This window comes from Kitasatospora sp. NPDC058478, assembly GCF_042720345.1.
Lineage (GTDB): Bacteria > Actinomycetota > Actinomycetes > Streptomycetales > Streptomycetaceae > Kitasatospora.
In genome coordinates this window covers 56252-113922 of sequence record NZ_JBHXML010000012.1, presented here as the reverse complement: position 1 = coordinate 113922, position 57671 = coordinate 56252, and the positions used below count along the sequence as shown (strand labels likewise).

The following is a 57671-nucleotide window of genomic DNA, read 5'->3' as shown; positions in this document are numbered from 1 at the left end:
GTACGGGATGACGAAATCGACGCTCATGACGGCGCCGCACCTCCTGGTCCTGGATCACGCTTCGGTGCCGCCCGGCCGCGGCCAGCGGGCGCCCCAAGTCAACCAGCTTTGCCGGGCCCGTGCGTCAGCCGGTCGGCCCACACCGGCTCCGGGGGGCGGAGATCGGGTGTACAGAGGCCGCCAATCGGAAATTCTGGCACAAGGAAATACGCCCACCGGGCGGCCGGGGGATGAATGAACTCGGTAATGTCCGGATTTTCCGGAGCCCAAAAAGGCGGCACCTATTGGCGCCCCCTTCTTCCACAACGGATGAACGGGCGTCACCGTTCGGCTCGGTGGCCGACGGTCGACGGGATCGTTCGCCGGCCTCTCCGGCGGCACGCTCGCCCGCACGGCTGAGGGCCGGCACCCCGTCGGGGGTGCCGGCCCTCAGGCCTCGTGCCCTGTCGCGTGGAGCGCGATCAGTGGTCGGAGCCGACCGGAGCGTCGAGGCGGTCGTTGTTGTGGCGGACGCCCTCGGTGATGGCGACCGTACGGGCCAGGTCGGTGAGCTTCTTCTCCAGCGACCGGAAGCGCAGGTAGGTGTTGAGCGTCAGGAAGCCCATGGCGATGACCATCAGGTAGAGCACCAGGTCCGTGCCACGGCCGACGCCCAGCGCGGTGGCCAGCTTGGTCACGCCGGCCGGCCACAGGATCGCGATGACGTTGGCGACGACGAAGAGCGAGAAGGCGATGCGCTTCCACGCCCGGGTGTTCGCGGCGTCCCAGCGCCGGACGAACAGGAGGGCCATGCCCACGGCGGCCAGGACGAGGATCAGCTGGATCCAGAGGTGATTCATCGGCGGTTACGCTCCCGCAGCGAGATGTCGAAGAGGATGTTCACGCCGTTGATCAGGGACTGGCCCTTGGCGCGCGAGTAGTCGGTGTAGAGGATGTCCACCGGCACCTCTGCCACCCGGAGGTCCGAGCCGGCGAGGAAGGAGACGATCTCCGAAGCGTGGGCCATGCCGTTCATGGTGATCCGGATGCGGCTGGCCGCCTCCCGGTTCATCACGCGCAGACCGTTGTGCGCGTCGGTGAGCTTGAGCTTGCGGGCGGTCGGGCTGACCGCGGCGGCGGTGCGGAGCACGACCCGCTTGATCCACGGCACCTGGCCGGTCTGCTCGATGAAGCGGGAGCCGAGCACGATGTCGGCCTCGTCCTGGCGCAGCAGCGCCACCATCTTCTCCACGTCGGCGGTCTGGTGCTGGCCGTCCGCGTCGAAGGTGGCGAAGTACTCGGCGCCCTCCTGCTCCAGCGCGTACTTCAGGCCGGTCTGCAGCGCTGCGCCCTGGCCCAGGTTGACCGGGTGCCGCACCAGGTGGGCGCCGGTCGTCATGACGTGCTTCGCCGTGTCGTCGGTGCAGCCGTCGTCGATCACCACGATGTTGGGGAAGGTCTTGCGTGCCCCCTCCACGACCTCGGCGATCACCTGGCCTTCGTTGTAGGCCGGGATCACCAGCCAGACGTTGTCATAGTCGGACACAGGGGCTCCATGCTTGGCGAACGGCACGGCGTCGCGTGCCTCGGTCTGTCTGTCGGTGGTGATCACGGGCGTCGTCGGCCAATCACAGTCCGGTCCCCCACCGTCACGAGGTCCGCAGCGGTTCGGCCGCGCTCCTGCTGTCCAGCCCGGAGTGCCCGGAGGCGGCGGGGCTGGAGGGGAACGCGCGGTACAGCGCCCACAGCATCAGGACGGCGCTGACCAGCGCGCCGGCCAGGTACGCGAGCTCGGCACGGAGACCGACGTCGCCCGGGGAGAGGGCGACCACAACCAATGCTACGGAACCGGCCGTCCAGCCCACCAGCTGTCGGCGGTGCTGGGCGCTCGACATCAGCGCCTGGCCGAAGACCGTCGCGAGGACGTAGCAGAGCGTGCCGAGGACGAGCCAGGTGAAGTCCAGCGGGTTGAGCAGGTCCTTGGCGTTGAAGAGCAGCGGGTTGAGCCAGGCGCCGAGCGCGATGACCGGCAGCCCGCCGCCGATGCACATGGCGGCGACGATCGCCGTGGTGCGGGTCAGCACCTTGCGGAACCCGGCGTGGTCGCCGGCCGCGGTGGCACCCGAGAGCGCGGAGACCATGGAGGCCTGGAGGGCGCTGTAGGCGAAGAGCGGCACGCGGGCCATCACCACGGCCTGGCCGAGGGCGAAGACCAGGGCGTCGGACGCCTCGGAGTGCTTCGGCGCGAGCAGGCGCACGCAGACGACGGTCGCGTTCACCACCAGCTGGCTGAGCATCACGGAGCCGATCAGCAGGCCGAGCCCGCTGGTGAGCTGGCGCCAGGACACCTCCGGCCCGGGGGCGCGGTCGGCGAGGATGCCGCGCAGGCCGATCAGCGAGGCGGCGACCGGGGCGACCACCAGGATCAGGCCGAAGGCCAGTGCCGAGTGCAGCCCGAGGACGGCGGTCAGCGCGGCCAGCCCGATGCGCAGGGCACCGTCGACGGCCAGCTGGGTGCCGTAGGGGCCGAACAGCCCGAGGCCGGCCAGCGCACCGCGGGAGACCGAGCTCACCGCGAGGCCCGCCATGCCGCCGGCGAGGGCCACCACGAGGGTCCGGTCGCCGCCGAACAGCTGGTCGGCGATCGGGCCGGCGGCGGCCGCCAGCACGGCGCAGGCCGCGGCCAGGATCGCCAGGGCGAGCAGCAGCATCCGCCGTACCGCGGGCAGTGCCCCCGCCCCGGACACCTTGCGGGCGGCGACCAGCCGCGTCAGCTCCAGTTCGACGGGCTGGAACAGGCCCCACCCGACGGACATCACGATCGTCCAGAGCATCGTCACCCTGGCTGCGCCGGCCGTGCCCAGGCTGTAGCCCACGAGCGCCATGTAGACGTACGCCGAGGCCCCGAGCACGACCGTCCCACCGACCACGAGCCGGGCCCCCGGGGGTAGCACCCCGAGCAGCTTGGCGATCGGGTTCTTCATCACATGATCACCGAATTAACCGGCCGACCTTGCCACACGTCTCCGCACGAGGCCGGCCCGGCCGTGCGATTGCTGTGAATAGTAGCGGGTAGCCGTGAACGTCCGATGACGGTGGGCCCCACCCTCAGACCCCCGGGAAGGTACGGGACCACGGCTCCGTCCACAGGTTCTGAGGATCGCTCAGCACCGTCACCGTGACACCCTGCGCCGCCAGGTCCCGCTTGATCCGGTCGCCCACGGAGCGGTCGGCGGTCAGGATGGTCGGCGGGACGGGCGCGGCCGGGAGCTTGTCGATGGCTCCCTTGAGGCGGCCCAGAGACTTCTGGTAGTCCTCCTCCTTCACCTGGGGGCCGCCGATGGACACCCAGTGGATGTCGTACAGCGCCGTCATGTCGCCCCCGCGCCGGTTCAGCAGCGAGGCGAGCCAGGTGGCCTTGAGGTTCTTGTAGTCGTCGTTGGCGAAGAGCGCGATCACCGGGCCCTTGCTCGATATGTCGAGCGCCTGCGCGCCCTTGGGGCCCATGTCCCCCTTGAACTCGCCGCGTCCCCAGGCCACCAGCGGGTTGCCGGACCAGGCGGACGGGTTGTCCTTGGTGGTCAGGAAGCCCCACTGCACGTTGGCGAAGAGGCTGAGCGCGGCGGCGACGGCGAGGCCGGATATCGCCAGCTCGCCGAGGCGGCTCGGCAGCGTGCGGCCCGTCCCCCGGTACGGGCTCTGCAGCATGGCCCCGACGGCGCCGAGGGATATCAGGCTGACCACGACGCCCACGGCCGTCATCTTGTGGAAGTAGTACGAGTACTTGCCGATGGTGTGCAGCTGGTAGGCGGCGAAGGCGCTGAGCAGCCCGCCGGTGCCGAGCAGGACCGCGAGGTGCGCCTGGCCGACGGCCGTCCGGCGGTTGCGCGGCATGACCGCGGCCAGCAGGCCGAGCAGCCCGCCGCCGATGAGTATGGAGCGGTCGGCCCCGACGCTCGGGCCGTTCATGTTCGAGGCACCGGCCACGTCGAGGTTGCCCAGCACGGACAGGACGCTCGGCAGCGCGGCCACGCCCAGCGCGCACGCCAGCGCGCCGGCGGTCCACCACCAGCGCCCGGCGAACTTGCGCCGGTGCGCCACCAGCGCGCCCAGCAGTGCCACGCCGACGAAGGCGCCGTAGATGTTGTACGCGTAGGTGACGGTGATCAGCCCGGCCGACGCGGCCAGCACGAACTCGGTGGTGCCCATCGCCGGCCGGATCATCACGGCCAGCGCGAGTGCGATCAGCAGCAGCCCGATGAAGGTCGAGTCGAAGCCGTGGACCATCAGGTCCATGTAGTTGCTCGCGAACATGATCGCGCCGACGGTCGCGCACACCGCCGCGCAGCGCCAGCCGCGCAGCCGCGGCCCGCCGATCCACCGGGCCGCCCAGACCAGTGCGGCGCAGAACAGCGCGTACCCCACCAGCAGGTACAGGAAGTACCGGTTCATGGTGTAGAGCATGTCGCCGGAGTCGGCGGCGGAGTGGACGAGGGTGTCCGTCCAGGCCAGCAGGAAGTGGGAGCCCTGCGGGTACGTCACCTCGGACGGCGGTATCAGGTAGGACCGGGCCGCCTCCTGGTGGAGGAAGTTGAAGCCGCCGACGTTCTGGATGCCGGAGAAGAAGGAGAAGTGCGCGAGCCGGTCCTCCGACGTGGCGAAGTAGGCGACCCGCTCGGCCGCCGACGTTCCCGCGATCGGGTGGAACAGGTAGTGCCAGACGCCGTAGCCGGTGCCCAGGACCAGCAGGTCGGACCAGCGGAAGCGCAACGGCAGGCGCGGGCCGCGTCGGGCGGCCCAGGCGGCGACCGTCACCACGCTGAACATCAGGCCGCTGGTGGCGACCGGCGAGAGGCCCCACGGCCAGAGCGAGAAGAGCAGGCCGAACGTCAGCACCGAACCGGCGAGCACCAGCCCGGCGACGAACAGCCGGTCGAGCAGCACGCCGCCGACCCGGAGCACGGCGGCTATGGAGAACAGCAGCAGCGGCAGCAGCAGGACGCCCAGGTCCAGCGCGACCAGCCCGGTCGGCACCAGCCAGGACAGGGCCAGCCCCCCGGCCAGGACGAGCGGGTTGCGCCTGGACCGTCCACTGGTGATCGGCTCGGGCGGCGGCCCCGGCGGTGCGGTCGGACGTTGAAGCTCGCGCTCAGGCGAGGAATGTACGGTCGACACGGTGCCGTGCCCCTTCGGTCAAGTCCCTGCCGCCCGTCTCCCCGGCCGGGTGCGGACTTCCACTACCGTCAGCGGGCAGGCTACGAGCCACAGCATACCGAGGGGCCCGTCGGCACGACGGGCTGAGGGGGCCGGGTGGACGGTCCGCGAACGGCCGGTAACGGGCGCCGTCGAGCGCCGGTTCAGCCCCGGAAGACCCAGATCTTCAGCAGCACGAACCGGGCCACCGTGGCCAGGCCGTTGGCGGCGACCAGTCCGGCGACCTCCACCGGCCGGGAGGCGTTCGGCGCCACCTGGTCCAGCAGGGCGAGCACGCCCGCGCTGAGGCCGAGCCCGATCAGGAAGGCCACCGCGCCCTGCAGCTGGTGCCGGACCATGCCCTGCGAGCCGGTGACCCCGAAGGTGAAGCGGCGGTTGGCCGCGGTGTTGGCCACCGCGCTGACGGCCAGCGCGATCAGGTTCGCCGCCTGCGGGTCGGTGAACCACCGCGCGGCGACGAACAGCGCCAGGTAGAAGACGGTGCTGAGCACGCCGATGACCAGGAAGGACGGCAGCTGGCGGCGGGTCGACGGGGCCGGCTCGGCGGGCTCAGCCGGTTCCTCGGTGACGGTCACCGGCCCGGGCCCCGCGTGTCGCCGTGCGCCGCGTCGTCCTGCGCCGGTTCGTCGTCGGCCGAGTCGTAGCCGACGAAGTAGGTCGGGCGGGCCTGCACCGCCGAGTAGATCCGGCCGACGTACTCCCCCAGCAGTCCGACGCAGATCAGCTGCACGGCGCCGATGAAGAGCATGCCGATGAACAGCGAGGACCAGCCGGGCACGGTCGCACCGAGCGCGTACGAGAGGGTGGTGTAGACCGCGAGGGCCAGGCAGACCACGAAGCTCACCAGGCCCAGCCAGGTGGCCAGCCGCAGCGGGGCGGCGGAGAAGTTGGTCACGCTGTCCAGTGCGAGCCGGACCATCTTGGACAGCGGGTAGTGGGTGCCGCCGGCCACCCGCTCCTCCCGGACGTACACCACCTCGCCGCTGGGGAAGCCGAGCCACGGCACCAGCAGCCGGTAGACGGGCTGGTGCTCGGGCAGCTGCTTGAGGGCCTCCACGGCCGCGCGGCTGAGCAGGCGGAAGTCGCCGGCCTGGTTGGGCATCCGCTTGCCGACCAGCTTGCGCATCAGCCAGTAGTAGGCGCCGGCCGTCCGGCGCTTGAAGGCGGTGTCGGTGGCGCGGTCCCCGCGCACGCCGTAGACGACGTCGAAGCCCTGCTCGCGGGCCAGGTCGAGCATCTCCGGGATCTTCTCCGGCGGGTCCTGGAGGTCGGCGTCGATGCTCACCACGTAGTCGCCGCGCGCCCGGTGGATGCCGGCGGTGAGCGCGGCCTGGTGTCCCGAGTTGCGGGCGAAGCGGACGATGCGGAACTCCGGCCAGTCCTGCCGGACCTTCTGCAGGACGACGGGGGTGGCGTCCGTACTGCCGTCGTCGACGCCCACGACCTCGTAGTCGACCCCGAGCCCGTCCAGGATCGGCCGCAGCCGCTCCACGGTCAGCGGGAGCGCCTCCTGCTCGTTGTAGATCGGCATCACGACCGACAACAGTGGTGCCGTTGGCATGCGTTGGATCCCACTTTCCGCGACGGCGGGCTGGACGGTCGCCCGACAATAACAGCCGGCCATGAGCAGGCTGTGAGAGCGGGTGAAGGCCTGATGAAGGCCGAAGGGCTCCGCACACCTGGGTGTGCGGAGCCCTTCGGTTCGCCTGTGCGGGACAGACAGGTCAGAACATCAATTACTTGATGATCTTGGTGACCTGGCCGGCGCCCACGGTGCGGCCACCCTCACGGATGGCGAACTTCAGGCCCTCCTCCATGGCGATCGGCTGGATCAGCGCGACCGTCATGGCGGTGTTGTCGCCCGGCATGACCATCTCGGTGCCCTCGGGGAGGGTCACGACGCCGGTCACGTCCGTGGTACGGAAGTAGAACTGCGGGCGGTAGTTGTTGAAGAACGGGGTGTGACGGCCACCCTCGTCCTTCGACAGGATGTAGGACTGGGCCTCGAAGTCGGTGTGCGGCGTGACCGAACCCGGCTTGATGATGACCTGGCCGCGCTCGACGTCCTCGCGCTTGATGCCACGGAGGAGCAGACCGACGTTCTCACCGGCCTGGCCCTCGTCGAGCAGCTTGCGGAACATCTCGATGCCGGTGACCGTGGTGGTGGTCTTGGTCTCCTTGATGCCGATGATGTCGACAGTCTCGTTGACCTTGAGGATGCCACGCTCGATACGACCGGTGACGACGGTGCCACGACCGGTGATCGTGAAGACGTCCTCGATCGGCATCAGGAACGGCTGGTCCACGGCGCGGGCCGGGGTCGGGATGGCCTCGTCCACGGCGGCCATGAGGCCGAGGAGCTTCTCGCCCCACTCCTTGTCGCCCTCCAGCGCCTTCAGCGCGGAGACGCGGACGACCGGCAGGTCGTCGCCCGGGAACTCGTACTCCGAGAGGAGCTCGCGGACCTCGAGCTCGACGAGCTCCAGGATCTCCTCGTCGTCCACCATGTCGGCCTTGTTCAGGGCGACGACGATGTAGGGGACGCCGACCTGGCGGGCCAGGAGGACGTGCTCCTTGGTCTGCGGCATCGGGCCGTCGGTGGCGGCGACGACGAGGATCGCACCGTCCATCTGGGCCGCACCGGTGATCATGTTCTTGATGTAGTCCGCGTGACCCGGGCAGTCGACGTGGGCGTAGTGACGCGCCTCGGTCTGGTACTCGACGTGCGCGATCGAGATGGTGATACCGCGCTGCCGCTCCTCCGGCGCCTTGTCGATCTGGTCGAACGGCGTGAAGGGGTTGATCTCCGGGTGAGCGTCGTGCAGCACCTTGGTGATGGCCGCGGTAAGGGTCGTCTTACCGTGGTCAATGTGACCAATGGTGCCGATGTTGACGTGGGGCTTCGTCCGCTCGAACTTCGCCTTCGCCACTGCAGTCCTCCTGAGGACAGTTCTGTACGCCGTGCTGACGTCAGTTGGTCTTTGATCGGGTTTGGGCCCGAGGTGCCGGAAGCACCTCGCACCGTCCCGCGGGGTGGGGGCCGGAGGCCCCCCGGGAGAATCCGACCGGATTCTCCCGGGACGCCTCCTAATAGCCTAAGGGTTCACAATCGTCCCGAAATATCGGGACGGCCGCGGCCTCGTAGGGAACCGGCTGGAGCCGGTCCTTACTCGCCCTTGGCCTTGGCGATGATCTCCTCCGCCACGGCCTTCGGAACCTCGGCGTACGAGTCGAACTGCATCGAGTAGCTCGCGCGACCAGAGGTCTTGCTGCGCAGATCACCGACGTAGCCGAACATCTCGGAGAGCGGCACCAGCGCCGTGACGACGCGGGCACCGTGACGCTCGTCCATGGACCGGATCTGGCCACGGCGAGAGTTGATGTCACCGATCACGTCGCCCATGTAGTCCTCGGGCGTGGTGACCTCGACGGCCATCATCGGCTCGAGGAGGACCGGCTTGGCCTTCCGCGCGCCTTCCTTGAACGCCATCGAACCGGCGATCTTGAACGCGAGCTCGGACGAGTCGACGTCGTGCGCCTGGCCGTCGAGCAGCTTCACGCGGACACCCTGCAGCGGGTAGCCGGCGAGGATGCCGAACTCCATGGCCTCCTGGCAACCGGCGTCGACCGACGGGATGTACTCCCGCGGCACGCGGCCACCGGTGACCTGGTTGACGAACTCGTAGCCCTCGGCCTGCTCGAGCGGCTCGATCGCGATCTGCACCTTGGCGAACTGACCGGAACCACCGGTCTGCTTCTTGTGGGTGTAGTCGATGCGCTCGACGGCCTGACGGATCGTCTCGCGGTACGCGACCTGCGGCTTGCCGACGTTGGCCTCGACCTTGAACTCACGCTTCATACGGTCGACCAGCACCTCAAGGTGCAGCTCGCCCATACCCGCGATGATGGTCTGGCCGGTCTCCTCGTCCGTGTTGACCTGGAAGGACGGGTCCTCCTCGGCGAGACGCTGGATGGCAACACCCAGCTTCTCCTGGTCACCCTTGGACTTGGGCTCGATCGCGACGCGGATGACCGGGGCCGGGAAGTCCATGGACTCCAGGATGACCGGGGCCTTCTCGTCGGACAGCGTCTCACCGGTGGTGGTCTGCTTCAGGCCCATGACGGCGACGATGTCGCCGGCGCCCACCGACTCGATCTCCTCACGCTTGTTCGCGTGCATGCGGTAGATCTTGCCGATGCGCTCCTTCTTGCCCTTCACGGCGTTCAGCACCGAGGTGCCGGACTCCAGGCGGCCGGAGTAGATCCGGACGAAGGTGAGCTTGCCCAGGTGCGGGTCGGACATGATCTTGAACGCCAGCGCGGCCAGGGGCTCGTCGTCCGAGGCCTTGCGGGTGATCTTGGTCTCCGGGTCGTTGGGCTTGGTGCCCTCAACCGACTCGATGTCCAGCGGCGACGGGAGGTACTTGACGACCGCGTCGAGCAGGGGCTGAACGCCCTTGTTCTTGAACGCGGTACCGCAGAAGATCGGCGTGAAGGCCGACTCCAGGGTGCCCTTGCGGATCGCCTCGTACAGCAGCTCCTCGGGGACGCCCTCGCCCTCCATGGCGAGCATCATCACGTCATCGCTGACGTTCGACACCTCGTCCAGGAGCATCTCGCGGTACTCGTTCGCCTGCTCCTGCAGCTCGGCCGGGATGTCGACGATGTCGTACATCTCGCCCTTGGCGGCCTCGGCGGACCAGACCAGCGCCTTCATGCGGACAAGGTCGACAACGCCCTTGAAGTCCGCCTCGGCACCGATCGGGAGCTGCATGACCAGCGGGGTCGCGCCGAGGCGGTCCACGATGGTCTTGACGCAGAAGAAGAAGTTCGCGCCCGTGCGGTCCAGCTTGTTGATGAAGCAGATGCGCGGGACGCCGTAGCGGTCAGCCTGCCGCCACACGGTCTCGGACTGGGGCTCGACACCGGCGACACCGTCGAACACCGTCACGGCACCGTCGAGGACGCGCAGCGAACGCTCCACCTCTACGGTGAAGTCGACGTGACCCGGGGTGTCGATGATGTTGATGGTGTTGTCGACGTCGTCGACCGTCCAGTGACAGGTCGTCGCGGCCGACGTGATCGTGATGCCGCGCTCCTGCTCCTGCTCCATCCAGTCCATGGTGGCAGCGCCATCGTGGACCTCACCGATCTTGTACGAGACGCCGGTGTAGAACAGGATCCGCTCGGTGGTGGTGGTCTTGCCCGCGTCGATGTGCGCCATGATCCCGATGTTGCGGACCCTGGCGAGGTCAAGGGAGGTTGCAGCCATGGTGGCTCGTTCTCTCTCTGTCTAGTGACGGGGTAGGGACTACCAGCGGTAGTGCGCGAAGGCCTTGTTGGACTCGGCCATCTTGTGGGTGTCCTCGCGACGCTTCACGGAAGCGCCCAGGCCGTTGCTGGCGTCGAGGATCTCGTTCATCAGGCGCTCGGTCATGGTCTTCTCGCGACGGGCGCGGGAGTAACCGACCATCCAGCGCAGCGCCAGGGTGCTGGCGCGGCCCGGACGGACCTCGACCGGAACCTGGTAGGTCGCGCCACCGACACGGCGGGACTTGACCTCGAGGGCCGGCTTGACGTTCTCCAGCGCGCGCTTCAGCGTCACGACCGGGTCCGAGCCGGTCTTCTCACGGACGCCCTCAAGGGCGCCGTAGACGATCCGCTCGGCGGTGGAGCGCTTGCCGTGCAGCAGGATCTTGTTGACCAGCTGGGTGACGACCGGGGAGCCGTAAACCGGGTCGATGATGACCGGGCGCTTCGGGGCGGGGCCCTTACGAGGCATTCTTACTTCTCCTTCTTGGCGCCGTAGCGGCTGCGAGCCTGCTTGCGGTTCTTGACACCCTGGGTGTCAAGCGAACCGCGGATGATCTTGTAGCGGACACCAGGAAGGTCCTTCACACGACCACCGCGCACCAGCACGATGGAGTGCTCCTGCAGATTGTGGCCCTCGCCCGGGATGTAAGCGGTGACCTCGATCCCGCTGGTGAGGCGCACACGGGCGACCTTGCGGAGAGCCGAGTTCGGCTTCTTCGGGGTGGTCGTGTACACACGCGTGCAGACCCCACGACGCTGCGGGGAACCCTTCAGCGCGGGAGTCTTGTTCTTCTCGACCTTGTCCTGCCGGCCCTTTCGGACCAGCTGCTGGATCGTAGGCACCGTTTCTCCGTTTTCTGTGTGCCAAGGCTTGGTAAAACTAACCTGCGGTGATCCCCCGCACACGGCCCCGTGGTCGACCCACGCGGTCGGGTGTGTTGGGCTTATTCCGACACGGAATCCCATGAGCTGATGTACAGCGACGGCGCTCAACGCGCGGGGCGCTGGAAGGCGCTCCGGCTCGGCGCGGCGACCGGTGTGCATGCACGCACAAGGACCCGGGGACACCCCAGGCACAAGGTCAGAGCGTACCTAGCGCATCGGGCGCGGTCAAAACAAATGCAACGCCGCAGGTCGCGACCTTCGGCCGGATGTCCCAGGAGTGTCCCGGACGCGACCACCCGGTGTCGGACCGCCCTCCACCCGCTCTACCACAGCCCGCCGACCGCCGCCACCGGGGCGGGACGCGCCCGGGGCGACCCGCTCAGACCGGCACCTGCAGCACCACCAGGAGCAGCAGCGTCCAGAGCGCGCAGCCCGCGTAGCCGAAGAGCAGGCCGAGGGTGGAGACCCAGTCGCCGGCCCGGTCGTGGCGGCTCAGCTGGGCCTTCGCGACGTGCCCGACGACCACCGCGGGCAGCGAGAGGCCGGTCAGACCGAAGACCAGTGAGGTGACCGCCAGCCCGTTGGTGGAGCGAACCGGCGGCGGAGGCGGCGGGAGGAAGGTCGCCGGGACGGGCGGGGCGGCGAAGGCCATCGGCGCCGGCATCGGGCCGGAGGGCAGGTCGGACACCAGCCCGGCCAGCTGGCCGTAGGTCTGCGCGACGGAGGCCTGCTCGTGGCGCTGCTCGTACTCCTCGGCGGAGAGCCGGCCCTCGGCGAACGCGGCCTTCAGCACGTCGATCGTCCGGTCCCGGTCCGCGTACCCGGCACGCATCCCCGCGTGGAACCCGGGCTGCGGGACGGACTGCGGGACGGACTGCGGGACGGGCTGGGGCTGCCGGCCCCCGGCCGGGCCGCGATCCGGCTCGCCAGGGTCCGAGGCTCCCCACGGTTGAACGGCCATCCGCACCTCCCGGCACCCGGCGCGGCCCCGCGCCCCTCGCTGTCCCTCACTGCCCCTCATAGTGCAGGACGAACGGCGGAGCTGAGTAGTTGCCAATTCCAGCCCGGCACCCGCCGTAACGCGCCGTCCGGACGGCGCGCCTCACCCGTTCGGCCCACTCGCTCAGGGGATCCTCAACTCGGGAGACAGCCCGTTTCCGCAGTGACAGGCTGAGTCCGAGACACCCATCCGCCAGCGAACAGAGAAGGCCGCCATGCAGGCGTCAGCGCCGCCGCCGTCCGACCACCCCGCACCCGTTCCCCCCTCCGCCGTCAGCATCCAGGGGCTGTGGAAGCACTTCGGCGGCCAGGCCGCCGTCGCCGGACTCAGCCTGGAGCTGCCGGCCGGCTCCTTCATCGGCCTGGTCGGCCCGAACGGCGCCGGCAAGACCACCACGCTGTCCATGGCCACCGGCCTGCTCCGGCCCGACCAGGGCACCGTCCTCATCCACGGCGGCGACGTCTGGGCCGACCCGGTCGCGGTCAAGGCCCGGATCGGCATCCTGCCCGAGGGGCTGCGGATGTTCGAGCGGCTCAGCGGCCGCGAACTGCTGCAGTACAACGGGCGGCTGCGCGGCCTGCCCGGCGCCGAGGTGGACCGCCGCGCCGAGGAGCTGCTGGCCGTCCTGGACCTCGCCCGCGACGCCGACAAGCTGGTCGCCGACTACTCCACCGGCATGCGCAAGAAGATCGGCCTGGCCGCCGCGCTGCTGCACAACCCCGACGTGCTGTTCCTCGACGAGCCCTTCGAGGGCGTCGACCCGGTCTCCGCGCAGACCATCCGCGGCGTGCTCAAGCGGTACGCGGCGGCCGGATCCACGGTGGTCTTCTCCAGCCACGTGATGGAACTGGTCGAACAGCTCTGCGACTGGGTCGCCGTGGTCAACGCCGGCCGGGTGATCGCCCACGGCCCGCTGGACACCGTGCGCGGCGGGCGCAGCCTCCACGAGGCCTTCCTCGGCCTGATCGGCGTCCGCGAGGACGACGGCCAGGCGCTCGGCTGGCTCGGCGGCGGAGCGGCCGGGAACGCTCCGGCCGGCGGCGGGCAGCTCGGCGGACAGGCCGGCGGGCAGGCCGGCGCGCAGCTCGGGGGCGGGCAGTGAGCACCGCCCCCGCAGCCGCCCGCACCCCGGTGCCCGACGGGCGGACGGTGGTCCGCGCCCTGGTGGCACTCAAGCTGCGGCTGCTGCGCAACGGCCTGCGGCGCAGCCCCGGCCGGACCGCCGTGTACGTCATCGGCGGCGTCCTCGGCCTGGCCTTCGCGGCCGGCATCGCCTTCGCCCTCGCCATGATGAACGGGCGCTTCGACGGCTCCGGGGACGCCGGGGTGATGCTGCTCGGCGTGCTCACCCTCGGCTGGGCGGCGCTGCCGCTGTTCCTCTTCTCCAGCGACGAGAGCGCCGACCCGACCCGGCTCACCATGCTCCCGCTGCGGCCCGGCCCGCTGCTGCGCGGCTCGCTGCTGGCCGCGCTGATCGGGCCCGGCCCGCTGGTCAGCCTGGTGCTGGTGACCGGCGCGGCGCTGTCCGGTGCCAACGGCGGGGCCTCGGCCGCGGCCGCGCTGGTCGGCGTCCCGCTGGCCGTGCTCTGCCTGGTCACGCTCTCCCGGGCGGTCGCCGCCGGCAACGCCCGGATGCTCTCCAGCCGGCGCGGCAAGGACTTCGCGATCTTCGGCGGACTGCTGTTCGCCCTGCTCGTGCAGGCCGCCAACGTCGGCTCGCAGAGCGTCTTCGGCCGGCCCGGGGACCACCTCGACCTCAGCCCGCTGGCGCCGATCGCCTCCGTGCTGCGCTGGCTGCCGCCGGTCGGCGCGGCCGACGCGGCCCGCACCGCCGGCGAGGGACGGTACGGGCTGGCGCTGTTCCAGCTCGCCGCGGCCGCGGCGCTGCTCGCCCTGCTGCTGCGCTGGTGGCGCGGCAGCCTCCAGGAGCTGATGGTCACCGCCGACTCCTCCACCCTGGAGGTGGCCCGCGGCGTGCAGAGCTCGCGCGGCTGGAGCTTCCTGCCCGAGGGCCGGGCCGGCGCGGTGATGCAGCGCCACCTCCGGTACGCCTGGCGGGAGCCGCGGGCCAAGGCCGCGGTGTTCACCAGCATCGGCATGACGCTGGTGATCTGCGTGCTGTCGATGGTCCAGGGCTGGTCGAGCGTCTACCTGCTGGCGATGACCGGGATGTTCCTCGGGCTGCAGATGCTCAACCTGTTCGGCATGGACGGCTCGGCGTTCTGGATGGTCGCCGCCACCCTGCTCACCCCGGCCGACGCCCGGGACGAGCTGCGCGGCCGGGCCTACGCGGTGCTGTCGTACGCCATCCCGGTGACGCTGGTGCTCGGGCCCGTGCTGGCCGCCGCCACCGGCGACTGGGCCGGCCTGCCGTCCGCACTCGGCCTCGCGCTCGCCCTGCTCGGCTGCGGCGTCGCGCTCGGCGCGACGCTCAGCGTGCTCGCGCCGTACACCATGCCGGCCGACAGCAATCCGATGCGCAACGCCGCCCCCGGGCAGGGCGGCCTGGTGCTGGTCAACCAGTTCGGCTCGCTGTTCGGTGTGGCGTTGCTCTCCCTACCGGTGAGCGGCTACCTCGGCTGGGCGCTGCTCTCCGCCGGCCCGACCTGGCCGGTCCTGGTGGTCGGCCCGCTCTACGGCGCCCTGATCGCCGCCCTCGGCATCCGTTTCGCGGCCGGGCGGCTGCTGGAGCGCGCCCCGGAGATCCTGGCCAAGGCCGTCGAGCGCTGAGTCGCCTGCGTCACCCCGGAGCGCCCGGTCCCGTCGAGGGGGCGGGCGCTCCGGCATCATGGGCGGGAGGGCCGGGCCGTCGAGGAGAGCAGGGACACACCGTGGGCAAGCGCGCGCAGCAGGACGGGGACGGGGGCGCCGGCCCACTGCTGGAGCAGGCGGTGCGATCGGTGCTGACGGCCCCGGACGAAACGCTGGACCTCGCCCTGGACACCGGGGCGTCGCTGCTCGCCGCCTCGGCCGGGCAGTGGCCGGCGGTCAGCCGGGCGCTGCTGGGGTACGCGGACACCGCCGTCGGCCGCTGCTGGTCCGCCGGGTGGCGCCCGGCCGACCTGGCCCGGGTGGTCCGGCGCGGGCTGAAGCCCGTCCACCTGGCCCTCGCGGTGGACCTGATCGCCGCCGAGGGCCGTCGGCACCCCGCGGCCGCCCTCGACCGGCGCTGGCACGAGCAGCTGCGCGAGCTGGAGGCCGAGGTCTGGTGGCCCGGCGACGAGCAGTACCTCGGCGCCTTCGCCGACCGGCACCGGCTGGACCGCTTCGCGCTCGCCACCGCCGCCCTGGAGCTGCTGCGGACCTGGGGCCGGCTGCCGCCGATCTCCCCGGTCGGCCCCGCGCCCGGCCGGCGGCCGCAGACCGATCGCACCACGGGCCCGCAGGCCGAACGCACCACGGGCCCGCTGACCGGCGAGCCGCGGATGCTGGCCCGGATCCGGGCGCTGCTGGCCAAGGCCGAGTCCACCGAGTACCCGGAGGAGGCCGAGGCGCTCACCACCAAGGCCCAGCAGCTGATGGCCCAGCACAGCATCGACGACGCGCTGCTGGCCGCCACCGGCGACGACCGGAACACCCCGGCGGCGCTGCGGATCGGCGTGGACAACCCGTACGAGAGCCCCAAGACGATGCTGCTGGACGCCGTCGCGGCGGCCAACCGGTGCCGGGCGGTGTGGGCCAAGGAGTTCGGCTTCTGCACCGTCGTCGGCTTCGACGGCGACCTGGACGGCGTCGAGCTGCTCTACACCTCGCTGCTGGTGCAGGCCACCCACGCGCTCAACAAGGCCGGCTCCCGCCGGGACTCGCGCAGCAAGGCGTTCCGGCACTCCTTCCTGGTCGCGTACGCGGCGCGGATCCGCGAGCGGCTGACCGCCGCCACCGAGCGCGCGACCAGTGCCGCCGCGGCCGGCCGGCACCTGCGCGAGGACGGCACCGAGGAGCAGCTGCTGCCCGACGAGCGGCTGCTGCCCGCGCTCGCCGCCCGCTCCGAGGCGGTGGACGACGAGGTCGGCCGGCTGTTCCCCAAGCTGGTCTCGCAGCGGGTCCGGGTGAGCGACGGAGTGGGCTGGGCGGCCGGGCGCGCCGCCGCCGACCGCGCCGCGCTGCACGGGCGCGCCGGGCAGATCCGCCGGTAGACCTGATAGAACGTATCCCGCCATGAACCAAGGGGGATCGACGTGACGGAGTCGGCGGCCGAATCGGGATACCGCGACCGGGTGCGCGGGGCGCTGCTCGGCGGGGCCGTCGGCGATGCGCTGGGCTGGCCGGTGGAGTTCCAGCAGCTCCACCAGATCCAGCAGCGGTACGGGCCGGACGGCGTGACCGGGCTGCCGGCCGGTACCGGGCCGGTCGAAGTCACCGACGACACCCAGATGACCCTGTTCACCACCGAGGGCCTGATCCGCGCGTTCGTCCGCGGCTGGACGGGCGGCGGCGGCTCGGTGCCGGAGGCCGTCCACGCCGCGTACCGGCGCTGGCTGCTGACCCAGCGCCAGGGCTCGCCGGACACCGCGCCGCAGCCCCGCCCGTACGACGGCTGGCTGCTGACCAGGCCCTTCCTGTACGCGTCGCGGGCGCCCGGCAACGCCTGCATGAGCGGGGTGGCCGAGCACCCGGAGTTCGAGTCGCCGTCCGTGATCGGGCAGCCGGGGCCGATCAACCCGGAGTCCAAGGGCTGCGGCACGGTGATGCGCTCGGCGCCGTTCGGGCTGGCCCGGCTGGGCGTCGAGCTGTCCTTCGGGCTGGCCGTGCAGTGTGCCCAGCTCACCCACGGGCACCCGACCGGCTACCTCTCGGCGGGCGCCTTCGCGGCGCTGGTCGAGCGGCTCGCCAACGGGACCGAGCCGTGGGCGGCGGTCGGCGAGACCGTGGAGCAGATCCGCGAGCTGCCGGGGTCCAAGGAGACGGTGCAGGCGCTGGCCCGGGCCGTCCGGGTGGCCCAGGAGTCGCAGCCGACGGCGGAGTCCGTGGAGCGGGTCGGCCTCGGCTGGATCGCCGAGGAGTGCCTGGCCATCGCGGTGTACTCGCTGCTGGCGACCACCCTCGAACCCGACCCGGTGCGCAGCGCGCTGCTGCTGTCGGTGAACCACTCCGGGGACAGCGACTCCACCGGCGCGGTCTGCGGCAACCTGGTCGGCGCCGCGTACGGCGCCTCGGCGCTGCCCGCCGAGTGGGCGGGGGCGGTCGAGGGCCGGGCCGAACTGCTGCGGGTCGCGGACGACCTGCTGGTGCTGTTCGGCAGCCGCGACCCGGCCCACCCGGCGCTCGGCGGGCGCTACCCGGCCTGGTGACGCCCGGTCCTCCTCCGGCTGCTTCTCCTGCTTCGTCCGCTTCATCTGCTTCGTCCGCTTCGCCTACGGGTCGGCTCAGGAGGCCTGCGGGTCGGTGACCTGGCCGAGGAACAGCGGCCGCCCGTCGGCGGTGTCGCGGATCAGGAACAGGAACGGCCGGTCGATGTGCAGTTGGACGGACTCCGGCACGGCCGGCGCCGCCATCGCCGCCACCCCGGCGCCGCTGCCGGCCGCCGCGACCGTACCGTCCTCGTTCACCTCGACGGTGGCCTTCTGCACCACCGCGCCCAGGCCGAGCGGCTCCTTGGCGGTGATGCCGGTGAAGTCGGGCGCGTCGAAGGCCGCCTTGACGCCGAGTGAGCGCAGGGCGGGGACGAGGTCGTTGGCCGTGTCGAAGTGGAACCGCGGCAGGGTCAGGTCGACGGACCGCTCGCCGAGCCCGCCGAGGATCCGGTCGAGCTGGGCCTGGTCCAGGCCCTTGCTGAAGGCCGCGTACCCGCCCTGGGCGGGGACGATCAGATCCATCGCCAACCCACCTCCCGCGTAAGGGAGTTCGACGGCCTGCCAGGGTTCGCCGACGATGCCGCCGGAGCCCTCGGCGTACCGGAGGGTGCCGGTGCGGCTCATCGTGCTCACCGCCGGGGTGGAGCCGTCCAGCCGGTGGAAGGGGCGCTCGGAGGTGTTCGCGGGCTTGAACCCGGAGGCCCACGCCGCCTTCAGGTAGAGCGCGTCGGTGAGTGCCAGCCGGGTGTCGGCGGTGATCTGCCGCGGGCCGAAGAGCTCCTTGATCCGCCCCTCGGTGGCCTTCTCCACCGCCGCGTTGATGCTCCCGCGGGCGCCGGCCGGGTCCCTGGCGAAGTCGACGGGGTGCACGCCGGTGTCGAAGGCGGCGGCGAGCGTGTCCAGGTACTCCGGGGCGACGGCCAGGCCCTGCTGCGTCCACAGGTCGTCGGAACGGCGCAGGACGACCTGGTCGCCGCCGGCCCGGCTCCCGCTGTCCGGCGCGCCGACGGCGAGGGCGTACTGCCGCGGGTCGAGCCCGGTGTGCAGGGCCTTGGCCAGCTCCTCGGCGGTGGCACCGCGCGCCCCCGGCAGCAGCATCCCGAGCACGCTCGCCAGCCCGGCCGGCGAGACCACGACGTTGCGCCCCGCCCCGTCCGGCGTCGCGGTCAGCACGTGCAGCAGGTCCAGCCCGAAGGCGCTGGTCCCGGCCGCCACCGCAGCCACCTGCCCCGGATCCACCGCCGCCCGGCTCCCCGACGCCGAGACCCGCACCACCACGGGCCCCCCGCCCGCCGCACTCCCGCACCCGGCCAGCGCCGGGCCGACCGCCAACCCGGCGGCGAGAAGCAGCCCCACCCGACGGCGGGAACGGCGATGCCCTGCGGTGCTGCGCTTCGTCATGGCCCTTCGACGCACCACCCCCGACCCCGGTTCCACCCGGGCCCGGAACGCAGGTTGTGGAGCTCAGTCCCAGAGCGCCCCGAGCGCGAGCAGCTCGTCCCGGTACTCGATCCGCTCCACCCACTCCTGCGGCCAGACCGACTCCCCGTGATGGGCCCCGGCGAAGGCGCCGGTCAGACAGGCCAGGGAGTCCGAGTCGCCGCTGGAGTAGGCGGCCCGGCGGACGGCGGACACCGGGTCGTCCGGCAGCAGCAGAAAGCAGAGCAGGCCGGTGGCGAAGGCCTCCTCGGCGACCCAGCCCTCACCGGTGGCCAGACACGGGTCCGCTTCGACGTCGGGCGCGGCGAGCGCGGCGTCCAACTGGTCGAGCACGGCCAGGCAGTCGTCCCAGCCGCGGGCGATGACGTCCTGCGGCGAGCGACCGTACCAGCGCGCGGAGAGGTCGCCGAGCCAGAACTCGTCGTACCGCTCGCGGCTCGCCAGCGCGTACGCCCGCAGCACCGCGGGCAGGCCGGCCGGCGGAACGCCCTCGGCGAGCTTGCGGATGGCGTACGCGGTGAGGTCACTGGCGGCGAGTGCGGTCGGGTGCCCGTGGGTGAGCGCGGACTGCAGCTGCGCGGCGCCCGCGAGCTGGCGGGCGTCGAGTTCGCGGATCAGTCCGACCGGAGCGACCCGCATGTTGGCGCCGCAGCCCTTGGAACCGACGTCGCTCGCCTGCTGCCAGCGGTACGCGGGGCGGCTCAGCCGCTCGCAGGCGCGCAGGCAGGTCATGCCGGGAGCACGGTTGTTCTGCGGGGAGCGCCACCAGTCGACGAACTCCTCGCGAACGGGCCGCTCCAGCCGTAGCGGGGTGAGCGGCCCGCGCTCCAGGGCAATGCGCAGACCACGGCCGAGGGCGAGGGTCATCTGGGTGTCGTCGGTGACCAGCGCCCTTCGGGGCAGCGGAAGTTGCCGCCAGTCCGGGTGGTCGTCGGCAATCATCTCTACCGTCTTGAACTCGGTCACCCGGCCGATCGCATCCCCGATCGCCAGCCCCAGCAGTGACCCCGTCGCCTTGCCCACAGCTCTCCCCCGTTCCTCGAACCGACCCCGACCTGGCCCCGACCTCGATCTAGACCTCGACCACCAGTTCCCTGAGGCCCCGGATCACGTAGCCCGGGTTCCACTCGGGTTCGCGGGCCAGGCGCAGGCCGGGGGCGCGGCGCAGGAGGGCGCCGTAGGACTCGGTGAGTTCCAGTCTGGCGAGCGGGGCGCCGAGACAGAAGTGGATTCCGGCGCCGAAGGTGATGTGGGGGTTGTCGGTGCGGCCGAGGTCGAGGCGGTCGGGGTCGGTGAAGCGCTCGGGGTCGCGGTTGGCGGAGCCGAAGAGGAGGGCGACCTCGGAGCCGCGCGGGATGGTGACGCCGCGCAGCTCGATGTCCTCCAGCACCCACCGTTCGAACAGCTGCAGCGGGGTGTCCCAGCGCATCAGCTCCTCGATGGCGGTGGGCAGGAGCGCGTCGGTCGCGCCGCGCAGCCGGGCGAGTTCACCGGGGTTGCGGAACAGCGCCCACCAGCCGTTGCCGGTGGTGTTGACGGTCGCCTCGTGGCCGGCGTTGAGCAGCAGCACGCAGGTGGAGATCATCTCCTGCTCGCTGAGCGCGTCGGAGCCCTCCTGGGCCTGGATCAGCGCGCTGATCAGGTCGGTGCCGGGGGCGGTGCGGCGTTCGCGGATGAGGGCGCGCAGGTAGTCGGAGAACTCGGTGCTCGCGGTGACGGCCTTGCGGGCGGCCTCCTCGCTCGGGTTGAGCTCGTACATGCCGGTGATGTCGGCGGACCAGGGCCGCAGCAGGTGCCGGTCGCCCTCCGGCACGCCGAGCATCTCGGCGATCACGGCGACCGGCAGCGGCTCGGCGACGGCGGCGATCAGGTCGCCGCCGCCGGCCGCGAGCAGGCCGTCGACGAGTTCCCCGGCGAGCCGCTGGACGGTCGGCCGCAGGCCCTCGACCATGCGCGGGGTGAAGGCCTTGGAGACCAGCCGGCGGATCCGGGTGTGGTCGGGGGCCTCCAGGTCGAGCAGCCCGAAGTCGTTGAGGGTGTGGAAGGGCTCGTGCGCCGGGTCGGGTTCGGGCCGGCCGAACTCCTGGTGGCTGAAGCGGTGGGTGTAGGTGCGCCCGAGCCGCCGGTCGCGCAGGAGCGCGCTGACGTCCTCGTGCCGCGAGACGAGCCACTGCCCGGTCGGCTCGAAGTACGTCACCGGCGCGTGCTCGCGCAACTCGGCGTACGCGTCGTACGGGTGGGCCACGAACGCCGCCGACCAGGGGTCGAACTTCGCCGTCGTCGTCATCGCTCGATCACTCCAGGCCATGAGGGGGGAGCCGGAAGGATCATCGTACGCATGCGGTTCACCCGTTTTTAAGCCCCTTCTTCGGAGCCCTTTTTTCAGAGCCCCTCCCCCACCAGCCTCCGCACCAAGTCCGGCAGCGCCTGGGAGATCGGCTCGCGGATCACCTCGACGGCGGCCTCGTCGTACGGCGTCGGCTCGGCGTTCAGGATGATCAGCTTCGACCCGGTCCGCACCGCGTCGTACGGCAGCGCGGCCACCGGGAACACCTGAAGACTGGTACCGACCGCGATGAACACGTCGCAGGCACGGGCGATCGAGTCGGCCTGCCCGAGCACCTCCTGGTCCAGGTTCTCGCCGAACATCACCGTGCGCGGCTTCAGGATCCCCCCGCACGCCCGACAGGCGGGGTCCGGCTCGCCCGCCTCGACCCGCCGCAGCGCCTCCGCCATCGGCCCCGTCGCCCCGCAGCCCAGACACTGCACCTCCAGTGCGGTGCCGTGCAGTTCGAGCACCTTGCGCGGGGCCAGCCCGGCCCGCTGGTGCAGCCCGTCCACGTTCTGGGTGAGCACCCGCAGCGGCAGCCCCGAGCGCTCCAGGTCGACCAGCGCCCGGTGCCCGGCGTTCGGCTCGGCCCCCAGCACACCCGTCTCCAGCCTCAGCCGCCACGCCCGCCGCCGCACCTCGGGATCGGCACGGTACGGGCCGATGGTGACCAGGTCCTGGGCCGACGGGTCGCGCTGCCAGAGCCCCTGCGGGCCTCGGTAGTCGGGGATGCCCGAGTCGGTCGAGATGCCCGCGCCGGTGAGGACGGCGATCAGGGGGCGTTTCGCGTTCATGCCCCGGACGGTACGGGCGGGCCGGTTCGGGGCGCCAGCGAAAATCCGGGTGCGCCGCGTCAACTCCCGCCGCAGACTGGGCCGGTCACCCCACCACTTGCCAAGGAGCCCCGTGCAGGGAGCAGTCAGCGTCTCGCCCGTCCAGATTCCCGAGTTGCTGCTCGGGCTGGCCACCGTCCGGCCGGTGTTCCTCTGGGGCGCGCCCGGGATCGGAAAGTCCTCGCTGGTAAGGGAGTTCGCCGAGTCGCTCGGCCTGGAGTGCGTGAGCCTGGTCGGCACCCAGCTCGCCCCGGAGGACCTGATCGGTGTCCCGCAGCTGACCCCGGAGGGCCGTTCCCGGTTCTGCCCGCCCGAGCAGATCGCCCGCGACGAGCCGTACTGCCTGTTCCTGGACGAGCTCAACGCGGCGACCCCGGACGTCCAGAAGGCGTTCTACTCGCTGATCCTGGACCGCCGGATCGGCTCGTACGAGCTGCCGCCCGGCTCGATCGTGATCGGCGCCGGGAACCGCGCCACCGACGGCGCGCTCGCCCGACCGATGGCGTCCGCGCTGGTCAACCGCATGGTCCACGTGCACCTGCGGGCCAGCGCCGCGGACTGGCTGCGCTGGGCGGCCGGCGCCGGCATCCACCCCTGGGTCGTCGACTACGTCACCGACCGGCCCGACCACCTGTGGTCCGCCCCGCCGAAGACCGAGGAGCCGTTCTCCACCCCGCGCGCATGGCACATGCTCTCCGACGCGCTGCACTCCTTCGGCCCCACCCTGGACGAGGAGACCCTCAAGGTGCTCGCGTACGGGCTGCTCACCCCGCAGCACGCGATCGCCTTCTGCGGCTACGCCAAGATCGTCCGCAACGCCTACGGCCTGGAGGCGATCCTCAAGGGCGACGCCCGCTGGCCGCACCGGCTGGAGGACCGCGACCTGCTCTACTACCTGGCCGACGCCTTCCGCGGCCGCCTGGTCAAGGAGCTTCCGGCCAGCAAGGAGCACGCCTCGGGGGCGCAGCGGCAGACCGCCTTCCGGGCCAAGTCGCTGCTGGTGCAGCTGGCCGAGATCTCGGTGGAGGTCGCCCAGACGGTGATCGCCGACGGCGCGGACGGCAATCCGGTGCTGCCCTCCTGGTTCCTGATCGAGGCGGCCCGGGACATGCCCCGGCTGGTCGAGGCCCGCCGGTGAGCCCTTCCGTCCAGAAGGGTGCGAAGAAGCCGGACCCGGGCGCGGAGGTCTTCGCCGAGGGGGTCCGGCTGCTGCGCCAGAACCCGGCCTTCGACGCCGTGCCCGCCGATTTCTGCCGCCGGGACGACTGCGGGCTGGCCCCGACCGGCGGCTGGGCGGTGGTCGACTCCGACGGCACCGTGCACGTCAACCCGCGCCGCCGGGCCGAGCCGGACGAGTGGGCCTGGGTACTGGCGCACTGCCTGCTGCACCTGGGCTTCGGCCACGTCCCGGCCGCCAAGGGTGTCCGGGTCCAGCCCGACGCCTACGAGGAGGCGGCCCGCTGCGCGGTGGTGAACCGTTTCCTCGCGACCTTCCCCGTCGGCCGCCCCCCGGTCGCCCTCCCGCAGGAGTACCCGGGCGGCGACGAGGAGGAGCTGGCCGCCCGCTGGCGCCGCGACGGCCTGCCGCCCGCCGTCACCGCCGGGACGGCCGGCACCGCCGACCACGACCAGCTGCTGGTCGAGTGGCAGGACTACGGCCACACCCCGAAGGACTGGTCGGCGGCCTTCGCCGCCGCCCTCACCCGCACCATGTCCGCCGCGATGGACCGGGCCGGCGGCCGTTTCGACCGGGAGACCGGCGAGCGCCTGCCCGTACGGCCGTGGACCAGGGCGCTCGGCTGGTTCGTCTCCTCCTACCCGCTGCTCGGCGGCATCGCGGCCGGCCTCACCGTCGTCGCCGACGCCGAACTGGCCCGCGCCCACGGCATCTCCATCGCCGCCGTCAACGCCGAGGCCGGCGAGGTCTACATCAACCCGCTGCGCCAGCAGACCGACGAGGAGTGGCGGTTCATCCTCGGCCACGAGATGCTGCACGCCGCCCTGCGGCACGGCGAGCGCCGCGGCGGCCGGGACCCGTTCCTCTTCAACGTCGCCGCCGACTACGTCATCAACGGCTGGCTGCTGGAGATGGGCGTCGGCGACATGCCGGAAGGCCTGCTGCACGACCCGCAGCTGAAGGGGCTGTCGGCCGAGGAGGTGTACGACCGGATCGTCCGCGACGAGCGCCGGATCCGCCGGCTCGCCACTCTGGCCGGCAAGAACCGCCCGGACATCCTCGGCGCACCGCTGGACCGCGGCCCGCGCGACTACGTGGACCTCGACGACTTCTACCGCCGCGGACTCCAGCAGGGCTTCGAGCTGCACCAGCGCGACCGCGGGCTGCTGCCCGCCGGACTGGTCGAGGAGATCCGCGCCCTCGCCCACCCGCCGCTGCCCTGGGACGCCCGGCTGGCCCGCTGGTTCGACGAGTTCGTGCCCCGTCCGGAGCCGGTCCGCAGCTACTCCCGCCCGGCCCGTCGGCAGTCCGCCACCCCGGACATCCCCCGGGCCGGCCGCTACCACCCGCCGGAGGAGGTACCGCGCTGCACCTTCGGCGTCGTCCTGGACACCTCCGGCTCGATGAACCGGGTCCTGCTCGGCAAGGCGCTCGGCGCGATCGCCTCGTACGCGGCCGCCCGGGACGTGCCCGCGGCCCGGGTGGTGCACTGCGACGCCGCACCGCACGACGCCGGGTACGTCCCGGTCGGCGAGATCGCCGGCCGGGTCCGGGTGCGCGGGCGCGGCGGCACCGAGCTGCAGCCGGGCGTCGACCTGCTGGAGCGGGCCGAGGACTTCCCGCGCGGGGCGCCCGTGCTGGTGATCACCGACGGCGCGTGCGACGTGCTGCGGGTGCGCCGCGAGCACGCCTTCCTCGTCCCCCGGGGCGCCGGGCTGCCGTTCACCCCGCGCGGACCGGTGTTCCGGATGAGCTGACGGGCGCCCGCCCCTCCCCTGCGGGAGCGGCCGCCCGTCCGGACCGCCCAGCCAGACCAGCACCGGGCGGACCAGCACCGGTCAGGCCAGCACCGGGCGGGGCCCGGCGGCGCGGCGGGCCAGCGGGGCCAGCGCCGCCAGGTAGCAGACCGCGGCCACCGGGATCAGCGCCAGGTCGGCCCCCGAGGCGGCGGTGCCGACCAGCATCAGCACCGGGCTCCACCAGGGCAGCGTCCGGGCCGCACCCACCGCGGCGGCGACCAGCAGGACCAGCAGGCCGACGTAGAACAGCAGCGGGCCGATCTGGTAGACCGCCGGCAGCACCCCGGGGACACCCTGGACGCGGTCGAACATCCGCGACTGCCCGGCCTTGTCCGCCGCCGCCAGGCCGACGTACAGATCGATCCCGATCTGCACCAGCGAGGCCGCCAGGCCGGCGAACGCCGTCCCGAGCGCGGCACCGGCCGCGAGCCGCCCGGCCGTGGTGCCGCGCGGGGCGAGCAGCCCGCGCAGGGCGAGCAGGACCGGGGCGAACAGCAGCAGCCCGGCGAACATCGCGGTGTGGCCGACCGTCCAGCCGAGGCCGGGCTCCCGGGAGCCCGGGATCAGCCGGATCCCCCCGTAGAGGGCCATCAGGGCGGGGGCGCCGACGACGACGTAGGCGGTGCGGCGGTTCTCCTGCGGGGTGTTCATCCGACGATCTCCTGTGGTGATCCGCGGCCCCGGCAGGTAGCTGGTGGCCCGTGGTCCGTTCCGACACCACAGATGCTGTCCGCCGCACCCCTCGTCGCGGATCGCCCGCACCGGCGAACCCGCCGCCTCCCCCGCACGGGGGAGCCACGCGCAGGGCCCCGCGCGAGGGCCCTACGCCTCCCCCGCCACCACCGCACCGGCCTCGTACGCGAACACCACCGCGTGCACCCGGTCCCGCAGCCCCAGCTTGCTCAGCACATTGCTGACGTGCGTCTTCACCGTGTGCTCGCTGACCACCAGCTCGGCCGCGATCTCCGCGTTGGAGAGCCCGCGCGCCAGCAGCCGCAGGGTCTCCTGCTCACGCAGGGTGAGCTGCTCCAGCAGCTTGGACGGCGGCCGCAGCGCCCGCTCGGGCGAGCCCGGGCGGCGGGCGGCGAACTCGCCGATCAGCCGCCTGGTCACCGAGGGCGCGAGCAGCGCCTCCCCGGAGGCCACCATCCGCACCCCGTGCGCCAGGTCGTCCCGCCGGACGTCCTTGAGCAGGAAGCCGCTGGCGCCCGCGTACAGCGCGTCGAAGACGTAGTCGTCGGCGTCGAAGGTGGTCAGCATGATCACCTTGGTGGACGGGAACTCGGCGCAGACCCGGCGGGCCGCCTCCAGCCCGTCCATGACCGGCATCCGGACGTCCAGCAGCAGGACGTCCGGGCCGTGGGCGCGGACCGCCTCGACCGCCTCGGCGCCGTCGCAGGCCTCGGCCACCACCTCGATGTCGGGCTGCGCGTCCAGGATCATCCCGAACCCCGCCCGCACCAGCTCCTGGTCGTCCGCGACGACCACCCGAATCGGCTTCATCCGCCCGCCTTCTCCACCACGCCCGCCACCCCCAACGGCAGCCGGGCACTCACCAGGAAGCCCTTGCCCTCCGGTCCGGGTCCGGCCTCGGCCCGCCCGCCGCAGGCCGCCGCCCGCTCCCGGATGCCGACCAGCCCGCGGCCGCCGGACCAGCCGTTCACCACGCCGCCGACGGTCACCGGCAGCCCGCGCCCGTTGTCGGACACCACGACCTCCAGGGTGTCCCCGGACCGCCGCACCCGGACCGCCACCCGGTCGGCGCCGGAGTGCTTGACCGTGTTGGTCAGCGCCTCCTGCACGATCCGGTACGCCGCGGCCTGGAGGTCGGCGGGCACCGCGCCCAGCCCGTCGGCCAGTTCGAGCTCCACCGCCGGTCCGGCCCGGCGCACCCGCTCGGCCACGTCGGCGAGTTCGGCCAGCCGGGGCTGCGGGGCCAGCTCAGGACCGGCCCCCTCCTCCTTCAGCACTCCGAGGACGCGCCGCAGTTGGACCATCGCGTCGCGGCCCGCGTCGGCAATGGTGTCGAAGGCGCGGATCGCCCGGTCCGGGTTGGCGTGCACCACCAGCGGCCCGGCCTCGGCCTGGATGATCATCAGCGAGACGGCGTGCGCCAGGATGTCGTGCATCTCCCGGGCGATCCGGGCCCGCTCCTCCACCACCGCACGGCCCGCCTCACTGGCCGCCCGTTCCCCCGCCTCGCGGGCCCGCTCGGCCTCCAGCCGGGCCAGCCGCCGCTGGGCGCGCACCAGCGAGCCGAAGACGAACGAGCCGACCGAGGTGAGCAGGCTGAACAGCATGCCGTTGGGCGAGTGGGTGCCGATCACGTTGGCGACCACCACCACCGCCAGCACCGTCCAGCGCTGCCGGTCCGGGGAGCGCTCCGCCACCGTGTAGATGCCGATCACACCGGCCAGCGGCACCTGCGGACTCGCCGAGTGCGCCACCACGGACAGCGTCATGAAGGCCACGCTGCCCGCCGCCAGCGCGGCCAGCGGCGCCCGGCGCCGCCAGGGCAGCGACAGCGAGGTGGACACCGCCACCAGGTAGACCCACCACGGCCAGGCCCTGTCGTCGTTGCCGACCGCCCAGACCGAGATCCCGGCCGATGCCACGGCCAGCAGCGAGTCCAGCACGTACGGACTCAGCCCGGCCGACCAGCTCCGCCAGCGCGCCGCTCGCACCACCGCAGCCCCTCCCCCGTGTCCGGGGGCGCCGCCCCCGCGGAGAAGATCATGCCCTACCGGCAGGACCTCCGGAACGGCCCGGTCAGACACCGTCGACCGGCACTGCGCCGGCGCCCGAACGCACCGCCCCCGTGATCGCCTCCGCGCCCGGTACCCGCTTCATGCCCGGCCCCCTTCGAAAGCCCCGTCGTCCCGACACGCGAAGCCTGCCCCGGCCGCCCCCTCCCCCGCCTCCCCCACCGGAGCGGTTCCGGCCCCTCCCCCGCACGAGGGAGGGGCCGCTCACGGGAACGACTCCCGGAAACGACGAAGGGCCCGGAGGCTTGATGCCTCCGGGCCCTTCGTTGCTACTGAGTAGCGGGGACAGGATTTGAACCTGCGACCTCTGGGTTATGAGCCCAGCGAGCTACCGAGCTGCTCCACCCCGCGTCGGTAAACACGACTCTACGCGACTTCTGCCAGGGAACCTAATCGCTGCCCCGCAGACCCCCCGACCCCGGGCCGCGCAGCAGGAACGCCGCAGGGCGGCCACCCCGCGAGGGGTGACCGCCCTGACAGCCGAACGTCGGACTCAGCCGGTGTACGGGCCGTAGTCGTAGTCGTCCAGCGGGACCGCCTGGCCGGAGCCGGCGCCGAAGGGCGACAGGTCGTAGTCGTCGTAGCCGACGGCCGAGTACATCGCGGCCTTGGCCTCTTCGGTCGGCTCGACCCGGATGTTGCGGTAGCGGGGAAGACCCGTACCGGCCGGGATGAGCTTACCGAGGATGACGTTCTCCTTGAGGCCCAGCAGCGGGTCCGACTTGGCGTGGATCGCCGCGTCGGTGAGGACCCGGGTCGTCTCCTGGAAGGAGGCGGCCGACAGCCAGGACTCGGTGGCCAGCGAGGCCTTGGTGATACCCATCAGCTGCGGACGGCCGGAGGCGGGGTGACCACCCTCGGCGACCACGCGACGGTTCTCCGTCTCGAAGCGGCCGCGCTCGACGAGCTCGCCCGGGAGCAGCTCGGCGTCGCCCGACTCGATGATCGTCACGCGGCGGAGCATCTGCCGGATGATGATCTCGATGTGCTTGTCGTGGATCGACACACCCTGCGAGTTGTAGACCTTCTGGACCTCGGCGACCAGGTGGATCTGGACGGCACGCTGGCCCATGATGCGCAGGACGTCGTGCGGGTTGGTGGCACCCATGGTCAGCTTCTGGCCGACCTCGACCGCCTCGCCCTCGCTGACCAGCAGCTTCACACGCTTGGAGACGGGGTAGGCGATCTCCTCGCTGCCGTCGTCCGGGGTGATGACGAGCTTGCGGGTCTTCTCGGTGTCCTCGATCCGCGCCCGGCCGGTGGCCTCCGAGATCGGGGCCACACCCTTGGGGGTACGGGCCTCGAAGAGCTCGACGACACGCGGCAGACCCTGGGTGATGTCGTCACCGGCCACACCACCGGTGTGGAAGGTACGCATCGTCAGCTGGGTGCCGGGCTCACCGATGGACTGGGCGGCGATGATGCCGACCGCCTCACCGATGTCGACCAGCTTGCCGGTGGCCAGCGAACGCCCGTAGCAGAAGGCGCAGGTGCCGACGGCCGACTCGCAGGTCAGGATCGAGCGGGTCTTGACCTCGCCGATGCCGTGGCGGATCAGCTCGTCGATCAGCACGTCACCGAGGTCGGTGTTGGCGGTGGCAAGGAGCTTGCCGTCCACCGTGATGTCCTCGGCGAGCATGCGGGCGTACACGCTGGTCTCGACGTCGTCGGCCTTGCGCAGCACGCCGTCCGCGCCGACGGTGCCGATCGCCAGCTTCAGGCCGCGCTCGGTACCGCAGTCCTCCTCGCGAATGATGACGTCCTGGGAGACGTCGACCAGACGACGGGTGAGGTAGCCGGAGTCGGCGGTACGGAGGGCGGTGTCCGCCAGACCCTTACGGGCACCGTGGGTGGAGATGAAGTACTCCAGCACGGTGAGACCCTCACGGAACGACGCCTTGATGGGTCGCGGGATGGTCTCGTTCTTGGCGTTCGACACCAGACCACGCATACCGGCGATCTGGCGCATCTGCATCATGTTTCCACGAGCACCCGAGTCGACCATCATGAAGATGGGGTTCGTCTTCGGGAAGTTCTCGTTCATGGCCTCGGCGACCTCGTTGGTCGCCTGGGTCCAGATGCCGATGAGCTCCTGCTTGCGCTCGTCGTTGGTGATCAGGCCGCGCTCGTACTGACGCTGGACCTTCTCCGCCTTCGCCTCGTAGCCCTCGAGGATCTGGGGCTTGTTCGGCGGGACGACGACGTCGGAGATCGAGACGGTGACACCCGAGCGGGTCGACCAGTGGAAACCGGACGCCTTCAGGTTGTCCAGGGTCGCCGCGACGACGACCTTGGGGTAGCGCTCCGCCAGGTCGTTGACGATCGCGGAGAGCTGCTTCTTGCCCACCTCGTAGTCGACGAACGGGTAGTCCTCGGGCAGCAGCTCGTTGAAGAGCGCGCGGCCCAGGGTGGTGGTCAGACGGAACGGCTCGCCGTCGAACCAGGCCGTCTGGCCCTCCTCGTCCACCGGCGGGGTCCAGCCGCGCGGCGGGACGGTGCCGGCCGGCAGGCGCAGCTCGATCGGGGCCTGGACGTCCAGCTCGCGGGCGTCGAAGGCCATGACGGCCTCGGCGGTCGAGGAGAAGGAACGGCCACCGCCCTTCACCGTCTCCCGGTCCGAGGTCAGGAAGAACAGACCGAGCACCATGTCCTGGGTCGGCATGGTGACGGGGCGACCGTCGGCCGGCTTCAGGATGTTGTTCGAGGACAGCATCAGGATGCGGGCCTCGGCCTGCGCCTCCGCGGAGAGCGGCAGGTGGACGGCCATCTGGTCGCCGTCGAAGTCCGCGTTGAACGCGGTGCAGACGAGCGGGTGGATCTGGATGGCCTTGCCCTCGACCAGCTGGGGCTCGAAGGCCTGGATGCCGAGGCGGTGCAGGGTGGGCGCACGGTTCAGCAGGACGGGGTGCTCGGCGATGACCTCTTCGAGCACGTCCCACACGACCGGGCGGGCACGCTCGACCATGCGCTTGGCCGACTTGATGTTCTGCGCGTGGTTCAGGTCGACCAGGCGCTTCATCACGAACGGCTTGAAGAGCTCCAGCGCCATGGCCTTGGGCAGACCGCACTGGTGCAGCTTGAGCTGCGGGCCGACGACGATGACCGAACGGGCCGAGTAGTCGACGCGCTTGCCGAGCAGGTTCTGGCGGAAACGACCCTGCTTGCCCTTCAGCATGTCGCTGAGGGACTTCAGCGGGCGGTTGCCCGGGCCGGTGACCGGACGGCCGCGACGGCCGTTGTCGAACAGGGCGTCGACGGCCTCCTGGAGCATGCGCTTCTCGTTGTTCACGATGATCTCGGGCGCGCCGAGGTCGAGAAGCCGCTTCAGGCGGTTGTTGCGGTTGATCACGCGGCGGTACAGGTCGTTCAGGTCGGAGGTCGCGAAGCGGCCACCGTCCAGCTGCACCATCGGACGCAGGTCCGGCGGGATGACCGGGACGCAGTCCAGCACCATGCCGTTGGGCTTGTTGGTGGTCTGCAGGAACGCGGAGACGACCTTGAGGCGCTTCAGCGCACGGGTCTTCTTCTGGCCCTTGCCGGTGCGGATGATCTCGCGCAGGCGCTCGGACTCCTCCGCCAGGTCGAAGGTCTCGAGGCGGTCCTTGAGGGCCGCCGCGCCCATCGAGCCGGAGAAGTAGGTGCCGAAGCGGTCGCGCAGCTCGCGGTAGAGCAGCTCGTCGCCCTCGAGGTCCTGGACCTTGAGGTTCTTGAAGCGGGCCCACACCTCGTCGAGGCGGTCGAGCTCGCGCTGCGCGCGGTCGCGCAGCTGCTTCATCTCGCGCTCGGCGCCCTCGCGCACCTTGCGGCGCACGTCGGCCTTGGCGCCCTCGGCCTCCAGCTCGGCCAGGTCGGTCTCGGCCTTCTTGGCACGGGCCTCGAGGTCGGAGTCGCGGCGGTTCTCGATCTGCTGGCGCTCGACCGAGACGTGCGCCTCCAGGGACGGCAGGTCGCGCTGGCGGCGCTCGTCGTCGACCCAGGTGATCATGTAGGCGGCGAAGTAGATGACCTTCTCGAGGTCCTTCGGCGCCAGGTCGAGCAGGTAGCCCAGGCGGGACGGCACGCCCTTGAAGTACCAGATGTGGGTGACCGGGGCGGCCAGCTCGATGTGGCCCATCCGCTCACGGCGCACCTTGGCGCGGGTCACCTCGACGCCGCAGCGCTCACAGATGATGCCCTTGAAGCGGACGCGCTTGTACTTACCGCAGTAGCACTCCCAGTCCCGGGTGGGGCCGAAGATCTTCTCGCAGAAGAGTCCGTCCTTTTCGGGCTTCAGGGTGCGGTAGTTGATGGTCTCCGGCTTCTTGACCTCGCCGTGCGACCACTGGCGGATGTCGTCGGCGGTGGCCAGGCCGATGCGGAGCTCGTCGAAGAAGTTGACGTCAAGCACTGGTCGTCAAGCCCTCTTTCGTAAGTCGAGAGTCGTTCATGTGGTCTGAGGGGGGCCTGGGGGCGGGCCGGCTGCTCGGGCAGCCGGCCCAACCTCCGTCAGACCTCTTCGACGCTGCTCGGCTCGCGCCGGGACAGGTCAATGCCGAGCTCCTCGGCGGCGCGGAACACGTCCTCGTCGGAGTCCCGCATCTCGATGGACTGGCCGTCCGAGGACAGCACCTCCACGTTGAGGCAGAGCGACTGCATTTCCTTGATGAGGACCTTGAAGGACTCGGGAATGCCGGGCTCGGGGATGTTCTCGCCCTTGACGATGGCCTCGTAGACCTTCACACGGCCGAGGACGTCGTCGGACTTGATGGTGAGCAGCTCCTGCAGCGCGTAAGCAGCGCCGTACGCCTCAAGGGCCCACACCTCCATCTCACCGAAGCGCTGACCACCGAACTGCGCCTTACCACCGAGCGGCTGCTGGGTGATCATCGAGTACGGACCGGTCGAACGGGCGTGCAGCTTGTCGTCGACCAGGTGGTGCAGCTTGAGGATGTACATGTAGCCGACCGAGACCGGCATCGGGAACGGCTCGCCGGAGCGGCCGTCGAACAGCCGGGCCTTGCCGGTGGAGTTCACCAGGCGCTCACCGTCACGGGTGAGGGTGGTGTTGTCCAGCAGGCCGGTGATCTCGTCCTCGCGGGCGCCGTCGAAGACCGGGGTGGCGAGGTTGGTGCCGCCCTGGACGGTGTCGGCGCCGATCGCCTGGAGGCGCTGGGCCCACTCGTCGGCGAGGCCGGAGACGTCCCAGCCCTGCTTGGCGAGCCACCCGAGGTGGATCTCCAGGACCTGTCCCGGGTTCATTCGGGACGGGACACCCAGCGGGTTGAGGATGATGTCGACCGGGGTGCCGTCCTCCAGGAACGGCATGTCCTCGACCGGCAGGATCTTCGAGATGACGCCCTTGTTGCCGTGACGGCCGGCGAGCTTGTCACCGTTGGTGATCTTGCGCTTCTGGGCCACGTAGACGCGGACCAGCTGGTTCACGCCCGGGGGCAGCTCGTCGCCCTCTTCGCGGTCGAAGACGCGGACGCCGATGACCTTGCCGGACTCACCGTGCGGCACCTTCAGCGAGGTGTCGCGGACCTCACGGGCCTTCTCACCGAAGATCGCGCGGAGCAGGCGCTCCTCCGGGGTCAGCTCGGTCTCACCCTTGGGCGTGACCTTGCCGACCAGGATGTCGCCGGTGACGACGTCGGCGCCGATGCGGATGATGCCGCGCTCGTCGAGGTCGGCGAGGACCTCCTCGGAGACGTTCGGGATGTCCCGGGTGATCTCCTCGGGGCCGAGCTTGGTGTCACGGGCGTCGACCTCGTGCTCCTCGATGTGGATCGAGGAGAGGACGTCGTCCTGCACGAGGCGCTGCGACAGGATGATCGCGTCCTCGTAGTTGTGACCCTCCCACGACATGAACGCCACGAGCAGGTTCTTGCCGAGGGCCATCTCGCCCTCGTCGGTGCACGGGCCGTCGGCCAGCACCTGACCGGACTCGACCCGGGCGCCCTCGTCCACGAGCACCTTCTGGTTGAAGGCGGTGCCCTGGTTGGAGCGGGTGAACTTGGCGGCGCGGTACGTGGTGTACGTGCCGTCGTCGTTGGCGACGGTGACGTAGTCGGCCGAGACCTCCTGGACGACACCGGCCTTCTCGGCGGTGATGACGTCCGCGGCGTCGACGGCGCAGCGGTACTCCATGCCGGTACCGACCAGCGGAGCCTCGCTCTTCAGCAGCGGCACCGCCTGGCGCATCATGTTCGAGCCCATGAGCGCGCGGTTGGCGTCGTCGTGCTCGAGGAACGGGATCATGGCGGTCGCGACCGACACCATCTGGCGCGGCGAGACGTCCATGTAGTCGATCTCGGTGCCCGGGATGTAGTCGATCTCGCCGCCACGGCGGCGGACCAGGACACGCGGCTCGGCGAAGGTCAGCTCCGCCGTCAGCGGGGCGTTGGCCTGCGCGATGACGTAGCGGTCCTCCTCGTCGGCCGTGAGGTAGTCGACCTGCTCCGTGACGACACCCTCGATGACCTTGCGGTACGGGGTCTCGATGAAGCCGAAGGCGTTGACCCGGCCGTACGAGGCCAGCGACCCGATCAGACCGATGTTCGGGCCTTCGGGGGTCTCGATCGGACACATGCGCCCGTAGTGCGAGGGGTGCACGTCACGGACCTCGAAGCCGGCGCGCTCACGGGAGAGACCACCGGGGCCGAGGGCGGACAGACGGCGCTTGTGGGTCAGGCCCGACAGCGGGTTCGTCTGGTCCATGAACTGCGACAGCTGGCTGGTGCCGAAGAACTCCTTGATGGAGGCGACGACCGGCCGGATGTTGATCAGAGTCTGCGGCGTGATCGCCTCGACGTCCTGGGTGGTCATGCGCTCGCGCACGACGCGCTCCATACGGGCGAGACCCGTACGGACCTGGTTCTGGATGAGCTCGCCGACGTTGCGCAGGCGACGGTTGCCGAAGTGGTCGATGTCGTCGACCTCGACCACGATGTCGCGACCGGTCTGGTCGTTCCACTCGGTCTCACCGGCGTGCAGCTTCACCAGGTACTTGATCGCACCGATGATGTCGGGCTCGGTGAGCACGCCGGAGTCCAGCGACTCGGCGTTGCCCAGCTTCCGGTTGACCTTGTAGCGGCCCACCTTGGCGAGGTCGTAGCGCTTCGGGTTGAAGTACAGGTTCTCCAGAAGCGTCTGCGCGGCCTCGCGCGTCGGCGGCTCGCCAGGACGCAGCTTGCGGTAGATGTCCAGAAGCGCGTCGTCCTGGCCCTGGGTGTGGTCCTTCTCCAGGGTGTTGCGCATGGACTCGTACTCGCCGAACTCCTCGAGAATCATCTCGTTGGTCCAGCCGAGCGCCTTGAGCAGCACGGTGACGGACTGCTTGCGCTTGCGGTCGATGCGGACGCCGACCATGTCGCGCTTGTCGATCTCCATCTCCAGCCAGGCACCACGCGAGGGGATGACCTTGCAGGAGTAGATGTCCTTGTCGGACACCTTGTCCAGGGTGGAGTCGAAGTACACGCCCGGGGAGCGGACCAGCTGCGACACGACGACACGCTCGGTGCCGTTGATCACGAACGTGCCCTTGTGGGTCATGAGCGGGAAGTCGCCCATGAAGACCGTCTGAGACTTGATCTCACCGGTCTCGTTGTTGGTGAACTCGGCCGTGACGAAGAGCGGAGCCGCGAACGTGAAGTCGCGGTCCTTGCACTCGTCAATCGAGTTCTTCGGCGGCTCGAAACGGTGGTCGCGGAAGGTCAGCGACATCGACCCACTGAAGTCCTCGATCGGGGAGATCTCCTCGAAGATCTCCTCCAGACCGGACTTGGTGGGGACGTCCTGACCGTTCTCCAGCGCCGCCTCGACCCGGGACTTCCAGGCCGCATTGCCGAGCAGCCAGTCAAAGCTCTCGGTCTGCAGGGCCAGGAGGTTGGGGACCTCGAGGGGCTCCTTGATCTTCGCGAAGGAGACGCGGAGCGGGGCGGTGGATGCGGCGGAATTGTTCGAGGCGTTGCGCGGCGCGGCCAAGAGGGGGGTCCTTCCGAGGGCTCGGAGCTCACTACGCGCGTACCAGCCGGGCCTTCACGGGCTTGGTCCCGCCTCCCTCGCCACTGGCCTCCGCCGGGATCGGAATCCCAGGTCAGAGCCGCTTTGCGGAGGCGATGCCAGACCCCTTCAGGGCAACGCAAACTCCGGGCGACGAGTCACGGAGCAGCTAACAGGCAGCGCAAAGGGACAGTGTAGCCAAAGGGCACACTGCTGTCCAGCTCTGATTCGGAAACCGAATCGGAGACTCCTCCCGGTAGCCGGCGGACGCGAACGCCCACCGGGTACTGCACCGGCCCGGGCACTGCCCGGGCCCCATAACTCACGTGGAGTCATTTCCCGCCTGAGCCACTGGTTATGCATCCAGTGGCAAACCAACCGGGCGGACTCGCGCCTTGAGAATCGCGCGCCTCGCCGGGTTCGTCAAGGGCCCGCAGGCGGTGCGGACCTCGACCCGTCCATCGGCCGGACGCCCCCCGGCGTTACAGAAGCCGTGGTGGGGGCCACCGTCGATGACGGTGATCACCATACCCGTCCGCACCGACGCTGCCGAGTGGGCTCTCGGCCACACCGGCGCGTCCCGGCCGCGGAGCGGTCCCAGGGCCGTCCAGGGCCGCCCAGGGCCGGAAACGCGAAAAAGCCGGGCCGACCACCCACAAGGGTGATCGGCCCGGCTTCAGGCCCCCTCAGAGGGGGCGAGAAGTCACTTGACGGTGACCTTGGCGCCGGCACCCTCGAGGGCGGCCTTGGCCTTCTCGGCAACGTCCTTGGCAACCTTCTCCAGGACCTTGGCACCAGCGGTGTCAACGAGGTCCTTGGCCTCCTTCAGGCCGAGGGAGGTCAGGGTGCGCACCTCCTTGATGACCTGGATCTTCTTGTCGCCGGCACCATCGAGGATGACGTCGAACTCGTCCTGCTCCTCGACGGCCTCAACGGCGGCCGGGCCACCGGCGGCGGCAACGGCGACCGGGGCGGCGGCGGTGACGTCGAACTTCTCCTCGAAGGCCTTCACGAAGCCAGCGAGCTCGATGAGGGTGAGGTCCTCGAACTGCGCGAGCAGCTCGTCCTGGGACAGCTTCGCCATGATGGCGTCCTTCCACTAAATCGGCAGGTGATGCCGTATGTACGGGTGGGGCGGGCACGGGCCCGCAGCGAGGCGTGAGCCTGCCGATTACTCGGCGGCGGCGTCCTCGGCGGCGGGAGCCGGCGTACCGGCACCGCCCTGCTCGACCTTGTCGCGCAGCGCGTCCACAGTGCGGACGAGCTTCGACGGCAGGGCCTGGAAGAGCGCGGCAGCCTGGGACTGCTTGGCCTTCAGGGCACCCGCCAGCTTGGCGAGCAGCACCTCGCGGGACTCGAGGTCCGCGAGCTTCTTGATCTCATCGGCGGACAGCGCCTTACCGTCAAGGACACCGCCCTTGATGATGAGAGCGGGGTTCTCCTTGGCGAAGTCACGCAGAGCCTTCGCCGACTCCACCGGGTCACCGGTGACGAAGGCGACAGCCGTCGGACCGTTGAACAGGTCGTCGAGCTCCGAAATCCCGGCCTCGTTGGCCGCGATCTTGGTCAGCGTGTTCTTCACCACGGCGTACTCGGCGTTCTCGCCGAGCGAGCGACGCAGGGTCTTGACCTGCTTCACCGAGAGACCGCGGTACTCGGTCAGCAGCGCCGCGGAGGAGCCACGGAACTTGTCCGTGATCTCGGCGACGGCAGCAGCCTTGTCGGGCCTTGCCATAGGCTTACGCCTCCTTCCGTGATGTCGAAATCCGGCCGACCGCGAAAGTCGACCATTCACGCCTCGAACCAACCGGACGGAAGGAAAGCCTGCGGAAAGCAGATGAGCCCCGATGCGCAGGGCGCACGGGGCTCGAAACGACCTCAACGGATGTTCGCGTGAACGCGGACCCGGAAGTCGAAGCTCCAGACACACCTGCGCGGGCTGCCTGCGACGAAGCGCAGATCCTTCGGCCACCGAATCCCTCGCGAGCACGGTGACAACCAGCGGTCTTTGGCTTCGGTAACAGTAACCGGACTCCGCCGTCCGGGGCAAATCGCCCCTGAACGGCCGATGCCCGCCGGGCCGGCCGCGCCGGACGGGGCTCAGCGGGCCAGCGGGGAGACCGTCCGGGGCCCGGTGTCCACGGTGTCCGTCTCGGCCGGGGCCTGCACCGAGAGCAGGGCGCCGGCGAAGTCGGAGTAGAGCACCGAGTCGTCCGCCCGGCCGCTGTCACCGCTGCCGGTGCGCTGGAGCCGGACCAGCTGGTCCTTGTCGTTGAGCCAGAGGTCCACGGTGAGCGAGATCGAGCCGCCGGGGGCCAGCGCGGCCCGCAGGCCGTCCCGGCGGGCCTGGGTCAGCTGGGTCTGGGCGGCGGCGTAGCGCTCGGCGGTGGTGGTGATCCGGTAGTGCTCGACCGTCGAGTCGTCGAACCTCTCCTCGCCGATGAACCGGGGGTCCACCCCGTCGGCGGTGGCGGCGGCCAGCGCCTCGACCGGGTTCAGCAGGTCGATCAGCCCCGCGTACGGGACCTCCCGGTGGCCGTCCGGGTCCGGCGGGACGGAGAAGCGCTCCCAGTGCCGGCCGCCCTGGCGGGCCGCGGTGGCGGCGTCACCGCCCTGGTAGGCGACGGTGTCCACGACGATCAGCTGCTCGGCGTCGGCCGGGGTGGAGCGCTTGATCTGGAGCGCCGTCTTGGGCTGCCAGAACAGCGGCCCGGCCCCGGCGTCCGCGCCCAGCCGGTAGCTGACCTTGGCCCGGCGGGCGGTCTGCATCGCCAGCTGGGCGGAGACCAGGACGCCGTGCGGCGAGCGGTCGCTGGGCTTGGCCGCCTCGGTCGACGAGGAACTGGTCGGGGTCGGGCTGCCGGAGGGCGTGGACGGCGCGCCGCCGCCCCCGCCGCATCCGGCCAGCCCGCTCGCCAGCAGGACGACCGCGGCCAACACCGCCAACCGCCGTCGTCCCGCCATCGTCTGGTCCCCTCTCGCCCGGGCGCCGCGTCGGCGGCTTTCGTTCCGGCCACCTTGCCACCCTGACCCGGATCAGCCGGTGGCGCCCCCCTTGCCGAGCTTCGCCAGCTCGGCCGGTTCCACCGTGTCGGCCGCCTCCGGCACCGCGGCGGTGACCGGCGTGCCGTAGTCCGAGTAGAGGACCGTGGACTTGAACGCGCCCGCCTTGGTGTCGCCCGTCGCGCTCCGCTGGACGACCACCTGGTCGGCGTCCACCCAGAGGCCTCGTCGGCTCCGGTGCGCGGGCTCGGCGGATCAGCCGAGCAGTTTGAGGAGGTCGGTCTCGCTGCCGAGGTCGGTGGCGGCGGGGGCGTCGATCTTCGCGGCCTTGCCGAGGTCCGCGTACTTGACGGTGACGGCGTCGTGCTCGCCGTTCTTGTCCCCGTACTCCTGGTACTGGACGAGTTCCTGCCGGCCGTTGAGCCAGAAGTCGATGGTGAGGGTCCTGCCGTCCTCTTCCAGGGACTTCTGGACGGCCGTGCGCTGGCCGGCCGTGAGCGCCGGCATGGCGGCCACCATGGCGGAGGCCTCCTCGACCGCCCGCAGGTGGGTGACCTGGACGCCGTCGAGGCTCTCCTGGCCGACCTTGGCGGGCTTGCCGCTCTGCGCGGCGAGCCCGAGCTGGGCGACCGGGTTGAGCAGCTGGCTCATCAGCAGGACGCCGTTGCCGAGTTCGTTCGAGGCGGGCAGCTTGATCCAGTGCTTGCCGCCCATGGCGGCGGCCTCGCTGTCGCCGCCGCCGAGGTAGCCGTCGGTCCCGATCACCCGGAACCGGATCTTCTTGGTCTCGACCTCGCCCGTCAGGTCGACGGCCGCCCGGTTCGGGTCCTTCCAGTCGGCGTCGCCGCTGCCCGCGGTGTGGGTCGAGCCGTCCGGGGAGATCATGGTGACCTTGCCGTTGCCGGCCTTCTGCATCACCAGGGCGGAGGCGGCCAGCGCGGCCTTGGGGTCTCCGGTGAGCGCCGCGGCCGCCGCGTCGCCGCTCTTGGCGTCGCCGCCCTTGCTGCCGCAGGCGGTGACGGCACCGAGCAGCACGGCCGCGATGGCGACGGTCGAGGCGAGGCGCGCAGCGCGCATGGAGTCCCCCGTGAGATCCGAACGATCCGATGAAGAACCGATTTTCGGCTTCTTCTCACGCGGACTCTAACGGATCGCCAGATCCCCCACGCGCCGGACAGCCCCCTCCCGTCACCCGGCTTCGACAGGGGGCGCGTCGCCTTCTCCGGGGGTCGAGACATCCGTCGTGGTCACCGTGGTGCCGTCGCTCCCCCGGGCCGTCTCACGCAGCCGCAGCAGCCGCTCGTCGGGCCCGACCCAGACGTCGTAACCGATCGCCGACACCCCTCGCCGGCCGTACCAGTCGACCACCGCGGCGAGTCGTGCCGGGGTCAACTCCTGGTCCGCGCCGAAGTATTCGGCCACCGGCGTGGAGCCCTGGTAGTGCGCCACGGTCATCCCGGCCAGCTGCTCGCCGCCGAGCGAGCCGAGCTTCCCGGCCTGCGCGATCTTGTACGCGCGGCTGCCCGGGTTGGTGACCAGTGCGGTCATCCAGCCACCCGCGTAGCCGCCCGGGCCGGTGGTCGCCCGCGGATCGAGCGACTCGGCGCCGTCCCGGTCCGCGTGCTTGGGCGGGGCGCCCTGGTAGCTGAGGTCGAGTGCGCCGTCCCGCAGGGTCAGCTGCCCGGTGCCCTGCTCGTCGGTGACGCTCAGGGCGCCCTCGTCCCGGGTGCCCCAGACCAGGGTGCCGCTCGCGGTGCGGCGGCCGGCCGGGCTCTCCTCGACCACGTCGATCCGGGCGCCGCCGGCGTCGTCCAGCGCCTGGGCGGCGGCGAGCACCACCTGCCGGGGCGGGACGGGGGCGGGGTCGCCGTCGGGGGTGCGGGTTCCCGGGGCGGCCAGCAGGCTGCACCCGGTGGTGGCACCGATCAGCAGCAGGGCGGCCACCGCGGCGGCGGGGCGAAGGGTGGGCGGCACGGCACGCTCCGACGGTCACACGTTCTGCACATGATCTGACCGGCAGAGCGTACGACGCTTCGGGCAACCGTTCCCATCCACCCCTGTCCCGATCCGGAAACGACGGCGGGCCCGCACCCCCGGTGAAGGGGGTACGGGCCCGTCGTACGGACTGCTTCAGAGCCGATCGGCTCAGACCGCGGCCGGGTCCTCTTCGACGAAGAGGTTGCGGGTGCGGTTCGGGTCCACGGGGATGCCGGGGCCGATCGTGGTGCTGATGGCGGTCTTCTTGATGTAGCGGCCCTTGGCGGCGGACGGCTTGGCGCGGAGCACCTCGTCCAGCGCGGCGGCGTAGTTCTCGACCAGCTGCTCGTCGGTGAAGGAGGCCTTACCGATGATGAAGTGCAGGTTCGAGTGCTTGTCGACGCGGAACTCGATCTTGCCGCCCTTGATGTCGTTGACAGCCTTGGCGACGTCCGGGGTCACGGTGCCGGTCTTCGGGTTCGGCATCAGACCACGGGGACCGAGCACGCGGCCGAGGCGGCCGACCTTGCCCATGAGGTCCGGGGTGGCGACGACGGCGTCGAAGTCCAGGCGGCCCTTGGCGACCTCGTTGATCAGCTCGTCGGAGCCGACGATGTCGGCGCCCGCAGCACGCGCGGCCTCGGCACGGTCACCGGTCGCGAAGACCAGGACCCGAGCGGTCTTACCGGTGCCGTGCGGGAGGATCACGGTGCTGCGGACCATCTGGTCGGCCTTGCGCGGGTCGACGCCCAGACGCATGGCGACCTCGACGGTGCCGTCGAACTTGGTGGTGCTGGTCGCCTTGGCGAGGCGGATGGCCTCGAGGGGGGCGTAGAGGCGGTCGCGGTCGACCTGAGCGTCCGCGGCCTTCAGAGCCTTGCTGCGCTTCACTGCTGCTCCTGAATGGTGATGGGAGTCGTGGTATCACGGGCCTGCGCAGGCCCTACCACAGGGACGAAAAGAGCTGGTCAGCCCTCGACGGTGATGCCCATCGACCGGGCGGTGCCGGCGATGATCTTCTCCGCCGCGTCCAGGTCGTTGGCGTTCAGGTCGGGCATCTTGGTGGTGGCGATGTCGCGGACCTGGGCGCTGGTGAGCTTGGCGACCTTGGTCTTGTGCGGCTCGCTGGAGCCCTTGTCCACACCGGCGGCCTTCAGGATGAGGCGCGCGGCCGGCGGCGTCTTCGTGATGAAGGTGAAGGAACGGTCGTCGTAGACCGTGATCTCCACCGGCACGATCATGCCGCGCTGCGACTCGGTCGCGGCGTTGTAGGCCTTGCAGAACTCCATGATGTTGACGCCGTGCTGGCCCAGCGCGGGGCCGACCGGCGGCGCCGGGTTGGCCGCACCGGCGTTGATCTGGAGCTTGATAAGCCCCGTGACCTTCTTCTTCTTGGGAGGCATGTCTCTCCGGGTCCTTCCGAGAGGTGAGTGCTGGTGTGTGCGGAACCGGGGCGACACCCGGCCGCCAACACACACATCGAACCAGGCTAACGCCTTAGCGCCGCTGGACCAAAACGGATCCGGGGCAGGGCCCTCGGCCCCGCCCCGGATCCGAAGATTGTGGGACTAGTTCTTCTGGATCTGGTCGAAGGAGAGCTCGACCGGGGTCTCCCGGCCGAAGATCTCGACCAGGCCCTTGACCTTCTTCGAGTCGGGGTTGATCTCGTTGATGGTCGCCTGCAGCGTCGCGAACGGACCGTCGGTGACGGTGACCGAGTCGCCGACCTCAAAGTCCAGCACCTGGATCTCGCTCGGCTTGATCGGCGAGGGCTTGCCGGCCTCCTTGGCCGCCTGGCGCTCGACGTCCGGGGCGAGCATCTTGACGACCTCGTCCAGGGTCAGCGGGTACGGGTCGTAGGCGTTGCCGACGAAGCCGGTGACACCGGGGGTGTTGCGCACGACGCCCCAGGATTCGGGGGTGAGGTCCATGCGCACCAGGACGTAGCCGGGGAGCTTGTTCTGGCGGATGGTCTTGCGGTCGCCGTTCTTGATCTGGACGACCTCCTCCTGCGGCACCTCGGCCTGGAAGATGTACTCCTCGACGTTCAGCGAGACGGCGCGCTGCTCCAGGTTCTGCTTCACCCGGTTCTCGTAGCCGGCGTAGGTGTGGATCACGTACCACTCGCCCGGCATGAAGCGCAGGTCCTCGCGGAACTTGGCGACCGGGTCGACCTCGACGGTCTCCTCAGCCTCGGTCTCCTCAGCCTCGGCCTCCTCGGCGTCGGCGTCCTCGGCGTCGGCGTCCTCGGCGTCGGCCTCGGTCTCCTCGGCGTCGGCCTCGGTCTCCTCGGCGGCGGGCTCCACGTCGTCCTCCACGTGCAGCGCCGCCTCCTCGGCGGGCTCGCCGGCCTCGGCCTCGTCGTGCGCCTCGACCTCGTCCTCGTCGCCGTCCACGGCGTCAACGATCTGCTCGGCGGACTCGGCTTCGTCAGCCAGCTCGGCCGCGTCCAGCTCGGCGGCGACATCCGCCTCGCGGACGGTCTCGTCGGCGTCGTACAGGGGGGACTCAGACACGGTGGCTGCTTCTTTCCTGGAGATGGTGAAGGTGGCGCGCTCCGGGGCCGGCTCCGGCGGGCTGCCGCTCGCGCGGGCGCCAGGAGAGGACTCGGAGACTTCAACAGTACCGAGTCCACGGTAGCGGCCGCGTACGTCCGGCGCAGACAGCACGACCCGGGCCGAAGATTCGGCCCGGGTCGGGAGACTGCTACGGAGGTGGGACGGCCAGGTCAGCCGAAGACCAGGAGGCTCAGCTTGGAGAGGCCGTAGTCGAGGCCGGCCACGAAGCCCATCACGACCACCACGAACACGACGACGACGGTCGTGTACTGGGTGAGCTCGCTGCGGGTGGGCCAGACGACCTTGCGCAGCTCGGCGATGATCTGGCGGTAGAACAGGCCGATTCGGGCGAACGGGCCCATCTTGCCGCGCTTGCCGGACTTCTTGTCACCGGCGCGGGCGGCGCGCTTGCGCTCGCGGCGCGAGAGCGACTTGTCCTCGCCCTCCGCGGGCGTGGTGTCGGCAGCGCCGTCGGCCCCCTCGGGGTTGCCGCTCTCAGGCGTTGCGGTGGAGCCCGTGGTCTCCGTCACTCGTCCTCACCTGAATCCGGGTCCGGCCGAGCGGCTCGCGCCCGATGGGGCACGAACGGCCGGCTACAAGCGGTGCTGATTCGGAGCCCTCTCCGCATCAAGCCCGCTCGCTCTGCGGAGCGAACGGGCTGAAAACGGATCAAGCAGCAGGGCAAGAGGGACTTGAACCCCCAACCGCCGGTTTTGGAGACCGGTGCTCTACCAATTGAGCTATTGCCCTACGGGGTCTCGCGACTCCGTAGCGACCAACCTACCGCATCTCCCCCCGCTGTCTGCACAGCTGGTGAAGCTCCGGTTCTTTTTCGGCGGGCCGTCGAGCAGTGAGCATACGTGGTCGAGGGGTGTTTGGTCGAACCTCTTCTTCCGGGGGCACCGGTTGTCCGGCATATGTCCGGCATGCCCGCATGATCACCGGCGGATCGGCGGGCGCCGCCATGTGGACGGTCCCGTACGGATGGTGAAACCACGATGCCCGGTCCGTCCCGGTTCTGCGACGATGCAGGCATGAGCGCTTCCACCCCGCAGCCCGACCGTTCCATCCGCCCCGCCGACCGCCGGGTCTCCGCCCGGATCGGTGCGATCGCCGAGTCCGCGACCCTCGCCGTGGACGCCAAGGCCAAGGCCCTCAAGGCGGCCGGCCGTCCGGTGATCGGCTTCGGAGCCGGCGAGCCCGACTTCCCCACCCCGGACTACATCGTCGAGGCGGCCGTCGAGGCCTGCCGCGACCCGAAGAACCACCGCTACACCCCGGCGGGTGGCCTGCCCGAGCTGAAGTCCGCGATCGCCGCCAAGACGCTGCGCGACTCCGGCTACGAGGTGGACGCCTCCCAGGTGCTGGTCACCAACGGCGGCAAGCAGGCGATCTACGAGGCGTTCGCCGCGATCCTGGACCCGGGCGACGAGGTCATCGTCCCGGCCCCGTACTGGACCACCTACCCGGAGTCGGTCCAGCTCGCCGGCGGCGTCCCGGTGGAGGTCGTGACCGACGAGACCACCGGTTACAAGGTCTCGGTCGAGCAGCTGGAGGCCGCCCGCACCGAGAACACCAAGGTGGTGCTCTTCGTCTCGCCGTCCAACCCGACCGGCGCGGTGTACACCGAGGCCGAGGCCGAGGCGATCGGCCGCTGGGCGCTGGAGCACGGCCTCTGGGTGCTCACCGACGAGATCTACGAGCACCTGGTGTACGGCGACGCCTCCTTCACCTCGCTGCCGGCCCTGCTGCCCGAGCTGGCCGACAAGTGCATCGTGGTCAACGGCGTCGCCAAGACCTACGCGATGACCGGCTGGCGGGTGGGCTGGGTGATCGGTCCCAAGGACGTCATCAAGGCCGCGACCAACCTGCAGTCGCACGCCACCTCGAACGTCTCCAACGTCGCCCAGCGCGCCGCGATCGCCGCCGTCAGCGGCGACCTGGCCGCGGTGCACGAGATGCGCACCGCCTTCGACCGCCGCCGCAAGACCATCGTGCGGATGCTCAACGAGATCGAGGGCGTGTACTGCCCCGAGCCGGAGGGCGCCTTCTACGTGTACCCGTCCGTCAAGGGCCTGCTGGGCAAGGAGATCCGCGGCCACCGCCCGCAGAGCTCCGGCGAGCTGGCCTCGCTGATCCTGGACGAGGCCGAGGTTGCGGCCGTCCCGGGCGAGGCCTTCGGCACCCCCGGCTACCTGCGGTTCTCCTACGCGCTCGGCGACGCCGACCTGGCCGAGGGCATCGGCCGGCTGCAGAAGCTGCTCGGCGAGGCCCGCGACTGACACCCGCCGGCGCCCGCTGAGGTCCGCTGACGTCCGCTGAGGTCCGCTGACACCCGCGCTTCACGTCGGGTACCGCCCTCTTTCACCCCTTCGGGGGACGGAAGGAGGGCGGTTCCCGTTTGGGGGTCCGATGCGGCAGTATCGGCGAATGGAACGCCTGTTGAATCCGCGAGACGTCAGGGACCTCCCGAAGGCCCACCTGCACCTGCACTTCACCGGCTCGATGCGGCCCGCCACCCTGCTGGAGCTGGCCGACAAGCACGGCGTCCGACTGCCGGAGGCGCTCAGCTCCGGCGAGCCGCCGCAACTGCGGGCCACCGACGAACGCGGCTGGTTCCGCTTCCAGCGCCTGTACGACACCGCCCGCTCGGTGCTGCGGGACGAGGAGGACATCCGCCGGCTGGTCCTGGAGACCGCCCAGGACGAGCGGCGGGACGGCTCCCGCTGGCTGGAGATCCAGGTCGACCCGACCTCGTACGCGCCCCGGCTGGGCGGGCTGATCCCCGCGCTGGAGCTGATCCTGGACGCCGTGGAGAACGCCGCCACGGCCACCGGGGTGGGCATCCGGGTGCTGGTCGCGGCGAACCGGATGAAGTCCCCGATGGACGCCCGGACGCTGGCCCGGCTCGCCGTCCGGTACGCCGACCAGGGCGTGGTCGGCTTCGGCCTCTCCAACGACGAGCGGCGCGGCCTCGCCCGGGACTTCGACCGGGCCTTCGAGATCGCCCGCAAGGGCGGGCTGCTGGCCGCCCCGCACGGCGGCGAGCTGGCCGGGCCCGAATCCGTCCGGGACTGCCTGGACGACCTGGGCGCCGGCCGGATCGGCCACGGCGTCCGCGCCGCCGAGGACCCCCGGCTGATGGAACGGCTGGCGGACCGCCAGATCACCTGCGAGGTCTGCCCCTCCTCGAACGTCTCGCTCGGCGTCTACGAGCGCCCCGAGGACGTCCCGCTGCGGCGGCTGTTCGACGCCGGCGTGCCGCTGGCCCTGGGCGCGGACGACCCGCTGCTGTTCGGCAGCCGGCTGGCCGCCCAGTACGACCTGGCCCGCGACGTCCTCGGCTTCGGAGACGCCGAACTCGCCGAGCTGGCACGGCAGTCCGTCCGCGGCTCGCGCGCACCGGAGGCCGTCCGCAAGGAGTTGCTGGCGGACATCGACACCTGGCTGGTCAGCGCCACCTGAGGCGTGCCTTGTGGATCAGGCCGACCCCGGACAGGCCTAGAGCTTGACGCCGATCATCACCGGCTCGTTCACCAGCTCGACCCCGAAGGCCTCGCGGACGCCGTCCCGGATCTCCCGGGCCAGCGCCAGCAGGTCCTCGGCGGTGGCCGCGCCGCGGTTGGTGAGCGCCAGGGTGTGCTTGGTGGAGAGCGTCGCCGGGCCGCTGCCGTAGCCCTTGCCGAAGCCGGCCCGGTCGATCAGCCAGGCGGCCGAGGTCTTGGTGCAGCCCTCCGGCGCCGGGTAGGCGGGGGCGTTCTCGGTGCCCGGGCGGGTCCGGAAGGACTCGTACTGGGCGGCGGTGAGCACCGGGTTGGTGAAGAAGGAGCCGGCCGACCAGGTGTCGTGGTCCGCCGGGTCCAGCACCATGCCCTTGCCGGAGCGCAGCCCCAGCACCGCGTCGTGCGCCCGCTCCAGCGGCACCCGCTCGCCCTGCTCGACGCCGAAGTGCCTGGCCACCTCGGCGTACTTGACCGGGGTGGAGAGCCCCTCGTGGTCGGCCAGGGCGAACCGCACCCGCAGCACCACGTAGCGGTCCGGCTCGGCCTTGAAGCGGCTGTGCCGGTAGGAGAACGCGCACTCGGCGTTGGGGAGCGTGACCACCTCGCCGGCCGTGCGGTCGTAGGCGACCACCTCGGTGATCGACTGGGCGACCTCCTGGCCGTACGCGCCGACGTTCTGCACCGGGGTCGCACCGGCCGAGCCGGGGATGCCGGCCAGGAACTCGACGCCCGCCAGGCCGTGCTCGCGCACCGCGCGGGTGACCGCCTCCGACCAGACCTCGCCGGCCGCCAGCTCCAGCACGGTGCCGTCCAGGGCGAAGCCGGTGGTCGCGATCCGCAGCACGGTGCCGGGGAAGCCGACGTCGCCGATCACCAGGTTGGAACCGCCGCCGAGGACCAGCAGCGGCTCGCCGGCCTCGTCGGCCGCGCGGACGGCGGCGATCACCTCGTCGTCGGTGTGGGCGGTCACCAGGCGGCGGGCCGGGCCGCCGAGCCGGAGCGTGGTCAGCGGGGCGAGGGGGGCGTCGTTTTCTACCAGCACGCCCACCAGCGTACGGGTGCGGGGGCGGCCGCCCGGCCGCCCCCGCACCCGCACCCGGATCGGCCGGTCAGGCCTTCGAGGCCTCGGCGTGGACGGGCGCCGCGTCCTCGGCCCGCTCGGCACCGGTCTGCTCGGCACCGGCCTGCTCCGGCTCCACGGCCGCCGGCTCGTCGGCGACGGCCGCGGGCTTCACCCGGCGCGGGAGGAAGAACGCGCAGACCGCCGCGACCGCCACCACCCCGGCGCCGACGTACAGCGCGGGCACCAGCCCGTCGATGAAGGACTGCTCCGACGTGTACCCGCCCTGCGCCGAGAACACCGCCGAGAGGACGGCCACGCCGAGCGCGCCGCCGACCTCGCGCAGCGCGTTGTTGGCGCCGGAGGCGATGCCCTGCTCCTCCGGCCGGACGCTGTCCATCACCAGGGCGGCGGTCGGGGCGAAGTACAGCGACATGCCGATGCCGCAGATCACCACGGCGGGGATCTCGGCGGCGTAGTCGTAGCCGGTGCTGCCGCCGGTGATCGCCGCGTACATCGCCAGGCCGGCGCCCTGCAGCAGCAGCCCGGTGACCACGATCGGGCGGCCGCCGAAGCGGTCGGCCAGGATGCCCGCGATCGGGGCGACGATCAGCGGCATGCCGGTCCACGGGAGCATCCGGATGCCGGCCTCCTGCGGGCTGTAGCCGCCCACGCTCTGCAGGTGCTGGCTGATCAGGAAGATCGAGCCGAACATGCCGAGGAACATCAGCAGGCCGGAGGCGTTGACGGCGGAGAAGGCCCGGCTGCGGAACAGCCGCATCGGAAGCATCGGGTGCCGGGCCCAGCGCTGCTCGTAGAGCACGAAGGCGGTGAGCAGCGCGACGCCGCCGATCAGGGAGCCGAGCACCAGCGGGCTGGTCCAGCCGTTCGGGTTGCCGCGGATCAGGCCGAGGACGACGCCGAACAGGCCCAGGCTGACCAGGATCGTGCCGACCACGTCCAGCGCCGGGTTGGCGCCCCGGCTCTCGCGGAGCTTGAGGGCGGCGAGCGGGATCAGGACGAGGCCGACCGGGACGTTCACCCAGAAGATCCACTGCCAGGAGAAGTGCTCGGTGAGCGTCCCGCCGACCAGCGGTCCGGTGGCGACGGCCAGGCCGTTGACGCCCGCCCAGATGCCGAAGGCCAGACCCCGCCTGGCCGCCGGCACCGCGGCGGTGAGCAGGGTGAGGGTGAGCGGCATGGAGACCGCGGCGCCGGCGCCCTGGACGGCGCGGGCGGCGATCAGCGCGCCGATGCCCGGCGAGAGGGCGGCCGCGGCGGAGCCGACGGTGAAGAGCGTGAGCCCGACCAGGAAGATCCGGCGGCGGCCGAACCGGTCGCCGAGCGCGGCGCCGAACATCAGCAGGACGGCGAAGGACAGGGTGTAGGCGCTGACCGTCCACTCCAGGTCGGACAGCCCGCCGCCGAGGTCCTCGCGGATGGACGGCAGCGCGGTGGTGACGACCAGGTTGTCCAGGCTGGCCATGAAGCCCGCGACGCTGGTGATCACCAGCGTCCAGACACCGAGCCGTCCCAGGCCCTGTTCTTCCGTTCTCTCCGTCATGGTTTCCCCCCAGGGGTCTTAGATAGTTATTGATCACTAACTTTCGAGGCCCGAAAAAAGGCCGCACGGACTCCACCGTGCGGCCCGCTACTCCCCGCCCTCGCCGTGCTCTCCGCGCTCGCCGTGCTCTTCGTGCTCTCCGAAGCCCAGGCCGCTCCAGATCCGGTGGTCCCGGGGGTACCCCAGCGCCACCAGCGTGTTGATCAGCATCCCGTACGCGAAGAACTCCGCGGTGCCCTGCACGTCACCGCCGATCCGGCCCCTGACCCGCTCGAACAGCTCCTCCCAGAGCCTGCGGGCGGTCTCCCCGATCTCGTCCTCGCCGGTCGTCCGGGCCGCGAACACCGAGACGTAGAGCTGCATCTGCATCATGAGCTGCTCGCCGTCCGCGACCAGGCCCAGGTACGCCTCGGACATCGCCTGGGCGGCCGCCGGCCCGGTCAGCCCGACCGAGGCCTCGTCGAAGACCTTCCAGGTCTCCTCGATGCAGCGCTCGGCGGCGGCCGTGAAGATCGCCTGCTTGCCGGGGAACAGCCGGAACAGGTACGGCTGCGAGACGCCCACCCGGCGGGCGATCGCCTCGGTGGACGTCCCCCGGTAGCCGCTCCTGGCGAATTCGATCACTGCGGCGCGAACGACGCTCTCGCGCCGCTCCTCCGCACTCATCCGCATGCTCGCCCTCGCCATGGGAGCAAAGTTAGTGGCCAATCACTATCTTCGCAAGGCCGACGGGCGCGGCGGGAATCCCGTCGGACGGGCCCCGCCGCGGCCGAAAGAGGGGCCTAGGCGAGCCGGACGACCGCCCTGGACATCCCGAGCACCTTCTGCCCGCCGGTGGTGGCCAGCAGGTCGACCTGCACCTTGCGGTCGCCCAGCAGCTTGGCGACCTTCGCCGACACCTCGACCACCGCGCCGACGCCGTCGTTCGGCACCGGGACGGGGCGGGTGAAGCGGACGCCGTACTCGACCACCGCGGCCGGGTCGCCGACCCAGTCGGTGACCACCCGAATGGCCGCGGCCATGGTGAACATTCCGTGCGCGATGACGTCCGGCAGGCCGACCTCCACGGCGAACTTCTCGTTCCAGTGGATCGGGTTGAAGTCGCCGGAGGCGCCCGCGTACCGCACCAGGGTGTCGCGGGTCACCGGGAAGGACTGCGCCGGCAGCTGGGTGCCGACCTCGACCTCGTCGTAGCTGATCGCCATCGTGTTCACTTCCCCGTCTCGTCGGCGGCCCGGGCCACCAGCGTCATGACCGACGTCACCACGTGCTCGCCGATCGCGTCCGACACCTCGCCACGCACGGTGAGCACGTCGTTGCCCGCCAGCGACTTGATGTTGTCGATGGTGACCGCGACCGTCAGCCGGTCGCCGGCCAGCACCGGGCGGGAGTAGGAGAACTTCTGGTCCCCGTGCACCACTCGGCTGTAGTCCAGGCCCAGCTCCGGATCCTCGACCACCTGGGAGGCCGCCTGGTAGGTGATCACGAACGGGAAGGTCGTCGGGGCGATCACGTCGGGGTGGCCCAGCGCCTTCGCCACCGCCGGATCGGTGAACGCCGGGTTGGTGTCCCCGATCGCGATCGCGAACTCGCGGATCTTCTCCCGGCCGACCTCGTACGGCTCGGTGGGCGGGTAGGTCCGCCCGATGAAGGAGGGGTCGAGTGCCATGGGGCAACTCCTCGGAAGCACGGTGGATCCGGCGGCCGTTGCCGCCGGCGGGGCGCGCATGGGTGCATACGCGAAAAACTCCGGGCCGCACCCCCTGAGGGATGCGGCCCGGAGCTCAAGACCTGTCACACAGGCCCGACGCCCTGCGAGAGGGTCAGCGGGTCTCGCGGTGCGCGGTGTGCGAGTTGCAGCGGGGGCAGTGCTTCTTCATCTCAAGACGGTCCGGGTCGTTACGCCGGTTCTTCTTGGTGATGTAGTTCCGCTCCTTGCACTCCACGCAGGCCAGCGTGATCTTCGGGCGGACGTCGGTGGCAGCCACGGGAGTGCCTTCCTGGGACAACGAATAAGAACACAACAAGAGTAGCCGACCGGGAGTGCGATCTCCCGACCGACTACGCGGGGTAGCGGTGACCGGACTTGAACCGGTGACACAGCGATTATGAGCCGCTTGCTCTACCAACTGAGCTACACCGCCACAGTGATCCGCAGCACAACCGAAGCCGACTGCTTTTCACCAGAGCCCCCATGCGGAATCGAACCGCAGACCTTCTCCTTACCATGGAGACGCTCTACCGACTGAGCTATAGGGGCGAACGAGGAAGAGATTACACGTTCCGCGCCCAGAGGTGAAATCCGTATCCCGACGCGAAGACCGCAGGTCGGCGAGGTGAACGGACGGACGATCCAAGGTCCCGCGTTCGATCGGCCCACCAGCCGCACGGCCCGACCCGATACGACTATTGCCCGCCTCCGAGCGCCCCGCCCCCACGCGCCATAGGCTCGACCCTCATCGACGGGGACGGCCCGGGGCGTCAGGACGACCCGGGATCAGGACGGTCCGGCCGACCGGACGGGCCAGCGCGGGAAGGAGCCTGCGATGGACAGCGCAGCCGCCGACGGACCGCACTCCGGCTCCGGCCCGACAGCCAACCCGCTCGGGCACGGACCGGTCCTCCTGCTCACCGGCGCCCGGCTGGCCGACGGGCGGGTGGTGGACGTCCGGATCAGCGGGGACCGGATCCAGGCCGTCGGCACCGTCGGCAGCCTCGGCCCGTTGCCCGCCCTGCCCGGCGCACCCACCGTCACCACCGGCGCCCGGATCGACCTCAAGGGCTACCTGCTGCTGCCGGCCCCCGCCGAGGCGCACGCCCACTACGACACCGCCTTCTCGGCCGCCCTGTCCGCCCCGCCCCCGGAGAGCCCCGGCGACCTCACCCGGCGGGTCACCGAGGCCGCGCTCGCCTCGCTCGGCTACGGCGCCACCGCCCAGCGCACCCACGTCCGGATCGGCGACGTGCACGGGCTGCGTCGGCTGGAGGCGGTGCTCACCGCCCGGCAGGCGCTGCGCGGCCTGGCCGAACTCCAGGCGGTGGCGATGCCCCGGCTGCTCACCGGCCGGGCCGGCGCCGACGGCCGGGCGCAACTGCGCGACGCGCTCAAGCTGGGCGCCACCGCGGCCGGCGGCTGCCCGGAGCTGGACCCGGATCCGGCCGGGTACGTCCAGGTGCTGCTGGAGGCCGCCCGGGAGGCGGACTGCCCGGTGGACCTGCACACCACGGCCGGCGATCCGGCCCAACTCGCGCGACTGGTAAGCGCGTTGGCCCCGCTGCGGCCGCGGGTGACACTCGGGCCGTGCGGGGCGCTGACCCGGGGTGCGTCCACGGTGCTGGCGGCCGGCGGGGTTCGGGTGGTCTGCCTGCCGCAGAACGGCGGCTGCACCGGCCTGGAAGGCCGGGTGCCGGGGCTGCGGCCGGGCCTGCTGCGGGAGTTGACGGAGGCCCGGGTGCCGCTGGCGGCCGGCAGCGGCGCGCTGCGGGACCAGTCCAACCCGGTCGGCCGGGCGGATCCGCTGGAGTCGGCGTACCTGCTGGCGGCGGGCGGGGAGCTGGGCCTGGAGGCGGCGTACGACGCGGTGGCGAACCAGGCCCGGGCGGCGCTCGGGCTGCCGCCGGTCCGGGTGGACGCCGGGTTCCCGGCGGAGCTGCTGGCGGTGCGCGGGGACAGCCTGGCCGGGGCGCTCGCGGGCGGCCACAGCCGACTGGTGGTGCACAGCGGCCGGGTGGTCAGCCGGACGAGCGCGGTGCGGGAGTTCGCGGACACCGTGGCGCTGGCGCTGCCCCGGCAGTCCGGGAGCACCGGCGGAGGCTGAACAGTCCCCGAGAAAATTCAAGGGGCGCGCGACGGATGTCGCGCGCCCCTCCCCCACCTGCTGGCCGCCGTTCAACGGCGGCTGGAGCGGTCCCGGGCCTCCCCCACATTGGAGCCGGGCCCGCTCGGTCAGCACTGACGCTACGCCCACGGAACACCGCTCCGGGCCTGCCTTGACGCTCCCCTGTCGGTCTCCGGCCCGCTCTTGACGGGTCGTTGACGCGGCGGCGGCCGGGGGGGCGCTCAGGGCTCGTACCGGTACCCGATCCCCGGTTCGGTGATCAGGTGCCGCGGGCGGCCCGGGTCACGCTCCAACTTGCGGCGCAGCCCGGCCAGGTAGACCCGCAGGTAGTTGCCGCGCGCCTCCTGGGCCGGCCCCCACACCTCCCGCAGGATCTGCCGCCCGGGCACCAGCCGGCCCGGGTTGGCCACCAGCAGGGCGAGGATCCGCCACTCGGTCGGGGTGAGCCGCACCGGGCCCCGCGGGCCGGTCACCGTGGTGGCCGTCAGGTCGACGGTGTGGTCGCCTATCACCGGCCGGCCCAGCGGGGCACCGCCCAGCGGCCGGCGCAGCACGGCGCGCAGCCGGGCCAGCAGTTCCTCCATCAGGAACGGCTTGGTGAGGTAGTCGTCCGCGCCCGCGTCGAGGGCGCCCACCTTGTCGGCGGCGCCGGACCGGCCGGAGAGCACGATGATCGGCATCGCGCTGCGGGTGCGCAGGCCGCGCAGCACGTCCATGCCGTCCAGGTCCGGCAGGCCGAGGTCGAGCAGCACGGCGTCCGGGGCGGAGTGCGCGGCGCGGTCCAGCGCCTCGCCGCCGCTGGCGGCCGTCCGCACGGCGTACTGCCGGGCGCTGAGGTTGATCCGCAGCGTGCGCAGCAGGGCCGGTTCGTCGTCGACGATCAGGATCTCGCTCATGCGGCCACCTCGCTCCGCTCGGCGGTCGCTTCGCGGGACACGCAGCTTTCGGCGGTTCGTTCAGTTCGTCCACTCATGTACGGGCTCCTCCCGAGTGGCGGCGGGCAGGGTGAGCAGCATGGTGGTGCCGCCCCCGGGGGTGTCCTCGACCTCCAGGCTGCCGCCCATGGCCTCGGCCAGGCCGCGGGAGAGCGCGAGGCCGAGACCGACACCGGTGGTGTTGTCGGTGTCGCCGAGGCGCTGGAAGGGCAGGAAGACCCGGTCGCGTTCCTCGGGGGCGATGCCGGGGCCGCGGTCGATCACCCGGATCTCGACCTGGTCGGCGTGGTGGCTGGCGGTGACCAGGACGGGCGCGCCGGGCGCGTTGTAGCGCAGCGCGTTGGTGATCACGTTGGCGAGCACCCGCTCCAGCAGCGGCGGGTCGGCGAGCACCGGCGGCGCGGTGTCCAGGTCGAGCGGCTGGATCGGGGCGTACGGGTCGGGGAGGCTGTCGAGCGCCCGGGGCAGGATCTCGTCGAGGTGGGTCTCGGCGAGGTGCAGGGTGAGCGCGCCGGCCTGGAGGCGGCTCATGTCGAGCAGGTTGTCGACCAGGCGGGTGAGCTTGACCAGCGACTCGTCGGCGGTGGCGAGCAGTTCGGCCTGGTCCTCGGGCGAGAACTCGACGTCGGGGCTGCGCAGCGAGCCGACCGAGGCGAGCGCGGCGGCGAGCGGGGTGCGCAGGTCGTGGCTGACGGCGGCGAGCAGGGCGGTGCGCATCCGGTCGGCGGCCTTGATCGGCTCGACCTCGGCGGCGACCACGGCGAGCCGGTCGCGTTCCAGCGCGACGGCGACGTGCGCGGCGAAGGCGGTGAGGACGCGCTGGTCGGCGGCCGGCAGTCGGCGGCCGGTGAGGACCAGGACGGCATCCGCGCCGACCGGCACCTCGGTGGTCTCGCTCTGCCCGTCGGCGTCGTCCTGGTGCTCGGCCTCGGAGTGGGCGAGCACCTCGTCGTCGACCCGGGAGAGCAGGGCGACGGCCTGCATGCCGAAGGCCGTCCGGGACTTCTCCATCAGGGCGGACAGGGCGTCGGCGCCGCGCAGCACGCTGCCGGCCAGGGTGGAGAGGGTCTCGGCCTCGGCGGTGGCACGGGCGGCGCGACTGGTGAGCCGGCTGGCGTGGTCGACGATGGTGGCGACGGCGAGCGCGACGGAGGCGAAGACGACCAGGGCGACGATGTTGTTGGTCTCGCCGATGGTCAGGGCGTGTATCGGCGGGATGAAGTAGTAGTTGAGCAGCAGCGAGGCGCTGACCGAGGCCAGCAGGGCGGAGGTGGCGCCGCCGAGCAGGGCGACGATGACCACGCCGAGCTGGAAGATCAGCGCGTCGGTGGTGAGGTTGATGCTCTCGTGCGCCTGGGACAGGAGCGCGGTCAGCAGCCAGGGCACCACGAGGCCGGCGGCGTAGCCGGCGATGGTGCGGCGCTTGGAGTGGCGGCGGCCGAGCGAGGGCAGCCGGCCGCGGCCGGTGAACTCGTGGGTGACCATGTGGACGTCGATGTCCTCGGAGTCGTCCACGGTGGTCTCGCCGATGCCGGGGCCGGTGAGGAAGCGGTTGATCCGGCCGCGGCGGCTGGTGCCGAGCACCAGCTGGGTGGCGTCGTGGGCGCGGGCGAAGGTGAGCAGCGCGGTGGGGATGTCGTCGCCGACCACCACGTGGTAGCTGCCGCCGAGGGTCTCGACCAGCTGGCGCTGCTGGGCGAGCGCGCCGGAGGAGGCGCCGGCCAGGCCGTCGCTGCGGGTGACGTGGACGGCCAGCAGGTCGCCGCCGGCGGTGCGGTCGGCGATCCGGGCGGCGCGGCGGATCAGGGTCTCGCCCTCGGGGCCGCCGGTGAGGGCGACCACGACGCGTTCGCGGGTCTCCCAGACGCGGTCGATGTTGTGGCTGGCCCGGTAGTCGCGCAGGCCCTCGTCGACCCGCCCGGCCACCCAGAGCAGGGCGAGTTCGCGCAGGGCGGTGAGGTTGCCGACCCGGAAGTAGTTGGAGAGCGCGGCGTCCACCTTCTCCGCCCTGTAGACGTTGCCGTGGGCCATCCGCCGGCGCAGCGCCTGCGGGGCCATGTCGACGAGTTCGATCTGGTCGGCCCGGCGGACCACCTCGTCCGGGACGGTCTCGCGCTGCGGGATGCCGGTGATCTTCTGGACGACGTCGTTCAGCGATTCCAGGTGCTGGATGTTGACGGTGGTGATGACGTCGATCCCCGCGGCCAGCAGTTCCTCGACGTCCTGCCAGCGCTTGGCGTGGCGGCCGCCGGGGATGTTGGTGTGCGCCAGTTCGTCGACCAGCACGACGGACGGGCGGCGGGTGAGCACCACGTCGAGGTCCATCTCGTCGAACTCGGCGTCGCGGTAGGAGCGTTGGACACGCGGCAGGACTTCAAGGCCGTCCAGCATGCCCTCGGTGTGGCGGCGGCCGTGGCACTCGATGTACCCGACCGCGACGTCGGCCCCGCGCTCCTGTCTGCGCCGGGCCTCGTCCAGCATCCGGTAGGTCTTGCCGACCCCCGGGGCGGAACCGAGGTACACCCTCAGCCGGCCCTTGCGGATGCCGGTGCCGGGGGTGAGGTCGCGGGCCATGGGCACTGCTCTTTCGTTCCTGCGAGGGCTGCCGCCAGGGCGTCCTCGGGCCGGGGTCGGGACGTACGGCGGCCGACCCGGGCGCGGGGGTGGTGCCCCGGCCCGGGTCGGCCTGTTTCACGGATCCAGCCGTTGACCTGTCACTTCTGTTCCGCCGGCCATCTCTGTTCGGCCGGTCACTTCTGTTCCGCGAGGGCCCGGTTCAGCAGGAGGACGTTGACGCCCTCCTGTCCGAGGAAGCCGAGCGAGCGGCCTTCGGTGTACTTCTCGACCAGCTTGCGCACCGCCTCCGCCGACAGGTTCCGGGTCTTGGCGACCCGGCTCACCTGCTCCTCGGCGTAGGCGACCGAGATGTACGGGTCGAGGCCGGAGCCGGAGGCGGTCAGCGCGTCGGCCGGGACGCTCTCCGGGGCGACGCCGTCGAACTCGGCGGCGGCGGCACGGCGGTCGTTGACGGCCTTCAGCAGGTCGTCACTGTTCGGGCCGAGGTTGGAGGCGCCGGACGAGGACGAGTCGTAGCCGGTCCCGGCCGCGGAGGGGCGGGGCTGGAACCACTTCGGGTCCGGCTGCGCCTCCTCCTTCGGGTCGTCGGGGTTCTTCTTCGGGAGGTTGAAGTTCTGGCCGATCAGGCTGGAACCGACCTCCTTGCC

At 71.4% G+C, this 57671-nt stretch carries 49 protein-coding genes and 4 tRNA genes (2 of these 53 running past the window's edge); 9 read left to right on the top strand and 44 right to left on the bottom strand.

Going from position 1 to position 57671, the window contains the following annotated elements; translation table 11 throughout:
* The 12 genes from ACFWPT_RS09560 to ACFWPT_RS09505 all read right to left on the bottom strand — a co-directional run.
* Positions 1 to 27, bottom strand: partial view of a glycosyltransferase gene (locus tag ACFWPT_RS09560; RefSeq protein ID WP_063348963.1) — the start only. The gene continues 867 nt to the left of window position 1, outside the view; 27 of the gene's 894 nt are visible here — the first part of the coding sequence; the start codon lies at positions 25 to 27; its stop codon lies beyond the left edge, outside the window.
* 434 nt (positions 28 to 461) lie between these two features.
* A complete protein-coding gene (locus tag ACFWPT_RS09555; protein WP_063348962.1) occupies positions 462 to 839 on the bottom strand; it encodes a DUF2304 domain-containing protein in 378 nt (125 codons plus the stop codon).
* A complete protein-coding gene (locus ACFWPT_RS09550) occupies positions 836 to 1525 on the bottom strand; it encodes a glycosyltransferase family 2 protein (protein ID WP_063348961.1) in 690 nt (229 codons plus the stop codon). Before ACFWPT_RS09550 ends, ACFWPT_RS09555 begins: the two co-directional genes overlap by 4 nt.
* Positions 1526 to 1628: 103 nt before the next feature.
* Positions 1629 to 2963 (bottom strand): hypothetical protein, encoded by a 1335-nt coding sequence (locus ACFWPT_RS09545; RefSeq protein WP_380480776.1) that lies wholly within the window; start codon positions 2961 to 2963, stop codon positions 1629 to 1631.
* 124 nt (positions 2964 to 3087) lie between these two features.
* Positions 3088 to 5154 carry a hypothetical protein gene (locus ACFWPT_RS09540; RefSeq protein ID WP_380369561.1) on the bottom strand — a complete coding sequence of 689 codons (2067 nt, stop codon included), beginning with the start codon at positions 5152 to 5154 and terminating at the stop codon, positions 3088 to 3090.
* 182 nt (positions 5155 to 5336) lie between these two features.
* The gene (locus tag ACFWPT_RS09535; RefSeq protein ID WP_063348958.1) at positions 5337 to 5768 is read right to left on the bottom strand and encodes a GtrA family protein; all 432 of its coding nucleotides are present in this window, start codon (positions 5766 to 5768) and stop codon (positions 5337 to 5339) included.
* On the bottom strand, positions 5765 to 6754 hold the full coding sequence (locus ACFWPT_RS09530; RefSeq protein ID WP_380369563.1) for a glycosyltransferase family 2 protein: 990 nt from the start codon (positions 6752 to 6754) through the stop codon (positions 5765 to 5767). The genes ACFWPT_RS09535 and ACFWPT_RS09530 overlap by 4 nt, the downstream gene beginning before the upstream one ends.
* 175 nt (positions 6755 to 6929) lie before the next feature.
* Positions 6930 to 8123 (bottom strand): elongation factor Tu, encoded by a 1194-nt coding sequence (gene tuf, locus ACFWPT_RS09525; protein WP_063348956.1) that lies wholly within the window; start codon positions 8121 to 8123, stop codon positions 6930 to 6932.
* A 236-nt stretch (positions 8124 to 8359) separates the two neighbouring features.
* Positions 8360 to 10465 carry an elongation factor G gene (gene fusA, locus ACFWPT_RS09520; protein WP_380480774.1) on the bottom strand — a complete coding sequence of 702 codons (2106 nt, stop codon included), beginning with the start codon at positions 10463 to 10465 and terminating at the stop codon, positions 8360 to 8362.
* A gap of 39 nt (positions 10466 to 10504) precedes the next feature.
* Positions 10505 to 10975 (bottom strand): 30S ribosomal protein S7, encoded by a 471-nt coding sequence (gene rpsG, locus ACFWPT_RS09515; protein WP_030055803.1) that lies wholly within the window; start codon positions 10973 to 10975, stop codon positions 10505 to 10507.
* Positions 10976 to 10977: 2 nt separating this feature from the next.
* Positions 10978 to 11349 carry a 30S ribosomal protein S12 gene (gene rpsL, locus ACFWPT_RS09510; protein WP_014144289.1) on the bottom strand — a complete coding sequence of 124 codons (372 nt, stop codon included), beginning with the start codon at positions 11347 to 11349 and terminating at the stop codon, positions 10978 to 10980.
* Positions 11350 to 11770: 421 nt separating this feature from the next.
* The gene (locus tag ACFWPT_RS09505) at positions 11771 to 12352 is read right to left on the bottom strand and encodes a DUF1707 and DUF4190 domain-containing protein (protein WP_380480772.1); all 582 of its coding nucleotides are present in this window, start codon (positions 12350 to 12352) and stop codon (positions 11771 to 11773) included.
* A gap of 253 nt (positions 12353 to 12605) precedes the next feature.
* Here ACFWPT_RS09505 and ACFWPT_RS09500 point away from each other — a divergent pair, with 253 nt between their 5' ends.
* The 4 genes from ACFWPT_RS09500 to ACFWPT_RS09485 all read left to right on the top strand — a co-directional run bounded on the left by ACFWPT_RS09500 (position 12606) and on the right by ACFWPT_RS09485 (position 17682).
* Positions 12606 to 13493 (top strand): ABC transporter ATP-binding protein, encoded by an 888-nt coding sequence (locus ACFWPT_RS09500; RefSeq protein WP_380423800.1) that lies wholly within the window; start codon positions 12606 to 12608, stop codon positions 13491 to 13493.
* The gene (locus ACFWPT_RS09495; protein WP_063348952.1) at positions 13490 to 15121 is read left to right on the top strand and encodes a hypothetical protein; all 1632 of its coding nucleotides are present in this window, start codon (positions 13490 to 13492) and stop codon (positions 15119 to 15121) included. The genes ACFWPT_RS09500 and ACFWPT_RS09495 overlap by 4 nt, the downstream gene beginning before the upstream one ends.
* Positions 15122 to 15222: 101 nt before the next feature.
* Positions 15223 to 16527, top strand: a complete 1305-nt coding sequence (locus tag ACFWPT_RS09490; protein WP_380480769.1) for a DUF2786 domain-containing protein — start codon at positions 15223 to 15225, stop codon at positions 16525 to 16527.
* A gap of 42 nt (positions 16528 to 16569) precedes the next feature.
* Positions 16570 to 17682: an ADP-ribosylglycohydrolase family protein gene (locus ACFWPT_RS09485; protein ID WP_380480767.1), complete on the top strand. Its 1113-nt coding sequence runs from the start codon at positions 16570 to 16572 to the stop codon at positions 17680 to 17682.
* Positions 17683 to 17757: 75 nt separating this feature from the next.
* Here ACFWPT_RS09485 and ACFWPT_RS09480 read toward each other — a convergent pair whose 3' ends face one another.
* The 4 genes from ACFWPT_RS09480 to ACFWPT_RS09465 all read right to left on the bottom strand — a co-directional run bounded on the left by ACFWPT_RS09480 (position 17758) and on the right by ACFWPT_RS09465 (position 22248).
* Positions 17758 to 18924, bottom strand: coding sequence for a serpin family protein (locus tag ACFWPT_RS09480; RefSeq protein WP_380480765.1), 1167 nt, complete (start codon positions 18922 to 18924; stop codon positions 17758 to 17760).
* A gap of 225 nt (positions 18925 to 19149) precedes the next feature.
* On the bottom strand, positions 19150 to 20148 hold the full coding sequence (locus ACFWPT_RS09475; RefSeq protein ID WP_380369586.1) for an ADP-ribosylglycohydrolase family protein: 999 nt from the start codon (positions 20146 to 20148) through the stop codon (positions 19150 to 19152).
* 49 nt (positions 20149 to 20197) lie between these two features.
* Complete coding sequence (locus ACFWPT_RS09470; protein ID WP_363369343.1) at positions 20198 to 21412, bottom strand: cytochrome P450; 1215 nt, start codon at positions 21410 to 21412, stop codon at positions 20198 to 20200.
* Between the two features lie 95 nt (positions 21413 to 21507).
* A complete protein-coding gene (locus ACFWPT_RS09465; protein WP_380480763.1) occupies positions 21508 to 22248 on the bottom strand; it encodes an NAD-dependent deacetylase in 741 nt (246 codons plus the stop codon).
* Between the two features lie 112 nt (positions 22249 to 22360).
* Between ACFWPT_RS09465 and ACFWPT_RS09460 the strand changes: the two genes are divergently transcribed.
* Both ACFWPT_RS09460 and ACFWPT_RS09455 read left to right on the top strand, forming a co-directional pair.
* The gene (locus ACFWPT_RS09460; RefSeq protein ID WP_380480761.1) at positions 22361 to 23425 is read left to right on the top strand and encodes an ATP-binding protein; all 1065 of its coding nucleotides are present in this window, start codon (positions 22361 to 22363) and stop codon (positions 23423 to 23425) included.
* The gene (locus ACFWPT_RS09455) at positions 23422 to 25221 is read left to right on the top strand and encodes a hypothetical protein (protein WP_380369592.1); all 1800 of its coding nucleotides are present in this window, start codon (positions 23422 to 23424) and stop codon (positions 25219 to 25221) included. Before ACFWPT_RS09460 ends, ACFWPT_RS09455 begins: the two co-directional genes overlap by 4 nt.
* Before the next feature lie 81 nt (positions 25222 to 25302).
* On the opposite strand, the gene ACFWPT_RS09450 is transcribed toward ACFWPT_RS09455, so the two are convergent.
* The 17 genes from ACFWPT_RS09450 to ACFWPT_RS09370 all read right to left on the bottom strand — a co-directional run bounded on the left by ACFWPT_RS09450 (position 25303) and on the right by ACFWPT_RS09370 (position 44296).
* Entirely contained in the window at positions 25303 to 25914 is a 612-nt protein-coding gene (locus ACFWPT_RS09450; protein ID WP_380480759.1) for a hypothetical protein, read from the bottom strand.
* 171 nt (positions 25915 to 26085) lie between these two features.
* On the bottom strand, positions 26086 to 26766 hold the full coding sequence (locus ACFWPT_RS09445) for a response regulator transcription factor (RefSeq protein WP_063348943.1): 681 nt from the start codon (positions 26764 to 26766) through the stop codon (positions 26086 to 26088).
* Positions 26763 to 27950 carry a sensor histidine kinase gene (locus tag ACFWPT_RS09440; protein WP_063348942.1) on the bottom strand — a complete coding sequence of 396 codons (1188 nt, stop codon included), beginning with the start codon at positions 27948 to 27950 and terminating at the stop codon, positions 26763 to 26765. The genes ACFWPT_RS09445 and ACFWPT_RS09440 overlap by 4 nt, the downstream gene beginning before the upstream one ends.
* A gap of 355 nt (positions 27951 to 28305) precedes the next feature.
* Positions 28306 to 28379 (bottom strand) — tRNA-Met (locus tag ACFWPT_RS09435).
* Positions 28380 to 28521: 142 nt separating this feature from the next.
* The gene (locus tag ACFWPT_RS09430) at positions 28522 to 32415 is read right to left on the bottom strand and encodes a DNA-directed RNA polymerase subunit beta' (RefSeq protein ID WP_380369599.1); all 3894 of its coding nucleotides are present in this window, start codon (positions 32413 to 32415) and stop codon (positions 28522 to 28524) included.
* A 98-nt stretch (positions 32416 to 32513) separates the two neighbouring features.
* Positions 32514 to 35990 carry a DNA-directed RNA polymerase subunit beta gene (gene rpoB, locus ACFWPT_RS09425; protein ID WP_063348939.1) on the bottom strand — a complete coding sequence of 1159 codons (3477 nt, stop codon included), beginning with the start codon at positions 35988 to 35990 and terminating at the stop codon, positions 32514 to 32516.
* 721 nt (positions 35991 to 36711) lie between these two features.
* Entirely contained in the window at positions 36712 to 37095 is a 384-nt protein-coding gene (gene rplL, locus ACFWPT_RS09420; protein ID WP_208869184.1) for a 50S ribosomal protein L7/L12, read from the bottom strand.
* An 84-nt stretch (positions 37096 to 37179) separates the two neighbouring features.
* Positions 37180 to 37743, bottom strand: a complete 564-nt coding sequence (rplJ, locus tag ACFWPT_RS09415) for a 50S ribosomal protein L10 (RefSeq protein ID WP_063348937.1) — start codon at positions 37741 to 37743, stop codon at positions 37180 to 37182.
* A gap of 365 nt (positions 37744 to 38108) precedes the next feature.
* Positions 38109 to 38972 carry a hypothetical protein gene (locus tag ACFWPT_RS09410; protein WP_380480757.1) on the bottom strand — a complete coding sequence of 288 codons (864 nt, stop codon included), beginning with the start codon at positions 38970 to 38972 and terminating at the stop codon, positions 38109 to 38111.
* A gap of 72 nt (positions 38973 to 39044) precedes the next feature.
* The gene (locus tag ACFWPT_RS09405; protein WP_380480755.1) at positions 39045 to 39227 is read right to left on the bottom strand and encodes a hypothetical protein; all 183 of its coding nucleotides are present in this window, start codon (positions 39225 to 39227) and stop codon (positions 39045 to 39047) included.
* Between the two features lie 39 nt (positions 39228 to 39266).
* Positions 39267 to 40088: a hypothetical protein gene (locus ACFWPT_RS09400; RefSeq protein ID WP_380369605.1), complete on the bottom strand. Its 822-nt coding sequence runs from the start codon at positions 40086 to 40088 to the stop codon at positions 39267 to 39269.
* Between the two features lie 111 nt (positions 40089 to 40199).
* Positions 40200 to 40985, bottom strand: coding sequence for a hypothetical protein (locus ACFWPT_RS09395; RefSeq protein ID WP_380480753.1), 786 nt, complete (start codon positions 40983 to 40985; stop codon positions 40200 to 40202).
* Positions 40986 to 41156: 171 nt separating this feature from the next.
* A complete protein-coding gene (gene rplA / locus ACFWPT_RS09390) occupies positions 41157 to 41879 on the bottom strand; it encodes a 50S ribosomal protein L1 (RefSeq protein WP_063348932.1) in 723 nt (240 codons plus the stop codon).
* Positions 41880 to 41956: 77 nt separating this feature from the next.
* Positions 41957 to 42391 carry a 50S ribosomal protein L11 gene (rplK, locus tag ACFWPT_RS09385; protein ID WP_063348931.1) on the bottom strand — a complete coding sequence of 145 codons (435 nt, stop codon included), beginning with the start codon at positions 42389 to 42391 and terminating at the stop codon, positions 41957 to 41959.
* Positions 42392 to 42556: 165 nt separating this feature from the next.
* The gene (nusG, locus tag ACFWPT_RS09380; protein ID WP_380480751.1) at positions 42557 to 43504 is read right to left on the bottom strand and encodes a transcription termination/antitermination protein NusG; all 948 of its coding nucleotides are present in this window, start codon (positions 43502 to 43504) and stop codon (positions 42557 to 42559) included.
* A gap of 212 nt (positions 43505 to 43716) precedes the next feature.
* Positions 43717 to 44076, bottom strand: a complete 360-nt coding sequence (gene secE / locus ACFWPT_RS09375) for a preprotein translocase subunit SecE (RefSeq protein WP_063348930.1) — start codon at positions 44074 to 44076, stop codon at positions 43717 to 43719.
* 147 nt (positions 44077 to 44223) lie between these two features.
* A tRNA-Trp gene (locus tag ACFWPT_RS09370) sits at positions 44224 to 44296 on the bottom strand.
* 284 nt (positions 44297 to 44580) lie between these two features.
* Between ACFWPT_RS09370 and ACFWPT_RS09365 the strand changes: the two genes are divergently transcribed.
* Positions 44581 to 45828, top strand: a complete 1248-nt coding sequence (locus ACFWPT_RS09365) for a pyridoxal phosphate-dependent aminotransferase (protein WP_063348929.1) — start codon at positions 44581 to 44583, stop codon at positions 45826 to 45828.
* A 148-nt stretch (positions 45829 to 45976) separates the two neighbouring features.
* The gene (locus ACFWPT_RS09360; protein WP_380338864.1) at positions 45977 to 47011 is read left to right on the top strand and encodes an adenosine deaminase; all 1035 of its coding nucleotides are present in this window, start codon (positions 45977 to 45979) and stop codon (positions 47009 to 47011) included.
* 36 nt (positions 47012 to 47047) lie between these two features.
* Here the strand turns inward: ACFWPT_RS09360 and ACFWPT_RS09355 are convergent, their stop codons facing one another.
* The 8 genes from ACFWPT_RS09355 to ACFWPT_RS09320 all read right to left on the bottom strand — a co-directional run bounded on the left by ACFWPT_RS09355 (position 47048) and on the right by ACFWPT_RS09320 (position 51933).
* Complete coding sequence (locus ACFWPT_RS09355) at positions 47048 to 48091, bottom strand: UDP-N-acetylmuramate dehydrogenase (RefSeq protein WP_380480748.1); 1044 nt, start codon at positions 48089 to 48091, stop codon at positions 47048 to 47050.
* A gap of 67 nt (positions 48092 to 48158) precedes the next feature.
* The gene (locus ACFWPT_RS09350) at positions 48159 to 49673 is read right to left on the bottom strand and encodes an MFS transporter (protein ID WP_380480746.1); all 1515 of its coding nucleotides are present in this window, start codon (positions 49671 to 49673) and stop codon (positions 48159 to 48161) included.
* 87 nt (positions 49674 to 49760) lie between these two features.
* Positions 49761 to 50360 carry a TetR/AcrR family transcriptional regulator gene (locus ACFWPT_RS09345; protein WP_380338873.1) on the bottom strand — a complete coding sequence of 200 codons (600 nt, stop codon included), beginning with the start codon at positions 50358 to 50360 and terminating at the stop codon, positions 49761 to 49763.
* A 95-nt stretch (positions 50361 to 50455) separates the two neighbouring features.
* Entirely contained in the window at positions 50456 to 50878 is a 423-nt protein-coding gene (locus ACFWPT_RS09340; protein WP_380480744.1) for a MaoC family dehydratase, read from the bottom strand.
* A gap of 5 nt (positions 50879 to 50883) precedes the next feature.
* Positions 50884 to 51342, bottom strand: a complete 459-nt coding sequence (locus ACFWPT_RS09335) for a MaoC family dehydratase N-terminal domain-containing protein (protein WP_363369376.1) — start codon at positions 51340 to 51342, stop codon at positions 50884 to 50886.
* 154 nt (positions 51343 to 51496) lie between these two features.
* Positions 51497 to 51661, bottom strand: a complete 165-nt coding sequence (rpmG, locus tag ACFWPT_RS09330) for a 50S ribosomal protein L33 (protein ID WP_006604855.1) — start codon at positions 51659 to 51661, stop codon at positions 51497 to 51499.
* Positions 51662 to 51744: 83 nt separating this feature from the next.
* Positions 51745 to 51817: transfer RNA gene (locus ACFWPT_RS09325), tRNA-Met, on the bottom strand.
* A 43-nt stretch (positions 51818 to 51860) separates the two neighbouring features.
* Positions 51861 to 51933: transfer RNA gene (locus tag ACFWPT_RS09320), tRNA-Thr, on the bottom strand.
* A gap of 286 nt (positions 51934 to 52219) precedes the next feature.
* Between ACFWPT_RS09320 and ACFWPT_RS09315 the strand changes: the two genes are divergently transcribed.
* On the top strand, positions 52220 to 53491 hold the full coding sequence (locus tag ACFWPT_RS09315) for a hydrolase (protein ID WP_380480742.1): 1272 nt from the start codon (positions 52220 to 52222) through the stop codon (positions 53489 to 53491).
* 242 nt (positions 53492 to 53733) lie between these two features.
* Here the strand turns inward: ACFWPT_RS09315 and ACFWPT_RS09310 are convergent, their stop codons facing one another.
* The 3 genes from ACFWPT_RS09310 to kdpC all read right to left on the bottom strand — a co-directional run.
* Positions 53734 to 54408 carry a response regulator gene (locus ACFWPT_RS09310; RefSeq protein ID WP_363580044.1) on the bottom strand — a complete coding sequence of 225 codons (675 nt, stop codon included), beginning with the start codon at positions 54406 to 54408 and terminating at the stop codon, positions 53734 to 53736.
* Between the two features lie 60 nt (positions 54409 to 54468).
* A complete protein-coding gene (locus tag ACFWPT_RS09305; RefSeq protein WP_380480740.1) occupies positions 54469 to 57021 on the bottom strand; it encodes an ATP-binding protein in 2553 nt (850 codons plus the stop codon).
* A 176-nt stretch (positions 57022 to 57197) separates the two neighbouring features.
* A protein-coding gene (kdpC, locus tag ACFWPT_RS09300) for a potassium-transporting ATPase subunit KdpC (protein ID WP_380480738.1) crosses the window boundary here: on the bottom strand, positions 57198 to 57671 show its 3' portion. Its footprint extends 162 nt past the window's final position; only the last 474 of its 636 coding nucleotides appear in the window; the start codon falls outside the window, past its right edge — the gene reads right to left on this strand; the stop codon is at positions 57198 to 57200.

Bases quoted from the DNA above. Each gene is read 5' to 3' on its own strand.
- ACFWPT_RS09445 (WP_063348943.1), bottom strand. From the start codon at position 26,766: ATGAAGCCGATTCGGGTGGTCGTCGCGGACGACCAGGAGCTGGTGCGG.
- ACFWPT_RS09450 (WP_380480759.1), bottom strand. From the start codon at position 25,914: ATGAACACCCCGCAGGAGAACCGCCGCACCGCCTACGTCGTCGTCGGC.
- ACFWPT_RS09350 (WP_380480746.1), bottom strand. From the start codon at position 49,673: ATGACGGAGAGAACGGAAGAACAGGGCCTGGGACGGCTCGGTGTCTGG.
- rplK (WP_063348931.1), bottom strand. From the start codon at position 42,391: ATGCCTCCCAAGAAGAAGAAGGTCACGGGGCTTATCAAGCTCCAGATC.
- rplJ (WP_063348937.1), bottom strand. From the start codon at position 37,743: ATGGCAAGGCCCGACAAGGCTGCTGCCGTCGCCGAGATCACGGACAAG.
- ACFWPT_RS09465 (WP_380480763.1), bottom strand. From the start codon at position 22,248: ATGAACGCGAAACGCCCCCTGATCGCCGTCCTCACCGGCGCGGGCATC.
- ACFWPT_RS09340 (WP_380480744.1), bottom strand. From the start codon at position 50,878: ATGGCGATCAGCTACGACGAGGTCGAGGTCGGCACCCAGCTGCCGGCG.
- ACFWPT_RS09315 (WP_380480742.1), top strand. From the start codon at position 52,220: ATGGACAGCGCAGCCGCCGACGGACCGCACTCCGGCTCCGGCCCGACA.
- ACFWPT_RS09470 (WP_363369343.1), bottom strand. From the start codon at position 21,412: ATGACGACGACGGCGAAGTTCGACCCCTGGTCGGCGGCGTTCGTGGCC.
- ACFWPT_RS09555 (WP_063348962.1), bottom strand. From the start codon at position 839: ATGAATCACCTCTGGATCCAGCTGATCCTCGTCCTGGCCGCCGTGGGC.
- ACFWPT_RS09530 (WP_380369563.1), bottom strand. From the start codon at position 6,754: ATGCCAACGGCACCACTGTTGTCGGTCGTGATGCCGATCTACAACGAG.
- ACFWPT_RS09545 (WP_380480776.1), bottom strand. From the start codon at position 2,963: ATGAAGAACCCGATCGCCAAGCTGCTCGGGGTGCTACCCCCGGGGGCC.
- ACFWPT_RS09310 (WP_363580044.1), bottom strand. From the start codon at position 54,408: ATGAGCGAGATCCTGATCGTCGACGACGAACCGGCCCTGCTGCGCACG.
- ACFWPT_RS09410 (WP_380480757.1), bottom strand. From the start codon at position 38,972: ATGGCGGGACGACGGCGGTTGGCGGTGTTGGCCGCGGTCGTCCTGCTG.
- ACFWPT_RS09305 (WP_380480740.1), bottom strand. From the start codon at position 57,021: ATGGCCCGCGACCTCACCCCCGGCACCGGCATCCGCAAGGGCCGGCTG.
- ACFWPT_RS09345 (WP_380338873.1), bottom strand. From the start codon at position 50,360: ATGGCGAGGGCGAGCATGCGGATGAGTGCGGAGGAGCGGCGCGAGAGC.
- ACFWPT_RS09500 (WP_380423800.1), top strand. From the start codon at position 12,606: ATGCAGGCGTCAGCGCCGCCGCCGTCCGACCACCCCGCACCCGTTCCC.
- ACFWPT_RS09360 (WP_380338864.1), top strand. From the start codon at position 45,977: ATGGAACGCCTGTTGAATCCGCGAGACGTCAGGGACCTCCCGAAGGCC.
- fusA (WP_380480774.1), bottom strand. From the start codon at position 10,465: ATGGCTGCAACCTCCCTTGACCTCGCCAGGGTCCGCAACATCGGGATC.
- rpsG (WP_030055803.1), bottom strand. From the start codon at position 10,975: ATGCCTCGTAAGGGCCCCGCCCCGAAGCGCCCGGTCATCATCGACCCG.
- ACFWPT_RS09505 (WP_380480772.1), bottom strand. From the start codon at position 12,352: ATGGCCGTTCAACCGTGGGGAGCCTCGGACCCTGGCGAGCCGGATCGC.
- ACFWPT_RS09335 (WP_363369376.1), bottom strand. From the start codon at position 51,342: ATGGCACTCGACCCCTCCTTCATCGGGCGGACCTACCCGCCCACCGAG.
- ACFWPT_RS09365 (WP_063348929.1), top strand. From the start codon at position 44,581: ATGAGCGCTTCCACCCCGCAGCCCGACCGTTCCATCCGCCCCGCCGAC.
- ACFWPT_RS09400 (WP_380369605.1), bottom strand. From the start codon at position 40,088: ATGCGCGCTGCGCGCCTCGCCTCGACCGTCGCCATCGCGGCCGTGCTG.